Consider the following 57,671-nt stretch of genomic DNA (forward strand, 5'->3'; position numbering starts at 1 on the left):
TCGCAGGCCCGGATCGTGCCGGTGCGGCCCAGGCCCGACTGGACCTCGTCGGCGATGAACAGGACGCGGTTGTCGTCGCAGATCTCCCGCACCCGCGGCAGGTAGTCGAGCGGCGGGACGATGACCCCGGCCTCGCCCTGCACGGGCTCGATGAGCACGGCGACCGTGGTGTCGTCGATGGCCGCCTCGATGGCCGCGGCGTCGCCGTAGGGCACCGAGCGGAAGCCCGGCGTGTACGGGCCGAAGCCGGTGCGGGCCTCGGGGTCGGAGGAGAAGGAGATGATCGTGGTGGTGCGGCCGTGGAAGTTGGCCCCGGCCACGACGATGGTGGCCTGGTTCTCGGGGACCCCCTTGACCTCGTAGCCCCACTTGCGGGCGACCTTGATGCCGGTCTCCACCGCCTCGGCGCCGGTGTTCATCGGCAGGACCTTCTCCTTGTCGACCATCCGGGCCAGGGCGTCCACCCAGGGGCCGAACTGGTCGTTGTAGAAGGCGCGGCTGGTGAGGGTCACCCGGTCGAGCTGGCGGTGGGCCGCGGCCAGCAGGTCGGGGTTGTGGTGTCCGAAGTTCATGGCCGAGTAGCCGGCCAGGCAGTCCAGGTAGCGCTCGCCCTCCACGTCCGTCACCCAGGCCCCGCGGCCCTCGGCGATGACGACGGGCAGGGGGGCGTAGTTGTGCGCGGAGTGCTCCTGCGCGAGTGCGATGTGGTCCGCGCTGGAGAGTGCGGGTGTGTCGTGTTCGGGAAGTGTCGCGCCGGGGTTCCCGGCGTCGTTCGCCTGCCCCAGGTTCTGGGTGTTGCTCATCCAACCGCTCCGATCACCATTGACCGATGTCAGACACTAGATACCCACCGCGGGGCCCGGTAGAGCCCCCGCCGGAGAGTCCCCAAGAGTTGAGCAGATGACCCGGTGACCCCACAAGGGGTGAGGTGTGTCACAAACGCACGACCGGGCCCGAAATCCGGGCCCCGCCGACGCCCCGGAAAGGCCGTGGAACAGGGCCGTCCGGGCCCTGTGACCGGGCCCGTGAAGTGGGGTGATGCGGTCCACACCCCCGGTGGCGATCGGCTCCCCTCCCGACGGGTACGGTCGGCACACAAGTCATCGACGCGTCGGCCGGAAGCCGGTCGGCGCCGGCGTCCCGCCGCGAGCCCCCGTGCCGTGGACGGCAGCGCCGCATCCGCCGCCAAGGGAGGCCGCCCGTGCGTTCATCGCCCGGACCCGCCGCGCCGCAGACCGCCGCGTCGCCCGCGACGGCCGACCCCGACGCCGCGTTCTCGCTGACCCGGCTGTTCGACGCCGTCGCCGACGCGGTGCCCGAGCGGACCGCCCTGGTCGCCGGGGGTCGCGTCGTCTCCTACGCCGGGTTGCGCGGGCGCGCGGACCGGCTGGCCCGCCACCTGGCGGACGCGGGCGTGCGCCGCGGCGAGCACGTGGCGATCCTGGCCTTCAACCGGGCCGAGTGGACGGAGTCGTTCCTGGGGGTGCTGCGCGCGGGCGCGGTGCCGGTGAACGTCAACTACCGCTACGTGGCGGGCGAGCTGCGCCACGTCCTGGCCGACTCCCACGCGGTGGCGCTGATCGCCGAGGAGTCCCTGGCCGCGACGGTGGCCCGGGTCCGCCCCGACCTGCCCCGGCTGCGCCACGCGGTGCTGCTGGAGGACGGCGCGGGTCCCGCGGCCCGCGAGGCCGTGCGCGCCGCCTTCCCCGGGGCCGTGGGCTACGAGGACGCGCTGGCCGGGGCCCCGCTGGACCGGGCGCTGCCGCCCACCTCGGGCTCGGACCACTACCTGCTGTACACCGGCGGCACCACCGGCTACCCCAAGGGCGTCCTGTGGCGGCAGGCCGACATCTTCCGGGCGGCGATCGAGCGCCGCTCCCCCGGCGCCCCGCGCGCCCGCTCCCCCCGCGACGTGGCCGAACGCGCCCGCGCCTGCTTCCCCCAGCGCATGCTGGTGCTGGGGCCGCTGATGCACGCCGCCGGGCAGTGGAACGCGCTGAGCATGCTGCTGTGCGGCAAGCGCGTGGTGCTGTCCACCGACCGCAGCTTCCGCGCCGAGAGGGTGGTGGCGCTGGCCCACCGGGAGGGCGTGCACACGCTCCAGGTGGTGGGCGACGCGATGGCCCGCCCGCTGGCCCGGCACCTGCTCACCGAGCCCGGCCTGTGCCCGGACCTGTCCGCGGTGCGCTCGGGCGGGACACCGCTGACCCCGCCGGTGCGCGGCCTGTGGCGCGCCTGGCGCGAGGACATCGCCCTGGCCGACTCCTACGGGGGCTCGGAGACCGGGGTGTGCGGTTCGGCGACCGGCGGACAGGACGCCGAGGGCGGCGCGGAGCCGCTGACCGGCTCCCGGGACGGCCGCAGCTTCACCATGGGCGGCAGCATCGCCGTGCTGGACGAGCACCTGCGCCCGGTGCCGCCGGGGTCGGCGGCGGTCGGCCGCATCGCGCGGACCGGCCGGATCCCGCTGGGGTACTACAACGACCCGATCGCCACGGCGCGCACGTTCCCCACCGATGCGGAGGGGCGCCGCTGGGCGCTGTCGGGCGACTTCGGCACCCGGGCCGCCGACGGGTCGATCGTGCTGCTGGGACGCGGCAGCGTCGTCATCAACACGGCGGGCGAGAAGGTGTACCCCGAGGAGGTCGAGGCGGCGCTCAAGGCCCACCCGTCGGTGGAGGACGCCATCGTGGTGCCCGCCCCGGACGAGCTGCTGGGGCAGCGCGTCACCGCGCTGGTGTCGCTGGCCGCGGGCGCGGCGCCGGACGAGCCGGGCCTGCTGGCGTTCTGCCGGGTGCGGCTGGCCGGGTTCAAGGTGCCCCGGACCGTGCACTTCGTGGACCGGGTGCGGCGCACCGCGGTCGGCAAGCAGGACTACCGGTGGGCGTCGTCGGTGGTCCGGGGAGGCGTCTGAGGGGGCCGGAACCGGCCATGCGGGGTCCCGCAGCACTGTGCTGTGGGACTCCTTCTTTTTCGGCTTCTGAGCGGCGGCGTCCCTGCACGACCGAAAAATCGAACAGTGGATGACAAAACGCCTGTTCGCCCCGCCCCTTCCCTCCCCCGGTGCCCCCGATGGCACGGGGTGGGGGAATCCGCACCCCGTCCCCGCGGCCGCCCACAGCGACCGTTTCCGCTTGTACCTTAGGAGAAGGCAGGCCGAGGACGCCCCTGAGCGGGGAGACCGTCCCACCCCGCCCGCACGAGCAGACGAAGGACCCGTGACGGACCGGGCACCCCTGCCGGCCGCGTGAGAGCGGTCCGCACCCCTCCCCAGAACCGGCGGAGTCCTTCCCCTCCCCCAGACCCGCCCGCAAAGCACGAAGAAGAAGAGGAACCCGGATGCCAGCGAATCTGTGGACGATGTCGGCCCTGGCCATGAACACGTCGGTCGAGGAGGAGATCGTCCACGAGTACGAGGGGTTCATCGGGTGGGTCCTGAACCTCATGGTGACCCTGGGCGAGCCCGGTGTGGGCGTGGCCCTGTTCATCGAGACCTTCTTCCCCCCGATGCCCAGTGAGGCCGTCCTGCCCGGCGCGGGCTTCCTCGCCTACGACGGCCAGATGAACGTCTGGCTCGCCATCCTGTGGGCCACCATCGGCTGCCTCGTCGGCGCCTGGGGCTTCTACGCGATCGGCGCGCTGCTGGGCCGCGAACGCACCATGTGGCTGGTCGAGAAGACCCCGCTGCTGGAGATCGGCGACTTCCACAAGGCCGAGAAGTTCTTCGAGCGCTTCGGCGGCATGGCCGTCCTGCTGGGCCGGTGCGTGCCCCTGGTCCGCAGCTTCATCTCCGTCCCGGCCGGCATCGAGCGGATGCCGCTGCTGAAGTTCTCCCTCTACACCGTCATCGGCTCGGCCGTGTGGAACACCATCTGGATCGGCCTGGGCTTCGTCTTCGGCCCGGCCATCAAGCCCATCCTGGTCCAGTGGAGCGGCCTGATCAGCAACATCGTGCTGGTCGTCATCGCCCTGCTGCTGCTGTGGTTCGTGGTGGTCCGGGTCCTCAAGATCGTCCGGGCGCGCGGGGCGCAGAACACGCCCACCGCCTGACCGCCCCACCGGCGGCATCCTCAACCGAAGGACCCTCCCGGGTCCGCACGGCGCGGGGTGCCGGGGCGCGGCCGACCGGCCGCGCCCCGGCTGAGAGCACACCCGTCGAACCTGCCCTAGTTAGCACTAGCGAAGGAACGCCCATGAGCGCGTACAACATCGTGTCCATCGCCGGCAGCGACCCCAGCGGGGGCGCCGGGATCCAGGCCGACCTCAAGGCCTTCTCCGCCCACGGGACGTTCGGGATGAGCGTGATCGCCGCGCTCACCGCGCAGTCCACCCGGGGCGTCACCGGGGTCCACCCCGTCCCCGCCGACTTCGTGGTCCGCCAGATGGACACCCTCTTCTCCGACGCGACCGTGCACGCGGTCAAGGTCGGGATGCTCGGCACCGCCGAGATCACCGAGGCCGTCGCCGAGGCGATCGGGCGGCACGGGCTGCCCAACGTCGTGGTCGACCCGGTGATGGTGGCCAAGAGCGGCGACCGGCTGCTGGAGGCCTCGGCCACCAAGGCGCTGCGCACCGCGCTGCTGCCCCGCGCCGACCTGATCACCCCCAACCTGCCCGAGGCCGCCGACCTGCTGGAGGAGGACGAGGCGACGGACCTGGAGGGGATGCGCGCCCAGGCCCGCCGCCTGCTGGAGCTGGGCCCGCGCCGGGTGCTGCTCAAGGGCGGCCACCTGGAGGGCGGGGAGAGCGTGGACGTCCTGGTGTCCCGGGACGGAGAGCACCGGGAGTTCTCCGCGCCCCGCGTGGACACCCGCAACACCCACGGCACCGGCTGCACCCTGTCGTCGTCCATCGCGGCGCTGCTGCCGCAGCGCCCGGACGCGGCCTCCGCCGTGGCCGACGCCAAGGCCTACCTGACCGAGGCCCTGCGCCGCGCCGACGAGATCGACGCGGGCGGCGGCCAGGGCCCCGTCCACCACTTCCACGCCTGGTGGTGACCCGGGCACGGGAACGCGAGAGGGGGACCGGCCCGAGCGGCCGGTCCCCCTTTTCCCGTTCCACGGCGTGCCGTGGCGGCTAGCCCTTGACGACGTCGTCCATCAGGGCGTCGGGGTTCTTCCAGTCCGGGTGGGCGAAGAACTTCCTGGTCTCCGCCACCACGAGCGGCGACAGCACCAGCAGGCCCACCAGGTTGGGCAGCGCCATCAGGCCGTTGGCGATGTCGCTGAACAGCCACACCGAGTCCAGGCTGGCCACGGAGCCGACGAACACGACGACGATGAACAGGAGCCGGTAGGGCAGCACGAAGCGCCGGCCCACCAGGAACTCGATGCACCGGTCGCCGTAGTAGGACCAGCCGAGCAGGGTCGTGAAGGCGAACACCGCGACGGAGATCGCCACGACCACCGCGCCCGCGGGGGCCAGGGACGGGCTGATGGCCTCCAGGCCCTGCGTCATCGCCTGGCTGGTGAGCAGGGAGCCGTCCTCGGCGTTCTCGCCCTGCCAGACACCGGTGGTGATGATGACCATGCAGGTCATGGTGACCACGATGATGGTGTCGATGAAGGTCTGGGTCATGGAGACCATGGCCTGGCGGACCGGCTGCCGGGTCTTGGCCGCGGCGGCGGCGATGCCGCCGGTGCCCAGGCCCGACTCGTTGGAGAAGATGCCGCGCGCGAAGCCCATCTGGATGGCGATCAGCACGGTGGAGCCGGCGAAGCCGCCGGCGGCCGCGGTGCCGGTGAAGGCGTCGGTGACCACGAGCTGGAGCGCGGGCAGGAGCTGCGCCCAGTTGGCGGCGAGCACGGCCAGGCAGATGCCGACGTAGCCGATGATCATGATCGGCACGAGCGCGGAGGCGACCCGGCCGATGCTCTTGATGCCGCCGAGGATGACCGCGGCGGTCAGCACCATGAGGACGAGGCCGATGATCCAGGTGTCGACCCCGGTCACGCTGTTGATCTGCTGGGCGACGGTGTTGGCCTGGCTGCCGTTGCCGATGCCGAAGGCGGCGATCGCGCCGAAGACGGCGAAGAGCACGCCCAGGACGGTGCCGAAGCCCCCGCCGATGCCGTACTTGAGGTAGTACATCGGGCCGCCGCTCTGCTCGCCCTTGGCGTCGGCGCGGCGGAACTTCACACCCAGCAGGGCCTCGCTGTACTTGGTCGCCATGCCGAGGAACCCGACGACCCACATCCAGAAGAGGGCGCCGGGGCCGCCGATGCCGATGGCGAGCGCCGCGCCGGCGATGTTGCCGACGCCGACGGTGGCCGCGAGGGCCGTGCTGAGCGCCTGGTAGTGGGAGATGTCCCCCTCTACGGAGTCGTCCTCCTTGCGCCGGACGAGCGCCAGCCACAGGGCGTGCGGGAGCTTGAGGAGCTGGAGGAGGTTCAGGCGGATGGTGAGGAAAAGGCCGACGGCGAACAGCAGCGGGATGAGGACGAACGGTCCCCAGATGATGCCGCTGATGAGGCCGGCCATTTCAAGGAGCTGGTCCACGGGGGATCTCCCTGTCGGTCAGTGGATGGGGCCGAGGGCACCGCGGGTGTCGGCGCGCGGGGGGCGGGTGCCCTCGTGGACGTGTCGGCACTGGTGGTGGCCTCGCGTCATCGGCAAAGAATCGCAGTGGTGCGTAACGAACACGTCACACACCTTCGACATGCCGGTCTCACCGGGAACCGGGGCGGGCTCCCTCTCGTTCTCCGCCCCTCGGCGGTGTCACGTGCCGCTCCCGTCGTCCCCGGCCCGGCTCCGGGCGAGTTCGCCCAGCATCCGCGCCGCGGCCTCGGGGTCGGCCCCGTGGCCCACGGCGATGCCGAGCAGGTAGGCCGTGAGCGGCGCCGCCGGGCGGGCGACGGAGTGCGCGGCGTCCTTGGCGAGGTCGAGGACGCGGTCCACGTCCTTGCGGTCCATGGCCTCGGTCTCCGGAAGCCCGAGTGCGACGCGGACCTCATCGGCCCATTCCACGAGAGTCACCGTTCCACTCCTCAGAGCAATGATTCGATCACGTGATGCGATCTTAGCCACCGACGGGTCATCTGCGGTCAACCCGGGTGCGGGGGCACCGTCCGTGGTCCGTCACCGCGCGCTCGGTGAGCCCACGCCCGCGCGACGCGTCCGGTTCCCTCCGCGCCCCATCCGGGTTCACCCGCGCCTTCTAGCGTCGAGGACACGTCCCCCCGGCGTTGGGAGCCGCCCGCATGTCCCCCCTCGACACCTTCCGCGACCCGACCCCCGCCTCCGCCGACAAGCAGCGCCCGCTGCGCGTCGCCATCGTGACCGAGTCCTTCCTGCCCCAGGTGAACGGGGTGACCAACTCCGTGTGCCGGGTCGCCGACCTGTTGGCCGCCCGGGGCCACCAGGCGCTGGTCCTGGCCCCGGGGCACGACGGCCCCACCCGTTACGCGGGCTTCCCGGTGGTGCGCACGCCCTCGGTGCCGCTGCCCGTGTACCGCGACTTCGCCCTGGGCCTGCCCGCCCGCCGCACCCTGACCACCGCCATCCGCTCGTTCTCCCCGGACCTGGTGCACCTGGCCTCGCCGGCCCTGATGGGCCTGGCCACGGTGGAGGCGGCCCGGCGCTGGGCGCTGCCGACGGTGGCGGTGTTCCAGACCGACCTGCCGGGCTTCGCCCGGAGGTACGGGCTGCCCGGGCACGAGCACCTGTGGTCGGGACTGCGGCGCGTCCACGCCGCCGCGGACCGCACGCTGGTGCCCTCCTCCGCGACGATGGAGGCCCTGTCCGCGCGCGGGTTCCCCCGGCTGGCCCTGTGGCGGCGGGGGGTGGACACCGACCGCTTCCGCCCGGAGCACCGCGACGGGGCGCTGCGCCGGGCGCTGGCCCCCGGCGGGGAGGCGATCATCGGCTACGTCGGTCGGCTGGCCAAGGACAAGCGCGTCGACCTGCTGGAACACGTGCTGAAGCTGCGCGGTGTGAAGGTGGTCGTGGTCGGGGACGGCCCGGAGCTGCCCCGGCTGCGGCGGCGCCTGCGCGGCGCGGTCTTCACCGGCCAGCGCACCGGCGGCGACCTGTCCCGGCTGTACGCCTCCCTGGACGTGTTCGTGCACACCGGGGCCGACGAGACGTTCTGCCAGACGGTCCAGGAGGCGCTGGCCTCGGGGGTCCCGGTGGTCGCCCCGGCCGCGGGCGGCCCGCTGGACCTGGTGGAGGACGGCGTCAACGGGCTGCTGTACGCCCCGGACTCGGTGCGCGAGCTGCGGGTGGCGGTGGGGCGGCTGGCCCACAACCGCGCCCTGCGCGCCGACCTCGCGGGCCGGGCGCGGGCGTCGGTGGAGCACCGCACCTGGGAGGCGGTGGGCGACGAGCTGCTGGCCCACTACCGGTCGGTGCTGGCCCCCAGCCGCGAGCTGGCCGCCGGGGAGTCCCCGGCGCTGCCCGCCCGCTGAGGGGTCCCGGCCCTCCCCCTCCCCACTCCCGCGACCATCACGGACGACGGTGCCCCTCCCTTGACCCGACCCCCGGGGAAGGGCACCGTCCGCCCCTCTCTCCCCTGGTCAGTGGACGGGTTCGGCAGCCGCCCGCACGAGCGTCGGCGCCACCACCGCGGACACCGGGGTGGCCGTCAGAGCGTCCAGCACCTCGGCGAGCCGGTCCAGGTGGGCGTGGATCCAGGGCAGCGCCAGCGGGTCGGTGGCGGCCAGCGCGGCGTAGCGGCGCTCCTCGGTGTCCCCGTAGAGCAGGCTGGTGGCGACCCGCATGCGCAGGGCCTGCGGCCCCTCCCCGAACTCGGCGGCGGGCAGCACGCCCATGCCGAACCGCTCCAGCAGCAGCCCGGTGAGCCCGGGCCCGGTGGTGACGCCGTGCAGTCCGGCCAGCCGCTCGCGCATCGGCTCGAAGTCCGGGTAGAGGTAGAACCCGGCCCGCGGCGGGGCGAGGGTCGCCCCGGCCCCGGTGAACACGTCCGCGACGGCGCGGGCGACGATCCCGTGCAGGCGGCGGCTGCGGTCGATGTGGTCGACGAGTTCGGCGGGCTCGGTGAAGGCGTGGGCGGCGGCCTCCTGGACGGGGGCGGCCGGGCTGGACCAGATCTCGCTGGCCACACCGAGCAGGCCGCCGCGCAGCCGGTGCCCCAGCTCGGAGTCGGGCAGGCGCAGGACCCCGATCCGCCAGCCGCCCAGGGCGAGGTTCTTGCTCAGCCCGGTGGAGATGACGGTGCGCTCGGGGGCGAACTCGGCGGGGCTGTGCACGTGGACGGGCTCCCCGCCGGGGCCGACCGGGTGGACGAGGTCGCGGTAGATCTCGTCGGAGATGATCACCAGGTCCAGCTCGCGGGCGACCTCGGCCAGGCGGCGCACGGTCTCGCGGCTCGCCAGGGTGCCGGTCGGGTTGTCGGGCAGGGTCGCGATGACCGCGTTGACGGTGCGGCCCTGCGCGCGCGCCGCGGTGACGGCCGCGTGCAGCAGGTCGGGCTGGGGAACGCCGCCCTCGCCGCCGCCCGCGGTCGGGACGAGCAGGGGGCGGGCGCCCACCAGCCGGCTCTGCGCGGCGTAGCTGACCCAGCTGGGCGCGGCGATGGCGGTGTCCCCGCCCAGTTCCAGCAGGAGGCTGTACAGCAGCGGCTTGCTGCCGGGCCCGGCGATCACCATGCCGGGGTCGGTGGGCAGCCCGCGGCGCTCCCAGTAGCCCGCGGCGGCCTCGCGCAGGGCGGCGACCCCGGCGACGGGGCCGTAGGAGTTGGCGCCGTTGCCCGCCGTGAGGCGGTCGCGCATGACCGGGTGGACCGGCAGACCGGCCTCACCGAACCCCAGGGGCAGCACGCGCACCCCCTGGCGGCGCTTCTCGGCGAGGGCTTCGTTGACGGCGAGGGTCGCGGAAACAGTGACGGCCATGTGATGACTCATCTCCGGCTCAGGGTCGGCGTGCGGCCGTCGTTCCAGGTGACGGCCTCTCATCCCTCACCCTGCCCAGGAACACCCTTCAGTACAAGCGAGTCTTTTCGATGGTGAGCGTAAGCTGTTCTTATGCTCGATCTCCGACGCCTCCAGATCCTGCGCGAGTTCTCCGCCCGGGGCACGATCGCGGCCACGGCCGCGGCCCTGGGGTACACGCCCTCGGCCATCTCCCAGCAGCTGTCCGCGCTGGAGAAGGAGACGGGGGTGGCGCTGCTGGACCGCACCCCGCGCGGGGCGGAGCTGACCGACGCCGGCCGGCTCCTGGTCGCCCAGGCCGAGGAGATCCTGGCCCTGGTGGAGGCCACCGAGTCGGTCCTGGCCGAGCAGGCCGACATGGCGCTGGGCGTGGTGACGGTGACGGCGTTCCCGACCGCCGCCGTGGCGTTCGCCCCGCTGCTGGCGCCGTCGCTGCGGGTGCACGAGGGGATGCAGCTGGTGCTGCGCCAGACGCTGCTGTCGACGGGGACGGAGAAGGTCCGCTCGCGGGAGGTGGACATCGCCCTGGTCGACGACTGGAGCGGACAGCACCCGGGGCGGGGGGCGGACAGCGGGCTGCGCCACGTGCACCTGCTGCGCGACCCGATGGTGCTGGCCGTCCCGCAGGGACACCGGCTGGCCGACCCGGAGGAGCCGGTGGTGCTGGAGCGGCTGCTGGGCGAGTCGTGGATCGTGGCGCCCGAGGGCGAGCGCTCGCGCTACGGGACCGACCTGCTGCTGGCGGAGGTGGGCGGGCTGCCGGGGGCGGCCTGGGAGTTCGAGGGGCTGGGCACGGTGCTGAGCCTGGTCTCGCGCGGTATCGGGATCGCGGCGGTGCCGTCGCTGGCGATGGTGGGCGCCCCGGCGGGGCTGGTCCACCGGACGCTGCCCGGGCGGGTCCCGGCCCGGCACGTGTACGCGGTGGTGCGCCCGGCCTCGCTGCGCCGCCCTGCGGTCCAGGTCACCCTCCAGGCGCTGCGGACCGCGGCTCGGACCGTGGCCGAGGAGCTGGACGCGCTCACCGACCGCCCCTCCTGAGGCCCGCGCCCGCGGAGGCCGCCGGAGCCGCGCGGGGACGGCCGTCGGCCCTCCGGCCCCAGGGCCGCGGCGAGCCCGGGGGACGGCGACGGCGACCGGTCCCGGGGCCGCGGCCGGTCCCGGACATGACGGTGGCCCGGCCGTTCGGCCGGGCCACCGCGGGCCTCCCCGCTCCGGTGTCCTTCAATCGTCCTCATCGCCGCTCCGGCGCCGCGCCCGGTCGACGCGGCGGCGCAGTTTGCGGCAGACGTGCAGCGCGCGGTCCCGGTCGTCCCGGGCGTTCCACCACCGGGCGTAGGCCTCCAGCCGGCGTTGTCGCAGTGCCTCCAGTTCGGCCTCCATGCGGGTCACCCGGTGCTCCAGGTCGATGCGTTCCCGTTCGAACGCCGACATGTCGCGCTCGTGGAACCCGGCTTCGCGTTCGGCGTCGAGCAGTCGGTCGTTGAGGGCCTGGTTCCCGTCACCGCCGCGGGTGATCCTGCCGAGGCCGCTCCGTCCATTGATCCCTTCGAACCACACACCCCATGTGTTTCCCGAGCCGCATGGATATCACCGTCAGCCACGCAAAGAATGCGGAAAGTGGCAAACCTCAGATTATTCGCAATTCAGACAAAGACGACAAATACCCCTACGATCCCCCGGCCGCCGCTTGACCGCCCTCAGGCGGCCAGCCGCTCCAGGTACGCGGGCCGGGGCGCCGCGGGCAGCAGCCCCCGGTAGACCTCCTCGAACCGCTCCAGCGAGCGGTGGTGGTCGTGCCGCGCCGCCAGCTCCCGGCTGGCCTCGCCCATCGCCGCCCGGGACCGCTCCGAGCCCAGCACGGTGAGCAGCCGGTCGGCCAGGAGGCGCGGTTCGCCGGGCGGGAACAGGAAGCCGTTGCGCCCCTCCTCCACCAGGTGCGGCAGCGCCATGGCGTCCGCGACCACCACCGGCAGCCCCGTGGACATCGCCTCCAGGGTCGCGATGCTCTGGAGCTCCGCCACGCTCGCGATGGCGAACACGTCCGCCGCCGCGTACACCAGCGGCAGCTCGTCGTCCGGCACGAAGCCCAGGAAGAACACCCGGTCGGCGACCCCCTCGGCGGCCGCCAGCGCCCGCAGCCGCGCCTCGCAGCGGCCCAGGCCGGCCAGGGCCAGCTGGACGTCCCGCTCCCGGGACACCAGGGCCAGCGCCCGGATCGTGTCGTCGATCCGCTTCTCCTCGTCCAGCCGCCCCACGAACACCACGGTCTCCCGGTCCGGCAGGCCGAACCCCTCCCGCAGCGCGGACCGCTCCGCCGGACGCGGGTGGAAGCGCTCCAGGTCGATCCCGCACGAGATCGGCTCGACCTCCCCGGCGAACCCCTTCTCCCTCAGCAGCGCCGCGGCGCGCGGGGTCGGCGTGGTCACGTGGTCGGCCTCCCCCGCCACCCGCACCATGTCCCGCCAGGCCAGGTCGCCCACCGCCGTCCGCATCGCCTCGGGGATCCGCGCGTGAGCGTACAGGTTGTCCGGCATGAAGTGGTTGGTCAGCACCACCGGGATGCCCGCCGTGCGCCCCCTGCGCATCGCCGTGCGGCTCAGCGTGAAGTGGCTCTGCGAGTGGAGCACGTCCGGGTCCAGGCGCTGCACCAGGCGGGCGATGTGGCCGCCCATGCCCAGCGGCACGGCGGCGCGCATATCGGTCTGGAGGGGGATCGGCGCCGACCGGAGCCGGTGCTCCATCACCCGCCCGTTGCGGCGCACGTACGGGTCCCCCTCGTCGGAGGGGCACACCACGTGCACCCGGTGCCCGCGGTCCGCGAGCCCCTCGGCCAACCGGTGGGTGAAGTATCCGGCCCCGTTGACGTCGGGCGGGTAGGTGTCGGTGGCGATGAGGACGCGCAGCGCTCTGGACTGGGCCATGTGTGGAACTCCTTCGTTCAGCGGTCGCGGGTGCGGGCCGTGCTCGTGTGCGTGTGCGCCCCCTTCGCCTCGGGGTTGCGGTGCCGGGTGCGGGCCAGGGCGATGGTCCCGGCCATCGCCAGGGCCGTGAAGCCGAGCGCTCCGACCTGGGCCGCGAGCGTCTCGGGAGCGCCCTCCCCCAGGAGGATCGCGCCGATCCCCACGCTGACCACGGGGTCGGTGATGAGGAGGGTCGCGTAGGCCGCCGCGAAGTGGCCGGTGCGGTAGGCGTTCTGCATGAGCAGCCCGCCGAAGACCGCCAGCACCAGGGCGAGCACGGTCAGCCAGCCGAAGACGGTCGTCCAGTCGACGACCGCGTTGGCGGTGATCACCCGGGCCAGGCCGGAGGTGGCGCCCAGGGCCGTGCCCCCCGCCAGCGCGAGCACGATCGCCCGGGCGCCGCTGCGCATCCAGTGCGCGGTGAAGAACACGGCCAGGCCGACGAAGAGGGTGGTCCCGGTGAGGACCAGGGCGGCCCGGGTGGACATGACCGGCAGGTCGGCGCCGTGCGGGAACATCCACAGCACGCCGATGAGGCCGGCCATGACGGCGACCCCGGCGATGATCTGCGAGGTCCGCACCCGCTGGTGGTTGAACAGCGCCGACAGGACGATGGCGAACAGCAGCCCGGTGACGCCGATCGGCTGGATGATGGTGAGCGGAGCGCCGCTCAGGGCCAGCAGGTGCAGGCACACGCCCACCCCCGCGGCCAGGGTGCCCAGCAGCCAGCGCGGCTGGCGCAGCAGGTGCAGCAGGAACCCGGCGCGGGCCACCTGGCCCCCCGGGGCGCGCACGGCGTCGCGCTCCTGGAGGGCCGAGCCCAGGGCGAGCGCGAAGGCCCCCGTCACGGCGATGAGGACGGACCAGACCACCGTCACCACCCCCGGGGGGCGGACCGCCGCGGTCCCGTCGTCGCCTGCGCCACTCGTCGTCTCCTCCCGGCGCCCGGGCGGCTCCGGGCGCGTCCAACAACGCTACGGGCGGGGCTCCGCTCCGGCCATGACGCCAGCGCCCCTCTCGGGGTGTGGTACGCACCCCACCCCCTTGGGGGGTTCTCCTCCCCCAGCATCCACCGAAGCCGGTCCCCGCACGCTTTTCGGCGGATCGGACACGCCGGGCCGTTGTCCGGAGCCCTTCCGCGAAAGGCGGTGCGGTAAGGGCCGGGAGCGGTCAAAACCGGGTAAGGGGCGGCCGGAATGCGCGGTCCGGACCCGACCGCTCGAAGAACGGTGCTGCGCCGGAGGCGGCCTCCATGGCACCATGTCCCCTATTGGTCTAGACCGGATAGGAGCGCCCACCCGTGCCTGATACCTCCCCCTCCCTCCTCGACTCCCGACCCGTCATCCCGCGCCCCGCCCAGCTGGTGCCCGGCGACGAGGGTGGGCTGACACTGACCGCCGCGACCAGGGTGTCCGCCGACCCCGAAGCCCGGGGCACCCTCGTGTGGCTCCAGCGTGAACTCGGCGCGGCCACGGGGTTGCCGCTCGCCACGGGCTCCGAGGACAGCCAGATCCGCCTCAGCGTGGACCCGGGGGCCGGCCTGGGCCGCGAGGGCTACCGGCTGATCGTCGACGACGAGGGCGCGATCATCGTCGGCAACGACCCCGCCGGGGTCTTCTACGGGGCCCAGACCCTGCGCCAGCTGCTGCCCGCCGAGGCCCACCGGGACGCCCCCCTGGGCGGCACCGAGTGGACGCTGCCCGCCGTGCGGATCACCGACGCCCCCCGGTTCGCCTGGCGCGGGCTGATGCTGGACACCGCCCGGCACTTCGTCCCCAAGCGGGAGGTGCTGCGCTACATCGACCTCCTGGCCATGCACAAGCTCAACGTGCTGCACCTGCACCTCAGCGACGACCAGGGCTGGCGGGTGGAGATCGACCGCTATCCGAAGCTCACCGAGAAGGGGTCCTGGCGCACCCGCAGCCAGCTGGGGACCCCCCGGCCGGGGCAGGAGGCGGAGTTCGAGGAGCGCCCGCACGGGGGCTTCTACACCAAGGACGACATCCGCGAGATCGTCGCCTACGCCGACGCCCGGCACATCAGCGTCGTCCCGGAGATCGACGTGCCCGGGCACTCCCAGGCCGCCATCCACGCCTACCCCGAGCTGGGCGAGGCCGGCGAGATCCCGGTGGGGCAGCGCTGGGGCGTCTTCGAGGAGGTGCTGGCGGTCACCGACGACGTCATCGAGTTCTACAAGAACGTCATCGACGAGCTGCTGGAGCTGTTCCCGAGCACGTACTTCCACGTGGGCGGGGACGAGTGCCCCAAGACCCAGTGGAAGGGCAGCGAGAGCGCGCAGCGGCGCATCCGCGAGGAGGGCCTGGCCGACGAGGACGAGCTGCAGAGCTGGTTCATCCGGCAGCTCGACGACCACCTCACCGCGCGCGGGCGCCGCCTGGTGGGCTGGGACGAGATCCTGGAGGGCGGGCTGGCGCCGGGCGCGACGGTGATGTCCTGGCGCGGCGAGGAGGGCGGCATCGCGGCCGCCCGGGCGGGGCACGACGTGGTCATGTCCCCCACCGCCACCTCGTACCTGGACTACAAGCAGTCGGAGTCCGACGACGAGCCGATCCGGGTGGGCACCCTGCTGCGCACGGAGGACGTGTACCTGGCCGAGCCGGTCCCGGCCTCGCTGACCGAGGAGGAGGCCCGGCACGTCCTGGGCGCCCAGGTCAACGTGTGGACCGAGCACATCGACACGCCGCGGCGGCTGGACTACATGGTCTTCCCGCGGCTGTCGGCGTTCGCCGAGAAGGTGTGGTCCGCCGACGCGCGCGACTACGCCGAGTTCGAGCCGCGCCTGGTCCACCACCTGACCCGCCTGGACGCGGCGGGCGTGGAGTACCGCCCGCTCGACGGCCCGCGCCCCTGGCACACCCGTCCCGGCGTCCACGGCTGGGGCTGATCCCCCGCCCCGTCCCGGCCCGGGTGGGCGGGACGGGGCCTCCCGGCCGCCCGCGGCGCGGGCCGCGGCGAGGAACTTCGGCGCCCCCTCCACGGCGGGGGCTCCCGGCCGCCCGCGGCGCGGGCCGCGGGCGCGCCGGAGGGCTCAGAAGTAGGTGGCGACGACGTCGACGACCGTGTCGGCGTCGTCGACCACCGGGATGCTCCGCCACCGGTCGAAGGTCGTGCAGGGGTGGGAGATCCCGAACGACATCAGGTCGCCCGGACGCACCCCCAGCCCCGGCGGGACGTCGAGGTAGGCGTGCTGGTCGTCGAACTTGCGCACCGTCACCCCCTCGGCGGGGACGGTGGTGCCGTCGGCCCGGCGCAGGACGCGCGGGATCGGCAGGTCCTGGTCGTACCCGGCGTCGCGGCGCCCCATCCCGGCGACCGCCAGCCCCTCCTCGGGGGCGGACAGGACACGGGCCCACAGCTCCAGGGCGCCGGTGAGTGCGTCGCCGCCCTCGGGCAGCCGGTTGAAGGGGGTGAGGCGGCGGTACAGCCCGTCGTCGTGGCTGATGTAGGCGCCGCTGCGCAGGATCGGGACCGCCTCGACCATGCCGCCGAGCTCCTCGGCCACCAGGTCGAACCACGCGCTCCCGCCCACCGTCACGATCGGCTGCGCCCGCCCCGGGAAGAACCCGGCCGCCGACAGGGCCTCGGCGTCGCCGCGCAGGTCCCGCAGGAACCCGCGGACCCCGTCGGCGTCGGAGAGCGGTCCCTCGTACCCGGCCACCCCGGACACGCCCGCCCCGGGGACGGCGGCCACGGCGCGGGCCAGCTCCAGGACCTCCTCGCGGGTGCGCACCCCGGTGCGGCCGCCCGGGACGCCGCGCTCCAGCAGCACGCCGGGCGGACGGCCGCCCTCGGCGCCCTTCAGGCCCTCGGCCAGGGCCGCGACCCCCTCGGGGGAGTCGACGTAGAACAGGAACTCGAAGCCGGGGTCGGCCGCGCCCTCGTCCGCCGCCCAGCGGATCACCCCGGGTTCGAGCAGCTCGTTGGCGAGCAGGATCCGCCGCACCCCGAACCGGCGCACCGCCAGCGCCTGGTTGGCGGTGGCGACGGTGATGCCCCAGGCGCCCGCGGCCAGCTGGCGGTCCAGCAGGGCGGGCGCCATCGAGGTCTTGCCGTGCGGGGCGAACAGCAGCCCGTGGCGGTGGGTGAAGTCGGCCAGGGCCGCGGTGTTGCGGGCGAGCGCGGACTCGCGCAGCACGAGCAGCGGCCACGTGAACGGCCCGTCGAACAACCGGTCCCGCCGGGCGGCGAAGTCGGCGGCGGCGACCGGGTCCCCCGGCCACCACACCCCCTTCGTCCGCCAGTCGACGACTTCTCCGATGTCCGACCGGTCGCTCACGTGGCTCCGCCTCCTGCTCGTGGGTCTCCACGCAATCTAGCGGTTAGTGCAGAACGGGCACCAGGGGCGCGGGTAGCAGCGGCGTCGCGACCTGCTCCGGGGTGTCGTCGCGGTCCTCGCCCTCACGGCCCTCGTCGTCGAGGAAGTCGCGGATGGCGCGCTGTCCGGCGTCGGGGTAGTCGGTGATGAACCCGTCCACCCCCATGCGCAGGACGGCGTCCATGGCGGCCCGGCTGTTGACCGTGTAGGGCATGGTCTCGTACCCGTGCTCGTGGAGCAGCTCCACGTAGTCCTCGTCGATGGTGGTGTGGTTGGGGTTGACCATGTGCGCCCAGGTGAACTCCGACAGCCGGTCCTCGGGGACCCGCCCGAGCAGGGCGTGCGGGACCGAGGGCAGGAGGCGCTTGGACGAGCGCGTGACCTCCCAGTCGAAGCTCTGCACGACCAGGCGGCGCGGCTCCCACGCGGGGTTGTGCTCCAGCCAGGCCGGGCGTCTGAGCAGCTCGACCGCGATCTCCCTCTCGATCCTCGGGTAGCGGGCCGGCTCCTTGATCTCCAGGAAGAGGTTGAGGTCCAGATCCCGCATGCGGTCCAGCGCCTCGCCCAGGGTGGGCACGGGCTCGCCCTCGAACTCGGGGGAGAACCACGACCCGGCGTCGAGCCGGCGCACCTCCGCCAGGGTGTAGTCGGCGACCAGGCGGGACTCGCGGTCCGGGAAGACCTCCTCGACGTCGGTGGTGCGGGTGAGAGTGGCGTCGTGCAGGAGGACGAGCTCGCCGTCCTTGGTCCGCTGGACGTCGATCTCGACGGTCAGCGCGCCGAAGCGCCGCGCCGCGTCGAGTCCGGCGAGCGTGTTCTCCGGGGCGTGGCCGGCGGCCCCCCGGTGGGAGACGGCGATGATCGGGCGCTGGGGGTCGGCGTGCTGGACGATGACGGGCTCCGTGGTGGTGCCCAGCGGGTCGAGCCCGGGGGCGTGGACCGCGGACGCGGCGATGGGGGCGCTGACCGCGAGAACGAGTGAGACGACTCCGAAGACGATGCCGATGCGGTGCACCGGGCCTCCCAGGTACGCGTGGACGGACGTATCGGTGGGTTCCTCGACACCGAAGCCTGAGTGCTTTCGGTGACCCCCCGGTTACGGGGTGCGGAGCACGCGGGAACGACCCGCGGTCATGTTGTCCGCCTCCCACCGATTATCACAGTATGCATTCACTTGATGACTTCATGTTACATTTTTGGCTCTTGAGACCCTCGATAATTACGCAGAGCCCTGCAATTATCACTATTAGTAGTCGATGGGAAGGAACACTATGCGTAAGCACCGCACGAGGTGGGTCGCGACTCTCGGCGTCGTCGCCCTGGCCGCCGCGGGTCCGGTCGGACTCGCCGGGTCCGCCCTCGCGGACGAGGAGGACGCGCGGGAGCTGAGCTGGCCGGTCGTCCGCCAGGGCCAGTCCTCCTACAGCCTCGACGGGTACGAGATCGGGTACCTGCCCCCCGGTCTGGAGAGGTACGGCATCAACGCCTCCTCCGTCACCGACCGCCAGGGCGGGCGCCAGTCCCAGCTCTCCTGGGTCCAGGGCCCCGACCAGCTCTTCGGCCGGGTGTCCGTGATCCGGTCCGAGGCCCTCCAGGACCTCGACGACCTGCGCAAGAGCCGGTACAGCCACATCCCCGACCGGGAGCTGGAGCTCGTGGAGGGCGACGCCGCCTTCGAGGACGGGGCCTACCTGTCCGAGGAGACCGGCGACCTCTTCTGGCTGGAGAGACCCGGCGTCGCCGTGGCCGCCCACCTGCAGCCGGACCGCTGGGAGGTCAAGGAGCTGCGCCGGATGGCCGAGGAGGTCACCGAGGAGGCCGGGGCCGCCGGGCAGGCCGTCCAGGAGCCGGCCCAGGAGCCGGCTCAGGAACCCGCCGAGGGGACCGAGGAGCAGGCCGGGGCGAGCCCGGGCCCGGAGGACGCGGCCGAGGAGGTCGTGGAGGAGGCCCCCGAGACCCCGGAGGCGCCCGTCGACACCCCCGAGGTCCCGGTCGAGACGCCCGTCGAGACCCCTGAGACCCCGGAGGTCCCCGAGACCCCCGAGGTCCCGGAGGCTCCGGTCGAGACCCCGGAGGCGCCCGTCGAGACCCCCGAGGTCCCGGTCGAGACGCCCGAGCTGCCCGCCGAGACCCCGGTGGAGACCCCCGAGGCCCCGGTGGGCCCGGGCACCCCGGAGGTCCCCGGGGCCCCGGTCGGCGAGGTCGTCGGCGAGGCGCCCGAGCTGCCCGAGGTCCCGGAGGCTCCCGTCGAGACCCCCGAGGTCCCGGTGGAGACCCCCGAGACCCCGGTCGACGACGCCGTGACCCTGCCCGGCACGGGCTCCCGCGAGGTCAAGGAGTGCCTGCTGGACCGGTTCGTGGACTTCGAGGCCGGTGAGACCGGGCTGGACGAGTCCCAGCTGGCCCAGGACAGCGGCGAGTTCGTCGAGCAGGCCCTGGGCAAGGAGGACCTGGACGACGCCGAGCGCGACCGCCTGCTCGCCACCGTCTGGTACTACGGCGATGAGGGTGACAAGAACGCCGCCGTCGACACCTGCGCCCAGGAGAACGACCTGGAGCGCGCCCAGGTCGAGCAGGTCATCGCGGAGATCTCCGACCTGATCGCCGAGCTGGCCGCCGAGGCCGAGGCCGCCGCCGAGGCCGCCGAGGGCACCGAGGCCGCCGGGTCCGAGACCGGGACCGAGAAGGCCGACGACGGCACCGAGGCCGCCGCGGCCGAGCTCGACACCATCGGTGACGACGAGTGGCGCGAGCTGTGGGACTCCCTGCCCTGGAGCGTCCCGGCCCAGCAGTGATCGAACGCCGACCGGCGCCGGGGGCCCTCGGGCCCCCGGCGTTCGCGTGTCCACCCCTCCTCCCATCCCATGACCCCTCCCCCCGCCCTCGGGGCGTGCTGTAGCGTCACCCTGCGCGGACCGGTATCCCGTTCCGCGTACGGTGTGCTCCCCCCACCTCTGCTACCCCTGGAGGCCCCTCCGATGGCCCGTTTCACCACCCGTCCCCAGCTCAGAGGCGACTTCGGCATGGTCGCGTCCACGCACTGGCTGGCCAGCGCGACCGGCATGTCCGTCCTCGAACGCGGGGGCAACGCCTTCGACGCCGTGGTCGCCGCGGGCTTCACGCTCCAGGTGGTCGAACCCCACCTCAACGGCCCCGGCGGCGAGGTCCCCGTGGTCTTCCAGGCCGCGGGCGGGCCGGTGCGCGTCCTGTGCGGCCAGGGGGTGGCGCCCGCCGCCGCCACGATCGAGGCGTTCGCCGGGATGGACCGCATCCCCGGCAGCGGGGTGCTGGCCGCCTCCGTACCGGGCGCCTTCGACGCGTGGATGCTGCTGCTGCGCGACCACGGCACCCTGACCGTGCGCGACGTCCTGGACCACGCCGTCGGCCTGGCCGAGCGCGGGTACCCCGTGCTGGACCGGATCTCCGCGGCGGTCGCCGCCCTGGAGCCCGTCTTCGCCCGGCACTGGACCGGCTCCGCCGAGGTCTACCTGCCGCACGGCCGGGTGCCCGCCGCCGGGACCCGGCTGCGCAACCCCGCCCTGGCCGCCGCCTACCGGCGGATCATCGCCGAGGCCGAGGCCGCCGGGAGCGACCGCGAGGCGCAGATCGAGGCGGCCCGCCGCAGCTGGTCGCAGGGTTTCGTGGCCGAGGCCGTGGCCGCGTTCCTGGCCGTGCCGGTGCCCTCCTCCACCGGGGAGCCGCAGCGGGGGCTGCTCACCTCCCAGGACATGGCCGACTGGAGCGCCACGTACGAGGAGCCGGCGAGTGTCACCTACGGCGCCCACACCGTCCACAAGACCGGCCCCTGGGGCCAGGGGCCCACCATGCTCCAGCAGCTGCGGCTGGCCGAGGCGCTGGGCACCCGCGGCGAGGGCGCCGACTTCGTGCACCGGGTGACCGAGGCGGCCAAGCTCGCCTTCGCCGACCGCGAGGCCTGGTACGGCGACCCCGACTTCACCGACGTCCCGCTCAAGGAGCTGCTGTCCGCCGAGTACGCCGCGGCGCGCGCGGCGCTGGTGGACGACGGCCGCGCGTCCCTGGACCAGCGCCCCGGGAGCGTGGCCGGGCGCACGCCCTTCACCCCGCCGGTGTACCTGGCGCAGGAGGCCCCGGCGGACCGCACCCTCGGCGAGCCCACCGTGCAGCGCGGCGACACCTGCCACGTGGACGTGGTGGACTCCCGCGGCAACATGGTGTCGGCGACCCCCAGCGGCGGCTGGCTCACCAGCTCCCCGGTGATCCCGGCGCTCGGGTTCCCGCTGGGCACCCGGACCCAGATGTTCTGGCTCGACCCGGAGTCCCCCAACGCCCTGGCACCGGGCCGTCGGCCGCGCACCACGCTGTCCCCGACCCTGGTCACCCGGGAGGACGGCCAGGCGGTGCTGGCGATCGGCACCCCGGGCGGCGACCAGCAGGACCAGTGGACCTTCACCGCGCTGCTGCGCATCCTCAACGGGGTGGAGGACCTCCAGGAGGCCCTGGACGCCCCGATGTTCCACACCAACGCCTTCCCCAGCTCGTTCCACCCCCGGGAGACCGTCCCGGGCGACCTGGTCGTGGAGCCGGGCCTGGGCGAGGACGTCATCGCCGAGCTGCGCCGGCGCGGGCACCGGGTGCAGGTGTCCGAGCCGTGGTCGCTGGGGCGGCTGGCGGCCGTGGCCCGCGATCCGGAGACCGGCGAGCTGCGTGCGGCGGCCGACGCGCGGGGCTCCCAGGGATACGCCGCCGGGCGCTGAGACGAACGGAAACGAAACGGACATCCGAATCATCGTTTTGCACGTTAAGACTGGTTTGGGACCACTTGCCTGCCTTGATCGTGCCTCTTGCCAAATCGCCCGCTCGCTGCTTATGTAGTCCTTGTGCGACGGAACGCCGTCGTCACACCCCAGGACCATCCCGACAGGGTCGGCACGCTGTCTCCCCCTCCCTCAGCGGCTCCCTGTCAACCCCCTCCTGAACCGAGGCCTGCCTTCCCCTCCCGGCCGGGTCCTTCGGACAAGGAGACCGTGGGCCGTGGCGCCGCCGAACCGGCGGCGCCACGGCCCACCGCCTTTCCCGGACACACCGCCCCGCCGTCCGAGGGCCTCCGCCCGGGGCCGGCGAATTCGAGCGCTCGTTGCCACACGGTGATCGGTTGCCTGCCGAGACGAGTCCCGCAGGACGCCGGGACGGGGAGTCCCACCCCGACGTCTTGCGGGGCCGGGTGTCGGGTTCCTCGGCGGCTTCGTCGAGGAGGCCACGGTCGTGGCGGGACAGGCCCGTCCCCTCCGGAACGCACGCGGGCCCCGGCCGAACGGCCGGGGCCCGCGCGTTCCGCCGCGCGGTCAGGTGTGGACGCGGACCGAGCCCGCGTAGTTGGCGGTGCGCACCGGCGTGACGCGCACGTCCAGGCCGGTCCGCGGCGCCTCCAGCATCATCCCGTCGCCCAGGTAGATCGCCACGTGCGAGATGTAGTCGGGCGCGGTGGGGTCCGACCGCCAGAAGATGAGGTCGCCGCGCTCCATGTCCTCGAAGGCGATGCGCTCGCCCGCGTTCCACTGGTCGTGGGTGACGCGCGGGATCTCCACGCCCGCCTCGCGGAAGGCCCACTGGAGCAGGCCCGAGCAGTCGAACCCGACGCCCGGGGTGGTGCCGCCCCAGACGTAGGGGACGCCCAGCTGGGACTCGGCGTTGGCGATGACGCGCTCGATGACCGTCGGCGGCACGGCCTCGCCGTCGCCCGCCGGCTCGGGGGCGTCGCCCACCAGCTGGACGGACACGTCCTCGCCCAGCGCCCCGCCGAGGTCCTCGTACAGGTCCCACGGGTCGGCCCCGGGGGCCGAGACCACCAGCGCGTTGCCCTCGGGCATGCCGAGTTCGGCGGCGGTCTCCCGGGAGACCAGGGCGTCGATCCCGGCGATGCCGGAGGTGGCGTGCGTCCACACCTCCAGGGGCACGTCGCCGCGGCCGCCGGTCACGGTGACGTCGCCGCCGACCTCCAGCCCGCGCTCGGTGCCGGCGTCCTTGGACAGCGCGATGCGCCCCTCGGCGACGCCCTGCCAGATGTCGTCGGACTCGGCGGAGGGCTCGGGGGCGTGGTTGCGGAAGGTGGAGGGGTCCACGCCCAGCACGGACATGGCCTCCTCGTCGACCAGGACCCGGGCGGCGTCCACGGTGAGCACGTGCTCGACGCCGTCGATCCCGCGGACCGCGTCCACGGCCTCGGCGGGCAGGGTCTCCTGGGCGACCACGAAGTATTCGATACTGCGCGCCTCGCGGAAGGGGGCCACGTAGGCGCTGTGGCTGAGGTCGTCGGGGTCGGCGACCTCGGGGGAGGCGGAGGCCTGCGGGTCCCGGAGGGGGTCGGATCCCCCGGACGCGAGGGGGTCGGCCTGTTCGCTGATGGGGGGTCGGTCCTCGACGACGGGGTCGGCCCAGGCCGGAGCCGCCCCGAACGCGGTGAAGGCGGCCACCAGGACCGCCGTGGTGCAAGCAGATCTACGGCTCCGCACGGGGATGTCTCGCCCTTTCTCTGAACGACCCGGGGTGTGGGGGACCCCTACGGCGCGCGCCTTTCCGATGACGTTCCGAGTCCAAGAATGGGTGTACCTGAACGCCTTTGCAAGAAGCCCACGCCGTCCGATATCGAACGTCCCGGTACGGGCCGGTCAGGGGGTCATGGGGGGTCGGGGGGTGTCTTCGTACTCCTCTGCAACGGTCACAGCCAGGGGGAATCGTACCGGAGTGTCCCCGAACAGGACAGTGCGCGCCCGCTCCCTGGCGGCATCGATCGCGTGAACGGCCTCCCGGGCCCGCTCGCGGGGCACGTGCAGCAGCACCTCGTCGTGCACGAAGAACACCACCGCCCCGGGCATCGACAGCCGCAGCGACGCGAGCAGCACCAGCGCCCACTCGGCCGCCCCGGCCTGCACCACGAAGTTCCGGGTGAACCGGCCGTGCGCCCGCCGGTGGCGCTCGCCGTCGGGGCCGGACGTGCGCCGCTCCCACCCGGCGGGCCGGGGCGAGGTGCGGCCCAGCCAGGACCGCACCACCCCGCCCCGCTCGCCGGTGCGGGCGGCGGCGTCCACGTACTCCAGGGCCCGCGGGTAGTGGCGGCGCAGCAGCGCCAGCAGCGGGGCGGCGTCCCCGCCGGTCTGGCCGTACATGGCGGAGATCAGGCCGAGTTTGGCGCGGGCCCGGTCGTCGCCGGTGTGCACGGCCAGGCGGGCGTACAGGTCGTCCTCGGCGGCCGCCTCGGCCAGGGCGGTGTCCCCCGAGACCGCGGCCAGGACGCGCGGCTCCAGCTGCCCGGCGTCGGCGCGCAGCAGCACCCACCCGGGGTCGGCCCGCACGGCGCCGCGCACCGCCTTGGGGATCTGGAGGGCGCCGCCGCCCCGGGTGGCCCACCGCCCGGAGACGACCCCGCCCACCACGTAGTCGGGGCGGAAGCGGCCCAGGCGCACCCCGTCGGGGCCCTCCCGCTCGTCCACCCAGGCGTCCCGCCAGGCCCAGCCGTTGGCCGAGTGCAGCCGCGACAGCTCCTTGTAGCGCAGCAGCAGCGGCACCACCGGGTGTTCGATCCGCTCCAGCTCCCGGGCCCGGGTCGAGGTGACGGGGTGGCCGATCCACGCCATGGCCTTGAGGACCTGTGCCGGGGAGTCGGGGTTGACCTCGCGGCCGACGGCCTCGCCGATGCGGGCGGCCAGGTCGGCCAGCACCGGGGGGCGGCGCCCCGCCGGGGGCCGCGTTCCCAGCAGGCCGGTGAGGATCCGGTCGTGCAGGTCGGGCCGCCAGGGCAGGCCCTCGTGGGACATCTCGGCGGCGGCCAGGGCCCCGGCCGACTCCAGCGCGGCCAGCAGGTCCATGCCGGGCGGCAGGGCGGCCAGGCGGCGCCGCTGGTCGGCGTGGACCTCGGCCAGGGCGTCGAGCCGGTCCGTGCCCGGCGGCAGGGTGGAGCGGTCGGCCTCGAAGAGCGCGGGCTGGGCGGCCGTGCCCTCCCCCGCCGGCTCGTGGGGGTCCGCGGGCACCGGGCGCCCGTGCAGCCGGGACCAGGCGGCGCCCAGGGACCGGGGCTCGCCGTGGCGCCCCTCGTATCCGAGCAGCAGCGCCTCGACGAGCGCCGCGTCGTGGCAGCGCTCCACCCGCACCCCGGCGCGCACCAGGTCGGGGTAGACGTCGCGGGTGTCGGCCCACACCCAGCGGGGCCGGTCGGCCTCGGCGGCGCGGACGGCCGCGGCCAGGTCGTCGACCCGCCGTTCGGGGCCGTCCCCGTCCAGCGGCCGCAACCGTCCGCCGCCCTCGCCGTCGGCGACCACCGCGATCCTCATGCGCCCATTCTGGTCCGCGGTACCGACGGTCCGCGGCCGCCCGGGCCCGACCCGCCGGGCAGGGGGCGCGGCCCCTACCGGCGGCCGGGCCGGACCACGTTCTCCAGCGGCTCCCCGGCCGCCCAGCGGGCGAGCTGGGCGTCCATGAACGCGCGGGCGCGCGGGTAGAACGCCGCGGACCCGCCCGCCACGTGCGGGGTGACGAACACGCCGGGGGCGTCCCACAGGGGGTGGTCCGCCGGCAGCGGCTCGGGGTCGGTGACGTCGAGCGCCGCGCGCACCCGCCCGTTCTGCGCCAGCAGCGCGCCGGTGTCCAGGACCGGGCCGCGACCGACGTTGACCACGAGCGCGTCGTCGCGCAGCAGCGCGAACTCCGCGGGGCCGAACAGCCCCCGGGTGCGCTCGGTCAGCGGGGTGACCAGCACGACGATGTCGGCGTGGGGCAGCAGCCCGGGCAGCTCGTCCACGCCGTGCACGTCCTCCTCGGGCCGGGCCCGGCTCGCCACCCGCACGACCTCGGCCTCGAAGGGCAGCAGGCGGCGCTCGACGGCCTGCCCGATGCTGCCGTAGCCGACGATGAGCACCCGCTGGTCGGCGAGGGAGCGCAGCGGCGCCGAGCCCCACCGGTGATCGCGCTGGTCGACCGCCCACCGGGGCAGGTCCCGCTGGGCGGCGAGGATGAGCGCCAGCGCGTGCTCGGCGGTGCTGGCGTCGTGCAGGCCGCGCCCGTTGCACAGGGTGACGTGGTCGGGGACCAGGTCCAGGACGTGCTCGTACCCGGCCGAGGTCAGCTGGAGCACCTCCAGCCGGGGCATCCGGCCGATGATGTCCAGGCGCTCGTCGACGCCCTGGGTGGAGGGGGCGTAGGGCACCTGGTAGAAGCCGACCCCGTCGAGCCCGTCCGGCGCCGGCCCCCCGGCGTAGACGTCCACCGTGAGCGCCTCCGGCGCGTTGCGGCGGTTCTCCTCCCACTGCACGAGTGCCCGGCCTGCCATGAGTGGCCCTCCCCTTCCGCGTGTGTCCGCCGCCACCCTATCCGGGCCGGTCAGGCCCGGGTCCCACCGCGGTGCTCGATGCCGCCGCCGCGCTGGGCCAGCTCGTAGCAGGCGATCGCGGCCGCGGCGGTGACGTTGAGGGAGTCGACGTCGCGGCCGGACATGGGGATGTGGACGCGGGCGTCGGCGCGCTCCAGCCAGCGGGCGGACAGGCCGTCGCCCTCGGTGCCCAGCAGCAGGCCCACGCCGTGTTCGGGCCCGACCCCGGCCAGTGCCTCGCGCAGCGGCCGGGAGCCCTCGCCGGGGGTGAGGGCCATCAGGTGGAACCCGGCGGCGCGCAGCTCGTCGAGGCCGCCGTACCAGTCGTCGAGCCGGGTGTAGGGCAGGGTGAAGACGGCGCCCATCGACACCTTGACCGCCCGCCGGTACAGCGGGTCGGCGCAGCGGGGGGCCAGCACGACGGCGTCCACCCCCAGGCCCGCCGCGCTGCGGAAGATCGCGCCGACGTTGGTGTGGTCCACCAAGTCCTCCAGCACGACGATGCCGCGCGCGCCGGCCAGGACCTCCTTCAGGGAGGGCAGCGGCCTGCGGTGGAAGGCGGCCAGGGCGCCGCGGTGCAGGTCGAACCCGACCAGGCGCTCGGCGGTCTCCTCCGACACCAGGTACAGCGGGGCGTCGGCGACCAGGTCGGCCAGGGCGTGGGCGCGGCGCCGGGTGAGCAGGAAGCTGCGCGGGCCGTAGCCGGCGGCCGCGGCCCGGCGGATGACCTTCTCCCCCTCGGCCATGAACAGGCCGTGCTCGGCCTCCAGGTGGCGGCGCAGGTTGACGTCCCGCAGCCGGGTGTAGTCGGCGAGCCGGGGGTCGGCGGGGTCGTCGATCTCGATGACGTGCATGGACGACGATTATCCCCGGTCGCCGGGGACGCCGCGGCGCGGTGCCCGCGGCGCCGCCGGGGGCGGTACCGCACCGCACCGCGTGGTGCGGCGCGGCGTCACATGATCTGGTCGGTGAGGGGGCGCAGCCGCTGCCAGCGGGCCTCCTCGCAGGAGCCCTTGCGGGTGAGCGTGGTCTCGACCTCGTGGCCCTCCCAGACGCCCACGATGGTGGCCTCCTGCGGGCCGTACAGCTTGTCGGTGCACACGGTGCCCTCGCTGACCTCGGTGAACAGCGACTCGCTGCCGGGCAGCGCGGCGGTGGTGGGCTCGACGGGCACCCCGTCGATCACCTCGGAGTCGGCCGCCTCCTCGGTCGGCTCGGCCTCCTCCTCGCCAGAGCTGGGGTGCTCGGCGCTGCCCGCGGGCTCGCCGTGGAACTCGGCCGCGACGGCGGCCAGGTCGGCGCAGGCCTGCGCGTCCTCCTCGGCGTCGCCGGTGCACTCCAGGGTCTGCACCCAGGCGCGGTCGCGGTCGCTGACGTGGATCTCCAGCGTGCCGATCGGCCCGCGCGGCGCGCTCGCCTCCTCGCCGTCCGGCTCGGGGTCGAGCCCGGCCAGGTCGGGGCTGAGCGCGGTGGCGGCCTGCACGTCCTGCTGCGGCGGCAGCATCGACGGGCCGACGATCACCCCGTAGGCGACCGCGCCGGCACAGCAGGCGCCGGCGAGCAGAGCGGTGCCGAGTGTTCCTCGGCGCCGGTGATCACGATCAAGGGACATGCGAAAACCCTCGGGGGTCGTCGGTCACGGGAGGTTCCGCGGTGTGCGCCGGCGGCCATGGGGGGCATGTGCCGGGGCGGACTCCTGCAGCGGGGCCTAAGCCTAACGGGAACACGGGTGTGCTCCCCGGTGAGCACGGTAACAAAGAGATCACCCCACTCGGGTCGGGGGAGGCCCCGTCGGCCGCGGGGGCGGAGCCGGTCCGGGTGCCCTTCCGTCCGGTCCCACCGCCTCTTCCGTTCCCGCGTTACCAACGAGTAAGGTCCTGATGACGATGACGGAGAGTGGCTCAGGTCATAGAGGCCGTAGGGTGTTATGAACCCTTTCCACCCCGTGTGACGCCGCCGGGCGCGCGATGGTTCACTCTCCCGCCGTCCGGGGTGCCCGGCGCCGCACCCCGTGTCCCTGTCCCCTGTCCGCGCCGGCTCCCCCGCACACCCCGCCGCGCCCCGCGGGGAACGGCCGCGGCAACGCCCCGGAGTGCCCGTGCCCAGTGGACGTCACCGACTCAGCTCACCGACCTTCGCGACGACCCGCCGGCTGGTGCGTTCGCCGCTGGGGATCAGCGCCCTCGTCGTCGCCCTCGTCGTGGCGGCCGCGGTCGCCGTCCCCCTCGGGATCGGCGCGCTCGGCTGCGGTGACACCCGCTACCTGCGGGTGTCGGCCACGCAGAGCCTGGCCCCGATGCTGCGGGAGGCGGCGACCGAGTTCAACGCCGGGCGCCCGTCGTACAACGGGGACTGCGTGTACGCCCAGGTGGACGAGATCGCCCCGCACCGGATCATGACCGCCCTGGCCGGCGGCCCCGGCGCGGACTCCACCATCACCCCGCACGTGTGGGTGCCCGAGTCCTCCGCCTGGGTGGAGCTAGCCCGCATGTCCGCCGGGGGCACCCGCGGCATCGAGACCGACCCGCCCTCGCTGGCCTCCTCCCCGGTGGTCCTGGCCGCCCCCGAGGGCACCGAGGGCATGCCCGACCCCGACGAGACCGACTGGACCGTCGTGCTGCCCGGCGAACGCGACCCCTACCGGCCGCTGGTCATGGTGGACCCCAACCGCGGCGTCGACGGCATGGCGGTGATGCACGCGGTCCGGCGCCACCTGGGCACCGGGGACGAGGCCGACACCGCGATGACCGACTTCGTGCGCGACGTGCAGACCGACAGCGCGTTCGGCGAGATCGACCTGTCCGCCTTCTTCACCGGGGGCGCCCGGGACGGGACGCGCCCCGCCCCGGTGATCGTGGTCCCCGAGCAGGCCGTGGCGGCCTACAACGCGAACCGCGCCGGGGACGCGCCGCGGCTGCGGGCGCACTACCCCCGGGAGGGGACCGTTTCCCTGGACTACCCCTACGTCACCACCACCGACACCCCCTCGCTGCGTTCGGCCGCTGCCGACCTGTACGAGGTGCTGCGCGGCGACGCCTACCGCGACCGCCTGCGGGAGCTGGGCTTCCGCGACCCCGGCGGGGAGGCGTCCGGCGCCCTGGCCGACCTGCCCGGGATCACCGCCGCCGCGCCCCGGGTCCACGGCGACCTCACCGGCGACGCCCTGCTGGCCTCGGTCACCGACTGGAACCGGCTGTCCATGCCCACCCGCACCCTGGTGCTGGCCGACGTCTCGGCCGACATGGCCGGAGACCTCGACGGCGCGGACGGCGCGACCCGGATGGAGGCCGCCCGGCAGGCCGCGCTGATGGGCCTGGGCCTGTTCCCCGACGCCACCGACATGGGCCTGTGGCTGATGTCGGAGGAGTACGGGGAGTCCGGCCGCGAGGAGTCCGCCGACATGCAGGGCCTGGGCGACGCCGAGGACGGCCGCGAGGTCACCCGGCGCCAGGAGCTGATGGAGATCGCGCAGACCATCGACGTGCGGGGCGGCGGCTCCCGGCTCTACGACAACATCCTGGCCGCCTACGACGAGGTCCAGTCCGTCTACGACGAGGACAAGATCAACAGCGTCATCCTGCTGACCGCGGGCCGGGACGCGGGGTCGAGCGACCTGTCGCACGGCGAGCTCGTGGCGGCCCTACAGGACCGCTTCGACCCGCAGCGGCCGGTGAGCCTGTTCATCATCGCCTTCGGCGACCAGGCCGACCGGGAGGAGCTGCGCGCGGTCGCGGCGGCGACCAGCGGCTCGCTGTTCGTCACCGACGACCCCGAGGAGATCGGCGACATCTTCCTCAGTTCGATCTCGCGGCGGCTCTGCGTGCCCGATTGCGACAACTGACGTGCGCCCCCTCGGGTACGGACCGGCCGTGCCCCGGGGGCGCCCCCGGGACGCGGGCCGACCGGGGACGGTCTCGATTCCGTATCGGAATCGGTTTCCGGCCGGACCGCCCCGCCGGGAGGGGTCGTCGCCGCCGGGGGCGGATCCCCCAGGGTGACGGGGGCTGCACGGGGGCGCGGTGCGGGTCACGGCACCATGTGACCGCAATGGACCTGTACATACCGTCTCCACCCGCTCCGGAAGGTTGAGTACCTTTCCCACCAGTAACACCCTTGCGGTCGGACCGACGCCCTCCCGGTCCCGGCCCACCGGTCCGCCCCGCTCCGGCACCCGTACCGGCGCCGGCGGGCCACTCCAGTAACGGCACCATCCCCCAGGACGACTCCTCGTCCGAACACACCACCCCGTGAGGAAAGCTGTGGGACGTCACCGCGGAAGATACGCAGAAGAAGCCCCCGGTCGGTCCAGGCGCCGCCGCGGACGCGGCGGGGCCTTCGCCGCCCTGGCCGCGGCCCTCGTGATCGTCGTCGGCCTGGCGGGGGTGGGCGTGTACATGTTCGGCAACTCCGGCGGGTGCGGCGGCTCCGACATCCGGCTGGACGTGGCCGTCAGCCCCGAGCTGGCGCCCGCCGTCGACGCGGTCGCCCGCGACTTCAACCTCACCGACACCGCCGTCGACGGCCGGTGCGTGCACGTCGAGGTCCGCCAGGTCGACTCGGCCAACGTCGCCTTCGGCATCACCGGCTCCGGCGCCACCATGGGCGACACCGACTCCGACGTGTGGATCCCGGACTCCTCGGTGTGGCCGCGCATCGTCCAGAGCCAGTCCGGCGACGCCGTCCTCACCGACACCGGGACCTCCGTGGCCCGCAGCCCGCTGGTGGTGACCGAGCTCGCCGCGTACGCCGAGGAGGCCGAAGCGCCCACCACGTGGATGGACGTCGTGCCCACCGCCGCGCCCGGCGAGCAGGCCGAGCGCACCGTCCGGGTCGTCGACCCGGCCCGCAGCTCCACCGGCCTGGGCACCCTCTACCTGCTGAACGGCGCGCTGGAGGAGGCCAGCCCCGACGCCGAGACCTTCAACGCGGCCATGACGGCCGCCCTCCAGTCGCTGCACCGCGGCGCCTCCGCCGACGAGGAGGCCGCCTTCCTTGCGCTCAGCGGCGGCGGCGAGGAGGCCCCGCCGCTCATGGTGATGTCGGAGCAGGCCGCCTGGCGCTACAACTCCGCCTACGAGGAGAACGCCGTCCGGGTCGACTACCTCGAGGGCGGCACCTACTACCTCGACTACCCCTACCTCGTCCGCACCGAGGACAGCGTCCTGACCCGCGCGGCCGAGGAGTTCCGCACCGCGATCCGCTCGGACTCGGCGCGCGGGCACATCCTCGCCGAGGGCTTCCGCGGGCCCGAGGGCGAGGTGGACACCTCCGTGCTCAGCGGCGACCACGGTTTCCTGGAGGCCGCCCCCGAGGAGCTGGCGACGCCCTCCGAGGGTTCGATCACCGACCTGACCCGCACCTGGAACCAGATGAAGATGGACTCGCGCGTGCTCGCGATCGTCGACATCTCCGGGTCGATGCTGGCCGAGGTGCCCGGCACCGGGATGACCCGCATGCAGGTGACCGGCGCCGCCGCCACCCAGGGCCTGGAGATGTTCACCCCCAGCTCCGAGCTGGGCCTGTGGCAGTTCTCCACCAACGTCAACAACAACCTGCACTACCAGGAGATCGCGCCGATCCGCGAGCTCCAGGCCACGGCGGACGACGGCAGCGAGCACCGCGCCGTCCTGTCCCAGGCGCTGGGGTCCCTCCAGCCGCTGCCCCAGGGCGACACGGCCCTGTACGACACCTACCTGGCCGCGTACCAGGAGATGTCGCGGACCTACCGGCCCGACCGCAACAACGTCATCCTGATGCTGACGGACGGGGACAACGACAACCCCGGCGGCCTGGACCTGGACGGGCTGCTGACGCAGATCGAGGCGATCGCCAGCCCGTCCCGGCCGATCCCCATCATCACCATCGCGTTCGGCCCCGACGTGCAGAACCTGGAGCCGCTCCAGGAGATCGCCGCGGCGACCGGCGGCGCCTCGTACATGACCGAGGACCCGACGGAGATCGGCGACATCTTCATCAGGGCGTTCTCGCTGCGCATCTCCGAGCCCGAGGACTGACGGGGACCGGGCCCGGGGACTCGGGCCCGGGAGCGCGGGGGTCCGGGCGTGCGGGAGCGCGCCGGAGGGGGCGGTGGCCGATGCGGCCGCCGCCCCCTCCGGGCTTCCACGGGTCCCGGCCTCCATGGACTTCTCCGACCGTCCGGCGTACACAGAGAGGGCCGGGAACGACGGACCCCTTGGGGGGAGTGCGATGTCCGAGGCGTGGATGCCCGAGGCCGAGCGGATCGACGGCGGCCGGGCGCACTCCCCGCCCGGGACCGGCGCCCCGCGCGCCGTGTGGACCGTGACCGGGACGGATCCGGCCGTGCGGTCGGCACGGGAGGAGGCCGGGCGGCTGGTGTCCGCGGGGCGGACCGTGCACCTGGTGTGGAACCCGCTGACGGGCGACACCGTCCAGATCCTGCCCGCCACCCGGCGGGCCTCCCCCTCCCCCGGCTCCACCCGCCACCACGGGCTGCGCGTGGACCACGGCGACGAGGGGCGGGTGTGCCTGGTCGTCGCCGTGGTCGCCCACCGGTCCGCGCCCTTCACCCGCGGCCCGATGCGCGGCCGGGACGCGCTGCTGTCCTGGCTCGGCTCCTGGGGTGTTCCGCGGACCTGGCCCGCGGGGACGCCCGGCACCGGGACCGCCCCGCCACCGGAGCGGGAACGGGTCTGGGCCCGGGGCGGCCACTTCGGCCACGACCAGGTACCGGGCTCGACCGACCCGGGGCCGGGCCGCCTGGACACCGCCCGGCTCCTCGCCGGGGACGGCCGGGTCCCCTCCCCGCGACCGGAGCAGGAACACCCGGTCACCGACTGAGCACCCGGGGCGATGGCCTGCGGCGGGACGCCCCGGCGGACCCGGGAAACGGGATCCACTGGTCGAGCAGAGTTCCGAAACCCCTTAGTCTGACCCCCATGGGTGGATCTATCGAGCCGGGTTGGTACGCGGACCCGCAGGGCGACGCGCGAACGCTCAGATGGTGGAACGGCGAAGAGTGGACGCGGCACACCCGCTCCCTGGATGAACTCCAAGGTGGCGGGGCCGACGACGACGAAGAGGCCGCCACCGCCTACCTCGGCGGGCCCGGCGGCCCCCCGTCCGAGGACGAGCCCGGAACCGTGCGTCTGGGCCCCTCCCCCGGGGCCGTCGACGACGATCTCGGCACCATGCGCATCGACCCCTCCTGGGGCCGGGACGCGGCGCACCCCCCGGCCGACGACGAGCCCGGCACCGTGCGCCTGGGCCCCTCCACCCCCGTCGGCCCCCCGCCGAGCGCCCCCGTGGACGACGAGCCCGGCACCGTCCGCATCAACCCCGGCCGGCCCTCCACCGCCGACGAGGAGCCCACCGCGGACCTCAGCGACGGCGCGACCATGCGCGTCACCCCCGGCACCGCCTCCCCCCGCCCCCAGGGGGGCGTCAACGACGGCGCCACCATCCGCGTGTCCCCCGGCGACCTGCCCGGCCGCGGTGAGGAGCCCCCCACCGCCGACCTGAGCGACGACCTGCCCACCGCCGACCTCACCGGTTCCGGCGCGGCCCCCGGCACCGGCTCCCCGGGCGGGACCCGCGTCTTCGACCCCGGGGAGATCGGCGACGCCCCGGGCACCCGCGTCTTCGACCCGTCCGATGCTGGCGGGACCTCCGGCACCAGGGTGTTCACCCCCGGTGGCGGCGGCGAGCCCGGCGGCACCGCCGTGTTCGACCCCAACGACCCGATGTTCTCCGGCGGCGCCCCCGAGGGCGACGAGGACGAGGGCGACAGGAAGGGCGGCCGCTTCAACAAGCTGCTGGGCAGCCTCAAGGAGGGCTGGAGCGACCTCTCCGAGGAGCGCCGCGAGCAGCGCCGCGTGGCCGAGGAGGAGGCCGCCAAGCGCCGCGAGGAAGAGGCGAAGCGGCAGGCCGAGGAGGCCGCCAAGCGCGCGGAGGAGAACCGCAAGCGCGCCGAGGAAGAGGCCGAGCGCCGCGCGGAGGAGGAGCGCAACCGCCCCCCGGGGGCCGCGCCGGCCGCCCCCGCCGCGGGGACCCCGGGCGCCCCGCTCCCGGGCACCCCGGCCCCCGGGGCTCCCGTTCCGGGACCCCCCGGGCACCCCGCTCCCCCGGCCTCCCCGCCGGCTCCGGCCGAGGGCACCCCGTGGACCCCGGGCCGCCCGGACGCCTCCCGCCAGGCTCCCCCGCCGCACGCCGCACCGCCTTCGGGCCCCCAGCCGGGGTACCCGCCGACCGGCGGCCGCCCGGGCTACCCGCCCTCGGGCCCCCAGCCGGGCTACCCGCGCCAGTCGGGACCCCAGCAGGCGTACCACCGCCCGCCGCAGCCGCCGCCGGGCGGCGGCTACCCGCCGCCGTTCCCGCCGCCCCAGCAGATGAACCGCCCTCCGGGGCGCCCGCCGCAGGGCCCGCCCCCGATGAACCGGCCCGGCCCGCCCCCCGGCTACCCGCCCGCGGGTCCGCGCGCCGGGGTCCCGGGCGGCCCGCCCGCGCCCCACGGCGGCCCCCAGCCCCCCTGGGGCCCGCACCCGGGCGCCCCCGGCCACCAGCCCTACCCGGCCCCGCCGCCCCAGCCCCAGCCGCCCAAGAAGAAGAAGGGCGGCTGCGGATGCGGCTGCTTCACCTTCCTGCTGATCCTGCTGGTGGTCCTGGGCCTGGTCGTCGTCCAGTTCTGGGGCATCTGGGACTGGCTGTACCTCATCGGCGTCGGTGAGCCCCCGGGCGTCTCCGACCCCTTCATCTGGGACTGACCGCGTCCCGCCGCGGGGCGGCCTCCGCCGGAGGCCGCCCCGCGGCGTGTCCGGGCCCCCGCCCCCGAAGCCCTAAGCTGGCCGTATGAACGACAGTTTGGTGTGGATCGACTGCGAGATGACGGGCCTCGACTTCGAGAACGACGCGCTGATCGAGGTGGCCTGTCTGATCACCGACGGGGAGCTCAACATCCTCGACGAGGGCATCGACGTCGTGATCAAACCCCCGCAGGCCGCACTGGACGCCATGGGCGACTTCGTACGCGACATGCACACCACCTCCGGGCTGCTCGCCGAGCTCGACAAGGGCGTGACCCTCCAGGAGGCCGAGGACGCCGTCCTGGAGCACATCCGCCGCTACGTCCCCGAGCCGGGCAAGGCCCCGCTGTGCGGCAACTCCATCGCCACGGACCGCACCTTCCTCGCCCGCGACATGAAGCGGATCGACGAGCACCTCCACTACCGGATGGTCGACGTCTCCTCCATCAAGGAGCTGCTGCGCCGCTGGTACCCGCGCGTCTACTACGCGAGCCCGGACAAGAACGGCGGCCACCGCGCCCTCGCCGACATCACCGAGAGCATCCGTGAGCTGCGTTACTATCGCGCCGCCGCGTTCGTCCCCGAGCCGGGCCCGAACTCCGCCACGGCCCGCGCCATCGCCGCCGACGTGGTCGCCGGCGGCACCGGCCGCGTGGAGCCGCGCGAGGACGCTCCGGAAAACTGATCGAAGCACTCCCGGGAATCCGCTAAGATCTCATACGTACGCAGGGCCGCGAGGCCCGGCGCACGTGGTGGGTGTAGCTCAGCTGGCAGAGCACTTGGTTGTGGTCCAAGAAGTCGCGGGTTCAAGTCCCGTCACTCACCCCAGAGGCCGAAGGCCCCGACCCCCGGGTCGGGGCCTTCGCCGTTCCCGGGCCACCCACTCCCGGGCCGCCGCACGGGTCCCCCCGCATCCGACGGAGGCGGCCCGCCCGCATCGCCGACCCCAGCCGCTGGGCGAGGTGCTCGGCCCGTGCCCAGTCCCCGCGGACGAGTGCGGTCATCGCCAGTGACCAGACCAGCGGTGGCTCCGGCTCCCGGCCGAGCCGCCCGGCTATCCGCAGGGCACGCCTGTGGATCCGGTCCATCCGCTCGGAGCCGTACCCCTCGCAGGCCACCAGCGGCGCTGGGAGTGCGGTGAGCAGCCGCAACTGGAGTGCGCTGGTCTCCGGCCCGGCCGTGAGCCGCCCGGTGAGGTCCAGTGCGCGCTCCAGCGCATGCACGGCGTCGGCGTGCGCGTGCAGCCACTGGGCGTCCTCGGCCGCCCGCGTATACCACCGGACCGCCGCCTCCGTGGCGCCGGCCTTCTCATGGTGCGAGGCGAGAACCGCGGCAGCGGCCTGCTCGTCGCGCTGTTCCAGGGCGTACGCGACCGCGAGATGCGCCTGTCGGCGGCGGGGCGGGCCGAGCGCGGCGTAGGCCGCGTCGCGGATCCGGCCGTGGCTGAAGTCGTAGGAGTTGACGCCGCGCGCCCGAATGATGCCCCGCCTCCAGAGTTCGTCCAGGGCCGATACGAACTCCGGCTCGCTGAGGTCCGTAGCGGCGGCCAGCACATCGGCCGTGAAGGCGCGCCCGATCGCGGCGGCGGCCCCGGCGAGCCGGGCGGCGGGCGGCGACAGCCGCGCCAGGCGACCGGTGATCACCGCCTGGACCCTCCGCGCTGAGGCCGGAGCGTCCGGCTTCAGCGCCTCGATGACGAACAGGGGGCTGCCTTCACTGGAGCCGTACAGGCGGTCCAGCTCATCGGGTTCGAGTCTGCGGCCCGCGACGTGTTCGGCCAGGAGCGCCGTCTCCTCCTGTCCGAGCCGTTCGAGGCCGATCTCGTTGAAGCGGCCCAGTGCCCGCAGGTCCGTGATCAGACCGAGGAGCGGGTGGCCGTCGGTGAGCTCCTCGCGCCGCGCTGTCGCGGCCACCAGCAGCCGCGCCGATGGGGCGGTACGCAGCAGATGGTGCACCACGCCCAGTGACTGGGCGTCGGACCATTGCGCGTCGTCGATGATCAGCAGCACCGGGGCGCCGATCGCGGTCAGGGCCCGGCCGACCGCCCCGAACAGGCGCCGCCGCAGCTCCCCCTCCGAAAGCGGGCCCGGGGGATCGGCCCGTTCGGCGAGTTCGGGCAGCAGGCGCGCCAGCTCCGTGAGGTGGAACCGGTCGAGCCGATGCAGTCGCACGGCGATCGGTGGTGCCCGCAGCCATGCCGTGACCACCCCGTAGGCGAGCGGCCCCACTCCAGGGTGAGCACGGGCCTCCGCCGCCACCGGGGCCGCCGCGCAGCTCGTCCACCAGCCGGGTCTTGCCGACTCCCGCCTCTCCGCTGACCAGCACGAGCTGGGACCGCCCGCCGGCAGACTCCCGCCATGCGGAGAGGAGACCGGCGAGCTCGGCCCTGCGCCCGGTGAACGGCACGGTCTCTGCCGCCGGTACCCGGCCGCCGAGCGCGGGGTCCGGTTCATTCCCGGTCGTTGGTGCCACCTGGATGAGCGCCGCCCATTCCGCCTGCGTTCGCGGTGAGGGGTCGATTCCCAACTCCCGTCTCAGGACGGCCGCGCATTCGTGGTAGTGACGCAGTGCACGAGCCAGGTCCCCGCTCTCCCGGCACAGCCGGACCAGAAGGCGGTGGCTCTCTTCCCGGAGCCGGTCCCGTTCGACCAGCCTCTCTGCGCACCGGATCGCCTCCGGCCACCGCTGCCGCCGCTCGTACCGGTGAGCGAGCTGCTCCAGCGCCTCCAGGTACAGGGAGGCCAACCGCGTTCGTTTCCGGGTCGGCCACTCGTCATAGCTGCCCTCCAGCAGGTCCCCGCCGTAGAGGTCCACTGCTTCTTCGAGCCGCCCGTCGGCCACGGCCCGCTCGAACTCCTCCGTGTCCAGCCAGAGCGGCGTGTCCTCACGCCACCGCAGCGTCCGGGGACCCACGTCGATCAAACGGTCGGCCCCGGGGAGTTCGCGGCGCAGGATCAGCAATACCTTGCGCAGGTTGGTGCGTGCCTGGGCCTCCTCCGACTCCGGCCACAAGAGGAACGCGAGCTGCCGACGGGACAGCGGGGCATGACGGTGCAGCAGCAGGCGGGCGAGTAGGGACTCCGCGCGTGCGGAGCCCAGTGGTGGGAGCGGGTCGTCACCGATCCGGAGGTCCACACCTCCCAGCAGTCGCACCCGCAGTCCGGCCCTCTCCATGGTCATTCGCTCCGGACTCGCTGTCTCGCCTGCCAGGCGGTCCGCCGGCGCCGACGGACCGCATCGCGTGTCACTCCTCCATCCTCTCCCTTGTCTCGACCCTCCGCCACCCACCGTATGACATGCGGCGGCATCGTCGGCGGTCCACCGTGACAGCCTGTCGGGATGGCGTCCACCGAGCGGTGTCCCTTCGTTCGACCCCGAATCCCCGGGGGCGACGATGCCCTGGCCAGAAATTCGCTCCGAGGACGACCGTTCTCACACCACTCGCCCGCACATGGCCGCCCGACCTGCTCGAAGGGTTCGCTCCCTCGGTCGGGACAACCGGGTGAGCGACACCATCGCCGCCTGCGGGTTCTCGGATCCGCGCTGGTCAGTGCACCCCCGAGCCCAGTTCATATCCCGTCACTCACCCCACAGGCCGAAGGCCCCGACCCCCGGGTCGGGGCCTTCGCCGTTCCCGGGCCCGCCCCGACCGCTGCACGGCCACCTGGACGTGCGTCGGAGGTCCGGCCCTCTCGTTCGTGGCCTGATGCGGTCACACGTACTCATGCCGCCACCAACCTGGGATTTCGCATGACGGCCCTACATTTGTAGAGGGTTTCGGCCTCCAGGAATTGGATGGATTCCCAGACGCAATGGTAAACAAAGCTCAAGTCGTCCCCCACCAGGGGTTGAGGCGAGGAGAAGAGGAGAACACGTGAGCGACGAGTGGACCTCTGAGCAGCGGGCCGAGGTCGAGGCAGCACACGAGCGGTACACGGAGATCGAACGCCGCGAGGACATCAAGCTACACCTAGGGTCAATGGTGAGGATCTACATCAACCTCCACTCGAAGGCTCCCGAGGGCTCGCCCGAGCGGGAAGAGTACAAACGCCTGATCGACTACTGGACCGACCGGAAAAAGCGTAGGTTCTCCATGTCCAGGGAAGAGGGTGACCGTATTCTCCGTGAGCTTCCGCAGGAGGTCGCCCGGCTCAAGCGGGAGCACGGACTGTGAGCGATCCATGGGAAATGTCCGAGGCCGAGCGGAAGGAGGCCGTCGAACAGCGCCTGAGAGAGCTGACACCGCCTCTGGGTCCGGAACGCGGCGGGGGAGAACGGCCGAGGGCCGTTATTCTCGGAGGCCAGCCCGGTGCTGGGAAGACGACCACCCAGGAGGCCGTGTACGCCGAGATGGGCGATGATCGCACCGTTCTCTATGACGGTGACGACAACGCCGAGGTGCATCCGCGGTACGAGCAGGTCATGCGCGAACACGGACTGGAGGGCAACGACCTCGTCAACAAGGGCCTGCCGGACGACCTCCACCAGAAGTGCATGGACCGGATCCGAGGCGGCGACCCGAAATACGACGTCATCGCCAGTCACCCCCTGGGAAAGCGGGAATGGGCCGAGTCCTGGGTCAAGGGGTTCTCCGACCAGGGCTACCACGTCAGCGTGGTCTATTTGGCCACACACGAGTCCAACAGCCTGCTCGGTATCGCCGACCGTTACCAGAAGGGGCGGGACAAGGCCGGGACCGGACGATGGATCGATCCCACGAAGTACCACGACCCCTTCTACCGGGACATCCCCGACGTCGCCCACTATCTGGAGTCCCAGGGGCTCGTGGACTCCATGTACGTGGTCAACCGCAACGGCGACCTGCTGTACGAGAACCACCGCGGTCCCGACGGACGCATGCGCGAACCGCTCGGGGCACGGGAGACGATCGACACCGAGCGGAACAGGCAGCCGACGGAGGCGGAGACGGCCCACGTCAACGCCAGGATCTCCTACCTGGGCGATCCTGAGCGCCGGGTCTCCAACGCGCTCCCCGGCCACCGGCCCGAACCGGTCCACGCCAAGGTGATGACGGCGGCCTTGGAAGCGGGCGAGCGGCATGCCCGACACCGCGAAGCCAGTGCGGGCGTACCTGGTCCCGAAATCCTGGGAACCGGGTTGGCCGAGGCGATGCGGCGGGAATGGGACCGGGACGCACGCTCGCGGTCCACGATGGCGTCCTCGCCCGCCGTCGAGACCGCGCGGCCGGAGGCGGGTCGGACGACCGCCGCGCCGGGTTCGGCCGCCGCGCTGATCCAGGTGTCCTCGCGGGGGGCGCCGGGTCCCGGGGCGAGGTCGACACCGGACCGGGGAGCAGGAGCGGGTACCGGATCGACTCCCGGAAGCGGTCGGCCCGGGTACCGGCCCTGGGAACGTCCGGGAAGCGGCCGCCCGGGATCGGGGACCGAGCGCTGACCAGGGCCGGTCACGGACGGTTTCGTCCTCACTTTTGTCCTCACTCCACTGGGCGTGGAATGGGAACAGCACTACCAGCGGACATCTCTGCGACCACAGAAGGGACCCGGCGAACGCGGACTCCTGCCTGGCCAGGGCTATGACCAGCCCTGCTCCGTCCGGTGGAACAGGGCGGGATCGCCTCCGCGCGCCTCCACTTCGGTTCCGTTGAGGACGGCGTTGGCGCCGATGACCTTGAGTACGCGGTCGTACTCGGCATCGAAAGGGCCGTCGCGGTGATGGAACAGCGTTCAGCCATGCCCACGTAGCGAAATTTCCTGGGATGCGCTGAACAGGTCACAGCCGTGCACCCCGAAGGTGGACGGCACCCGGGGAAGGCGGGGCAACGCGGCACAACGGGATGAGCGAAACCGCCACTGCCTGCGGGCTCTCGGATCAGCGCAAGTCAGGCCACTCCCCGATCCTCGTTCAAGTCCCGCCACTCACCCCCACGAGCGAAAGCCTCTGACCGTTGCGCTTTCGCGCCGGTCAGGGGCTTTCGCGTGTCCGGGGGTGCACCGGCGGGTGCACGCGCCTCCCCGCCGGGAAGGCGCCGGGGCACCGCCCACCATCCTCCCCGGGTCGGCCTCCGGGACGGAACCGAGGGCCGGTCCCCACGAAAGGTCTCCCCTTGAGCCGGGTCCTCCTCCTTGCAATACTTAGCCTTATGGCTAAGTATGGTGCTCTGGACGAGGTCTTCGCGGCACTCTCCGATCCGACCAGGCGTGCCGTGATCCGGCGCCTGGGCCGGGGTCCTGCCAGCGTGGGGGAACTGGCGGAGCCGTTCCCGATGTCGCTGCCGTCGTTCACGAAGCACGTACGCATGCTGGAGAGCAGCGGGCTGATCCGCACGCACAAGTCCGGCAGGGTGCGCACGTGCACACTCGACCGCGACCGCCTGTCACTCGTGGAGGACTGGCTCACCGAACAGCGAGCCCTGTGGGAGCGGCGCACCGACCGCCTCGAACAGTTCGTCACCGACCACCAGGAGGACCGATGCCCCCGATCGACGCCCGGCTCGACCTCGAACTCGACCGGCTGATCCGCGCCCCGCGCGCCGACCTCTGGCGAGCCTGGACCGAACCGGCACGGCTGGAGCGGTGGTGGGTGCCCGCGCCCGCCGTCGCCCGCGTCGACCGCCTCGACGTCCGTCCCGGCGGCGCGTTCGTGACCAGCATGAGCGATGACGGCCGGGACTTCCTGCCGCACACGGACTCGGTCTTCCTGGTCGTCGAACCGCGGGAGCGGCTCGTCTTCACCAACGCGGTCACCGGCGCCTGGCGTCCCGCCGCGCCCGCGCCCGTGGCGATGACCGCCGAGATCACGTTCACCGACCATCCCGAGGGCACCGACTACAGAGTGGTCGTGCGGCACGGCGACCCGGCCGACCGCGACCGCCACGAGGAACTCGGCTTCTTCGACGGCTGGGGGTCGGTCACGGACGGACTCGCGGTACTCACGGAGAAGGAGGCGGCGGAATGAGGATCGCCATCACCCAGTTCGTCACCCTCGACGGCGTTTCCCAGGGGCCGGGGTCGGCCGATGAGGACCCCAGCGGCGGGTTCGTCCGCGGCGGCTGGTTCGTTCCCTACCTGGACGAGGCCTTCGTCCGACAGGCCTCGGACTGGCTCGACCTCGCCGACGGGCTGCTGCTCGGCCGCCGCACCTACGAGGCGTTCGCCCGCGACTGGCCCGAGATCGCCGAACCCGACCCGTTCACCGGGCGGATGAACGCCCTGCCCAAGTACGTCGTCAGCGACACCCTCGGCGAGGCGGGGTGGAATCCGACCACCGTCCTGCGCGGCGACATCACCGAGACGGTCGGCGCGCTGAAAGCCGGCCCCGGCCGCGAGGTACAGGTGCACGGCAGCGCCCGCCTGGCGGCCTCCCTCCTCGACGCCGGACTCGTCGACACACTCCGCCTCGCCGTCGCCCCGGTGGTCATCGGCCAGGGGCGGCGACTCATCACCGGGGACGCGGACCTCGGCCTCCGGCTGATCGGACAGCGGACCACACCCTCGGGACTCGTGATCCTCGAATACGAGGTCGCCGGTCGCGCGCCGCTCGCCGACTACCCGGGCGTGGAGCCGCTCACCCGGTAGCCGAGGGCGGGCCCGGGACCCGCCCCGCCTCGGGCCGGAGATCCCGGTGCCGTCACCCGGACCGGCGTAGGGTCGGTGTACACCGGGTCCGGAGGACGAGTGCCCCAGGCCGAGGAGGCTCCGACATGCGGTTCGAGAAGTCCGTCGAGATCCAGGCGCCCCGGCAGCGCGTCTGGGACGTGCTGAGCGACATCGAGGCGTGGCCGCGCGTCGTGCGGCTGGTGGAGGTGGCCGAGGTCGTGTCGCCACCGCCGCTGGCCAGGGGCGGCACCGTGCGCCTCCGGGAGCACCGGCTGCCCGAGGGCCTGTGGGACGTCACCTCCTGGAACGCCCCCGTCTCCTTCGAGCTGACGCAGCGGGCCGGCGGCGTCACGACCGTCGCCCGCCACCGCGTCGACGCCCTCGACGGGGACCGCTCCCGCCTGACCCTGGACCTGGAGATGCGCGGGCTGATGGTGTCGATCGTCGGCGTGTTCTTCCGCAAGTCCACCCGGAACCACCTGGCCCAGCAGGCCGAAGACCTCAAACGCGCCGCCGAGAACACCCCCTAGACACCGCCGCCGCACCGGCACGCCGCGGCGGCCCTCCCCTCCTCCCCAGCCGGAGAAAGCACTTCCACACCGGTCGCCCCCTGCGCGCACTAATGTCGGCGTACACGCGTATCCGGCACATTCCTCAGCACCGTCGGCAGGGTGTTCCCGGTCCGACCGGTCATGGCGGTACCGGAATCCGCCCCTGCGCCCCTCGGCCGACCACCGGTCCCGGCCCGCCCGCCCGACCGGGACCCGCCCAGAGCCCCTGATGAGAAAGGTCCCCCAGCACTGTGAAGGCTTCCGAGACCCCCCTGCTGAAGCTGATCCAGCAAGGCCACCAGTTCGTCATCCCGATCTACCAGCGTGCGTACTCCTGGACCGCGGCGGAATGCGATCAGCTGATGGCCGATATCGAGCGGGCGGGCGGCGACGACCACCTGACGTCGCACTTCACCGGCTCGATCGTGTACGTGGAGAAGGGGTTGTCGAACCTGACGACGCAGGAGCCCCATCTCGTCATCGACGGCCAGCAGCGGATGACCACGGTGATGCTGCTGATCGCGGCCCTGGCCCGCGTCCTGGAGGGCCTCCCGGAGGGTACGCCCGCTCCGCTCCCGGATTTCGCCCCCAAGAAGCTGCGCAACCGGTACCTGGTGAACAGCGACGAGGAGGGGGAGGACTACTTCAAGCTCCTGCTCTCCGAGAAGGATCGGGAAACGCTCAAGGCGATCATCGGGGGCACCCCTCTACCATCGAACCCCTCGGAGAGCGTGAGCAACAACCACCGGCGCTTCCTGGACCACCTCGAAAAGCCGGGCACCGACCTCGGCGCCGTGTGCCGCGGCCTGGCGAAACTGGTCGTCGTCGACATCCGCCTGGACCGCACCTCCGACAATCCGCAGCTGATCTTCGAGTCCATGAACTCGACGGGGCTGCAGTTGTCGCAGGCCGACCTCATCCGCAACTTCGTACTGATGGGCCTGGATCCGGCCCTCCAGGAGAAGCTGTACACCACCTACTGGCGGCCGATGGAGACGGATTTCGGGCAGGCCGCCTATGAGAAGCAGTTCGACGACTTCGTACGGCACTACCTCACGGTCGTGACCGGTGAGATCCCGCGTTTCGACGACGTCTACGGGGCCTACAAGAAGTACGCGCGGGCCTTCACCTCCGGCGGCGCGGAGATCGGGGCCCTGGTCCGCGAGCTCTACGAGTATGCGCGGCGGTACTGCGCCGTCGCCCTGGGCCAGGAGGCCGACAAGCGGCTCGCCGCGGCGTTCCGGGACCTGCGGGAGATCAAGGCGGACGTCGTCTATCCGCTGCTGCTGGAGCTCTACACCGACTACGAACTCGGCGTCCTCCGGAACGACGACCTGGTGTCGATCGTCGACATGGTCACGTCCTACATCTTCCGCCGCGCCGTCTGCCGGATCCCGACGAACTCGCTCAACAGGACGTTCAGCACCTTCACCAAGACGATCGACAAGGAGCGGTACGTCGAGAGCGTCCAGGCGCACCTGCTGGGCTTGAAAAGCTACCGCGCCTTCCCCTCGGACCAGCAGTTCAGGGTCGATCTGACCAAGGCCGACATGTACAACTTCAAGCGCCGGTCGTACCTGCTGCGCCGGCTGGAGAACTTCGGCAGGAAGGAGCACGTGTCGATCGAGGACTACACGATCGAGCACATCCTGCCGCAGAACGAGAACCTTTCGGAGCAGTGGCGCGCAGACCTGGGGCCGGACTGGGCCCAGGTGCAGGAGCACTACCTGCACACCCTCGGCAACCTGACGCTGACCGGCTACAACTCCGAGTACAGCGATCGCCCGTTCGCTCGGAAACGGGACATGGAAGGCGGTTTCAGGGAGAGCCCGCTCCGGCTGAACAGGGGGCTCGGCTCTCTCGAGACCTGGAACGAGCAGGCCATCGTGGAGCGCGCGGAGCGGTTGGCCGACCAGGCGTTGGAGATCTGGCCCCGCCCGGCCCGTCCCGAGGGCTTCCCGGACACCGACCTCTCGAACACGGAGTCGGGGTACTCCATCGCCGACCATCCGAATCTCACGAACCAGTCCCTGCTGGCCCTGTTCGAGGAGTTCCGCGGCCGGGTGCTCGCCCTGGACGAGGCCGTCACGGAAACGTTCCTGAAGCGCTACATCGCTTACAAGGCCGAGACCAACTTCGTCGACGTGGTGGTACAGAGCGAGCGCCTGAAGCTCACTCTGAACATGCCCTTCGAGGTGCTCCACGACGAACGCGGCCTGGCCTGGGACGTGACCGGCAAGGGGACGGCGGGCAACGGCAACGTCCAGGTCGCCCTGGATTCCGCAACGGACCTCGGCCACGTCATGGGCCTGGTGCGGCAGGCCTACGAATTCCAGGTCGGCGAGTGACGCGCAGAGGGCGCGCACACGGCCTCCGGCGGCCCGGCCCGTGCTGTGCGCCCTCTCCGCCCCGGAACGGGAGACCGCGTAGAGGCGGTCGGCCGCCCGTACCGCACAGAGGCGTGCTGCGCTCCACAGGAGACCGGGCGGAAGGCCTTCCCTAGCGCTGGGAGGTGCTGATACCGAGATCACTGCGCATGACCGAACGCAGTCTCCCGATGCGACCCCACACCTCCTGGCGCTTCGCCTCGGCGGACTCACAGGTCTCCCCCGGCCGACCCCTGCCCTTATCGATCCGCTTGATCAGGCCGAAGAGGTCGAGCAGGCTCCTGTTGACGCCAGAGGCGACCTCGAGGATCTCGTCGTTCAGGGCGAGCTGCGCCTCGGCGTAGCAGTGCCGGTAGGAGGCGCGGGCCCGGTCCAGGGCGGCCCTCTCCTCGTCCCGCGGATCGTCCGACTCGACCGCCTTCAAGAGATCGGTGAGGGCCGCGAGGAATTCGCGGGCCTCGGAGTTGAGGGCCACATAGCCGGAGCGGCGCTGCTCGTCCCTCAGCTTCTCCTCGTCGGACCTGGCCTGTTGCAGGCTTACCCGTTCCGCGTGTTCGAGTTCCCGGGCCTTGGTCCGGTGTGCGAAGACCTGGGTGGTGAGCGCTGTCACCACGCTGCCGACCGCCCCCGCCAGGCCGCCGATCACGATCGGGTCCATCCGCCGCACCCCGCCCTTCACTCCGCTGTCGCGGTCCAGATTGCCACGCGCCCCGATGACCCGGCCACCGCCTTCGGCGGACGGCTCCCGAGAACACGAAGAACAGATCCATCAGCGATATGTGAATAGACCGGAATGCCCACAGAGCGCCGACCGCAAAATTCACAAGAGAAACTTTGGCAACAGGAAAACCATAACCCCCAATCGGCACAGCATGAAATCGAGTACCCACAGGCACCAATTTCCGGGAAAGCCTTTTTGTTTAACTGACAAGAAGCTAGGCTCGCCGCATGCCGAACGAAACCTGGCAGCCGCCCCCCGTACTCCTGACCGTGGACCTCGTCATCCTGACGCTGCGCTCCTCGGCCCTGCACATCCTCCTCATCCGAAGGGGAATCGACCCCTTCCAAGGGCAATGGGCACTCCCCGGCGGGTTCATCGCCGATGCTGGTGAGGACGTTTTCGACGCCGCCTGCCGCGAACTCCAGGAAGAGGCGGGCCTCGACGCGGGCGACCTCCATCTGGAACAGCTGGGCGCCTATGCGCACCCCGACCGCGACCCCCGCGGGCGCATCGTCTCCGTCGCCTATCTCGCCATCGCCCCCCGTCTGCCCGAACCCGAGGCCGGGACCGACGCCTCGGCGGCAGCATGGCACCCCGTCGAGGAGTTCGCCTCGGGCCGCTCCCCCCTCGCCTTCGACCACCACCGGATCCTGAGAGACGGCCTGGAACGCGCCCGCTCCAAGCTCGAGCACACCGCGCTGGCCACGGCCTTCTGCGGCGAGACCTTCACACTCACCGAATTGCAGCGGGTCTACGAGGCCGTCTGGGGCTTCGAGCTCGATCCGCGCAACTTCTACCGCAAGGTCCAGGCCGTGCCCGGCTTCCTCACCGCCGTCGGCCTGGACCGCCGCCCCACGAAGGGGCGCCCCGCACGGCTCTTCCGGGCGGGACCCCTGCGGGTGCTGCGCCCTCCGATGATGCGCCCCCTTCCCCTGATCAGGAGCGAGAACAGGCGATGAGTGACGACACCGTGGTCGTGTTGACCGCGCTGAACCTCGAGTACGAGGCCGTACGGGAACGGCTCCTCTCCCCCGAGCCGTACCGGCACCCCAGGGGCACCCTCTTCGAGGTGGGCACCCTGCCGGGCGGCGGCCGCGTCGCCCTCGGACTCACCGGCAAGGGCAACCAGTCGTCCGCGGTGCTGGCCGAGCGGGCGATCCACGAGTTCTCCCCGGCAGCCCTGCTTTTCGTGGGCGTGGCCGGGGCCCTGTGGGACACCCCGCTGGGCGACGTGGTGGTGGCGACGCATGTGTACGCCTACCACGGCGGGACCAGCGAGGACGACGGGCTCAAGGCCCGGCCCCGGGTGTGGGAGTCCCCGCACGGGATCGGGCAGACGGCGGCGCACGTGGCCAGGACCGGTGCGTGGAACCGCCGCACCCCGCCGGACCGGCCCCGCCCCGAGGTGCACCAGGGGCCCATCGCCGCCGGGGAGATCGTGCAGAACTCCTCCCTGTCGCGCGAGGCCGAGTGGATCCGGCAGACCTACAACGACGCGCTCGCCATCGAGATGGAGGGTGCGGGCGTCGCGCAGGCCGGGCACCTGAGCGGTTCACCGGTGGCGATCGTGCGCGGCATCAGCGACCGGGCGGACGGCACCAAGGCGACCGGCTCGGACCGTGCCTGGCAGCCGATCGCCGCCGCCAACGCCGCGGCCTTCGCCCTGGCACTCGCGGAAGAACTCATCGGACAGGAGGACTCCCCCACCATGCAGGAAGACGACCGCGGCCGTGACGGCGGCAGCGTCACGAACACCGCTTACGGGAACGTCGGTGTCCAGGCCGGCCACGTGAGCGGCAGCACGTTCCACGTGTCCCTGCCCTCCTCGGGGCAGGAGTCGGGCGGCCTGGCGGACCGGCTCGCCGCGCTGAGGGAGGAACTGGCCCGGGAGCACGCGGCCGGGAACCTCGACGAGGACACCCACAAGGCGGCGGCGGCCGAGCTCGACATCGCCGACAAGGGGATCGAGGAGGGGACCGTCGAGAGCCGGAAGACCTCCGTCCTGGCCCTGAAGCGGCTGCGCGGCCTCATCGGCGAGCTGGCGTCCCTGGCAGTGAAGGTCGGAGTGCTGATCACCGAGGCTCGGGGGCTCTCGTGAACGGATCCGACACCTTCAATACCGCTGGCCCCGGCTCCTCTGTCGGAGCGCAGTTCGGCAATGTGCACGAGTCCAACATCTACGTGGTGAACCCCGAGGACCCACCCGAACGCCACTACCAGGTCGGATGCCGTTATCTCGCGGACGGAGTCCCGGTCAAGGCGAGGGAGCATCTCGAGCAAGCCTACGCGCGTGGACTCGATGCCCCGGAGATCCACTTCCACCGGGCTCTGGCCATCCTCAGCAAGCGCTCCTACCGAGATCTCACGAAGGAGGACCGCGCGATCCTGGAAGAACTGTCGACCCGACGGACAGCGGCAAGCGATAACGATTGGTGGCGGGGTCTGGACCTCGTCTTCGCCCTCCTGTCCTGCGTGGACGGCACGGGAGGAGACCCGGTCGAAGCGATGGTCCGCCTGGATCGTCTGCCCGCTGTGCAGCGCGACCTGATCCTGCGCCATCTGGGCCTCGTGCTCACTGGGAGCATGAAGCAAGAAGTGTGGCACCGGATCCGGGCGAACGCCGAACTGGAGCAGTGTTCCCGCGAACGGGTCGACCGGGCTTGGGTCTACTTCGAGCCCGTTCCTGCAAAGGCCAGGGCCCTCAAGCCCAGACCGAAGTCCACCACCATCTCGGAGGTCTGCGGAGGCCTGTTCCTGGCAAGCCTGTTCCTGTTCCCCGTCGGGGTGATGGTGAAGGCCGTCTTGGCTCAGGGAAGCCTGGTATCCATGATCTCCTGTTTGTCGATGCTCACCTTCGGATCCGCCGCGGCCTGGCACATCGCGTTGTGGGATCACAAGCGCCGACGCAGGCTGGCCAAAGAGGGGGAGTACGGATATCGGCGCTCACATGTACGGCCTCCCAAGCGCGGATTCGCTGATCATGTAGAGCGGACATTCGACTATTACTTCTTCAAGTACACCCCGGATCCCGAGACAAGGGACGAATGGCTCAGCGAAACCGCCGGGATACGCCGGTCCCTGCGCAATGAGGTCGCCCGCATCTATCGGGAGAGCAGCGTCCGCGAGGGAGCAGTGAACTGGCTGATCCGGTTCATGGTGCGCGATGTTCGACAGCACTGGATCAAGGGCCTTCCACTGGAACCGGAGGAGATCCACGCGGTCGGAACGCCCTTCAAAGCACGGTGTACGGTCCTGTGCCTGTTCTCGGCAGTGGCGACCGGGATGGTGCTCACCACCGCTCTGCAACAGGCTCCGATCACGACAGTGGGTTGTGTCCTCCTTGCCGTGGTCACCGGCAGGTTCGCGATTCCCCTCTGGCTCAAGGTCCACAGCGAACGCCGACGTTACAGCGAGGAGGACCGGGAACGGGAAGGAATCCTCGCGGCCCGGGAAGCCGAGTACGAGCGGTGGTCGGCCAAGCTCAAAAAACTGATGCCCACAGACACAGAGATGGAGAACTGGCTGAATGCGGACAAGACCCTGATTCTCGACGAGGCCTTGAAACATCACCGTCTGGCCTGGCATGAGGTCACGACCCATGCCCTCCTTCCGACTCCGGACCGTCCCTGCAAATCTTCCAGTGTGAAGAACGGTCCCTGGCGCCATTCGAAGTACGAGATCAGAGTCTTCCTGGTCACCAATGACGGAGTACGAGAGGTCACGGCCGGACTCGACTTCGAGCGGGCACGGTGGCATCGCAATGAACGGGACAACTACCGCTTCGATGCGCTCTCCTCTGTCCAAGTGGAGATCAAGAGCGCACGGCGCTACACCCTGAACATCACACTGACGAATGGGCCGACCAAGAGCATCCCGGTATCCGACACTCCCGTCCTCGACTCCGGGGACGAGGAACCGCAGACCGAGGCATCGGATATCAACCTCGATGCCGCCGGGTTCTCCCACACACTCCGCATCCTCGAAGGTATGGCCGCCGAAGGGAGGCCCTGGTTCGAACGTGCGACGGATCCCCCTCCCACGTACGTCTCCGACAGCCACCAGAGCGGCCTACAACAGGATGTGGAGGACTCCCCGCCCCCGCCGAACGACACGGTACGGACCGAGCAGTCACCTCACCCGCTTCCGGTTCGAGCGGCCCGGGAGTTGTCGGCCTTGGCACACCCATGAGGGGGCACCGATGGGTGGGGGTGACATAACGCGACCGGGTGACCTGTCTTCTGACAGCCCGCTGGTCCTGAGAAGGGTCGAACCCGAATCGGTTCCTTAGAGGCCGCGGTTCACGACCCGATCGCTCACTCCGCGGGCGGAGGCTCCGGCTCCCGGGCCGGGGCCTCCGGTGTTCCGGCGGGGTCGGTGAGGCGGGCGGCGAGGCGGTAGTCCACGCGGACGTCGCGGTAGACCGTGCCGGTGCGGACGCCGTACGGGACGCCCGAGCGGTCGCTGCCCGCGGTGCCCTCGCCGTCCGGTTCAGTGCGGGTGCGCGACACGACCTCGGGCACCTCGTGGAAGGTCAGCTCGTCGGCGCGGACGCCGGCGGTGATCTCCACGTCGGGGTCGGGGACGGCGCCTCCGTCCGTGCCGCTCACTTCCGACCTCCGGAGCCGGAGGACTTCCCACGGGAGCCGCCCCTGCCGCCCTTGCGGCCGCCCTCCCCGCCGTTCTTTCCGTCCTTGTCGTCCCTTCCGTCGCCGCCGACCGCGTTCCCGGCGGCCCGGCCCGCCTCCTTCAGGGTGTCCCCCGCGTCGTCGCCCACGCCTTCCACGGCCTTCCCGGCCCCGCCGCCCACGTCCCGGACGGCGCCGCCGGCCCCTCGGCCGACGTCCTCCACCGCGTTGCCGGCGCCCTGCCCGACGTCCTCGACCGCGCTCCCGGCGCCCCTGCCCACGGCGCCCACGGCCTCGCCCGCGCCGCCCGCGACCTGTTCGAGCGAGGACCCCACGCCCCGTGTCACCTGTTCCAGGATCTGCGGGTTGGCGTCGATGGTCTCCAGCACGCGCGTGATGATGTCGCGGACGTTGTCGAGCCGGACCTTGAGCAGAGCCTGGGCCTCGACGCCCTTGATGGTGAGGTGGACGCGGCCGAGCCCGACGTCCGCGCCGACCTTGAGCTTGAGCAGGTCCAGCACCTCCGCGTGGAGGGACACCGAGGCCACGAGGTTCTCCACCTCGAGGTCGATCTCGTCGACCTTCACCACCGGGACGTCGAGGAGCACGTCGGTGTCCTCGGGGTCGCGGGCGGCCACGGCGTCCTCCGTGCGGTCGGCGTCCTCCGCCGCGTCGCGTGCGGAGGCCGTCCCCTTCCCGGTGCTCCGACCGCCGCTCTTCCCGCTCCCCTGCGTACTCCGGTTCATCGCTCCCGCACCTCCCGGACGGCCCGGCACGTTCCCGCGGCCGCCCTCGCCCGAACGGCATCCCGTCTGTTCCGTTCGGCCCCCGTGGGCCGTGGGCGCCCTCTACCCACAGCCTTCGACGGAAAACGAAACCCCAGGTCAGGCCGGACCAAAGGCATACATAGGATGTTTCGGTCCCACTTTGTCACGGGCGCGGCACACCGCGTCCGCCCACTGCGGAGGTACCGGTGAGCACCATCGACCCCTCGGCCGCGCGCGAGGACCGGCGGCGCCGTCAGGCCGGGAGCGCGGGCTCCCTGGCGGGCACGGTGGCCGCCGGTGCGTTCCTCACCGCCTCCGGAGCGGTGGCCGGGTACGCCGCCGCGGCGTTCTGCGACCGGTTCCGCGTGATGATGGTCAACAGCGTCTTCTCCGACACCGAGTCGACGATGGCCGTGTGGACCACCCCCTTCGCCGTCGTCGGCTCCCTCATCGCGTTCGCCCTGTACACGCGCTGGAACCACCGCTACTCGGGGTCGACGGCCGGTTTCGTCGGCGTCGGCCCCGCACCGCTGTGGCTGCTGGGCGCGGCCGCGGCCCTGTGGTGGGCGACCACGGCGGCATGGGCGCCGGCCGACGTGGTGGGCACCGCCTACGACCCGGTGTTCGGACGGCACGAGGAGTGGGGCGTCGGAGCCTGGGTCTGGTACACCATGCGGTGGTGGCTCCCGGGGACCGTGACGCTGCTGTTCCTGTCGTCGGCCGCGGCCGGCGTCCGGGCGCGGATGCGCGAGCGCGGCCGCCGCAGGACCCTGGTCCGGTTGCTGGCGGAACGGGAGCCCGTGGCGGGCGAGGTCACCGAGGTCCGCGGCCCGGCCTCCTCGAACGCCGAACGCGTCCTGGTGCGCTGGACCTTCGCCTTCACCGACGACCGGGGGCAGCGCCGGTGGGTGGAGCGGTCGGAGCTGTTCCCCAGGAACGCGGCGCCCGTGGCCGGCGCCCCCGTGCGGGTCCTGTTCGACGCGCGGAGCCCGGACGACACCTCCCGCGTCTTCGCCGCGGTGCGGGGCGGCACCGCGGTCGCGGACTATTTCCGGCCCGGGATGCCCACCGGCTGACGACCGCGGACGGCGCGAGCGGGGCGGGCGTCGCCGCGGTCCGGGCGCTCCCCACCCGCGGCGCGGCCCGCAGGCCCCGGTCCCGTGCCCCGCCGAGGGCCCCGCCCCGCCCGGCCGTCCACTCCCGGGCGGGACGGGGGGCTCTGTCCCCGGGTGGCGCCGTCACCGCGCCTCCGCCGCCACGGCCCCCGGCCCGGTGTCCCGGCCGGGGGAGGGCACCAGACCGCCGCGGCGGCCCAGCTCGGCGATGATCTCGTCGACCGGGCGGCCCACGGGGGCGACGGCGACCAGGCCGCCGATGGCCGCGGTGAGCAGGAGGTGGGTGAAGACCTCGCCGGTGACGTAGGGCATCCGTGTGTAGGCGGCGCCCAGGGCGGGGTGTTCGGCGACGATCCGCTCCGCGGCCTCCTCCCGGCGCCTTCGGCCCTCGGGGTGGTCCTCGGCGGAACGGTGGTCCTCGGCGGCGGCCAGACCGATGGTCAGGGCCGCGGCGGCGTTGGTCAGGACCAGCGCCGCGGAGGTGTCGTAGCCGCGCCGCTCCAGCGCCGCCACCTCGGACATCATCAGGGCGGCCCCGGAGGCCCCGCGCGGGAAGACGCTCTGGAGGTAGTCGGCCAGCCCGGGGTGCTCGAGGGTGAAGCGGCGCAGCTGCGCGGAGAACCCGACCAGGTGCGCCTCGACGCCCTCCTGCGGGTCGTCGTCCAGTTCGAGGTCGGCGAGCAGGCTCTCGCCGACCAGCTGCTCCAGGCCCCAGCGGCCGTCGACGTGCCGGTACAGCGCCGCGGGCGTCACGCCCAGCCGGGCGGCAACGGCGCTCAGGCTCAGGTCCCGCATGCCCAGTTCCCGGCCGGCCGCGACGATGTCGTCGACGTCGATGGTGGCGGGGCGCCCGCCGTTGCGGGCGAGGGGACCGCTACCGCTCACGAGTTCCGCCCTCCTGGCGCAGGCCATTAGTGAAGCCCCTTAACAAAAGGGACTCTACCAAGCGCGGAACCCCGCGTCGAGGTCGCCCGGGACGGAACGAACATGAAGGAACCTCATATCCGGGAGGTTCCCGCGCATGACGGAACCGGGTGGCCCGCTTCGGGGATCGGCGAACGAGAAAATCGAGAATCTTCCGAGTGCGCCCAAGGCACGCCCGCCACCCGGGCACCATCCGACTCCACCACCCACACACGACCCTGACCTGCGGCGATACACCCGCCGCGCACGGGGCTCCGGATTACCGGGAACGGGCGACCGGTTCCGGACAGGGCCCCTGACCGGCGGATTCGAACTTTGCGTACCCGTACCCTTACAGAATGTCGTAGCCCTCGGGCATACTCCTTACCGTCGGGTCCCCCGTATGAACGAGACTCTCTCCCTCTGAAAGGGTCATGTGACTTCCGCGAGCGCCCTCCCCACATCCGCCGTGTCCGCCGAGTCCCTCGCCTTCCTCGACCGCGAGATCCGGAGGGCTCTCGCCGCCCGCGCGACGAACGGGGAGGAGTTGCGGCTCCAGGACGGACGGCGTATCCGCGGCGGCGACGGCCCCCACGAGTACGTGTTCACCTGCCACCACTGGCGGGTCTCCCCCGACTCCGCCGGTTTCCTCGTCCGGGCCCCGGGCTCCACGGGGCCCTGGCACCCGGCCGAGGCCGTCCCCGCGCTGGGCGGGAGGGTGCACGTCACGACCACCGCGGACCTGGGCCCGCAGCCCGGTGACCTGCTGCTGCGCGACGCCGCCGTCCCCTCCCCCGAGGTACCCGCCGAGCCGTCGGCCGAGCGGATCGAGGCGGCCGCCCTGCACCGGCGCTTCGGGGCGCTGGTCCCGCCCGAGGCGCTCGCCGAGCGCCTGCACGAGGGGGTGCGCTCCCGCATCGAGGAGCTGGACTCGCTGCTGGCCGCGGCCCGGGACCAGGCCGCCGCCCGCGACCGCCTGGCCAGGAAACAGGTCGCCGTCGACCGGGTCCGCTCCCGGCAGGAACGGGCCTCGGCGGAGGTGGCCCTGCGGGAGGCGGAGGCCCGCCGGGCCCGCCGGGCGCTGGAACGGGTGGAGAGGGGGCTGCGCTCGGTGCGCGCGCCCTCCGGTCCGTTCGCGGCGCGCCGGGCCGCCCGGATCGACCGGACGGCGGCCCGGGCCCGGGAACTGCGTTCGACGCTGGTCACCGCCCTGCGCGAGCGCGAGACCGCCGTGGAGCGCCTCGCCGAGGCGTCCGGGGCGGTGGCGTTCCGCGTCCGGGAGCGCGACCGCGCGCTGGAGGCGACCCGCGGCCTTCCCCCGGCCCGGGTCCTGGCCGAGCGGATCGCCCGGGTGGAGCACGAGCTGCGGCGCCTGCGGCTCATGGAGGTGCCGCCCGCGCCGCCGCGCCCCCGCCCTCCGCTGGAGGACGCGCCGCGCCGACCCGCGGTGCCCGAGCCCGGCGTCCCGCTGGAGGACTACGCCCCGGTGCCGGCCGCCTACCGCCCGGCCCAGGACCCGCACCCGGTCGGACACCCGTCCCGGCCGGGAAGCGTCCCGCCCGCGATCGAGGAGGACCCGGCGGCCGCCGCCTGACCCGCCGGCCCCGACCCGTGGCCGCCCCCGTGCCCGCTCCAGGCGGTCCGGCGCGACCGCACGGTTACCGCACGGGGACGGGTCGGTGAACACCGCCCGCGCGCCCTTCCCCGCTCTGGACACCGGCCCGCCGACCGCAGCAGGATCGGTTCCCCGGCGGCCGCCCGGACCCCGCGATCCCCGGCCCACAGAGGAATCCGGTGTCTTCGGGAGGGCGGACGTGGACGGCGAGGACCCCGCGGGCACGGTCGGCGCGCCCGGCCCCCGCCGCTGGCGGCCGGTCGGGACCGGCCTGGGCGTCGGCGCCCTGCTGGCCCTGGGCCTGGGCACCGCGCTGCAGGGGTTCCCCAACCTGCTCCCGGACGGCGGGTGGTGGGTGGTGGCGCTCGCCATGGCCGGCAGCGGCGTGGCGGCCTCCGCCCAGGCCCTCCTCGACCGGCGGCCCGCCGCGCTCGAACCGCCCCGAGAACCCCCGGTGCGGCCCCGTCTGCCCGCGCCCGTCGACCACTTCACCGGGCACGCCGGCCTCATGGGGAAGGTCCTGGACGCGTTCTCCCGCTTCCCCCGGCGCCGCGGCCGCCTGCGCCGGCGCCGGGGCGGGCCGCTGATCATTGCGATCACCGGGGAGGGCGGCACCGGCAAGAGCCAGTTCGTGTCCCAGGTCGTCTCCCGGGTGGGCGACCGCTTCCCCGACGGGACCCTGGAGTTCGAGCTCTACGGCCCCGCGACCGAGCACCCGGACCCGGGCAGCGGCCCCGGCAGCGGCCCGGTGGTCCGCCGACCGGCGGAGATCCTCGCCGAGATGCTCCGCAAGGTCGGGGAGCGGGTACCCGACGGGGCCTCCCCGGAGAGGCTGTCGGAGCTGTGGAAGGACGCCTGCGGGCATCGCCGTGTGCTCCTGGTCCTCGACAACGCCAAGGACTTCGCGCAGGTGGAACCGCTCCTGCCCACCGGCCCTGGGTGCGCGGTGCTCATCACGAGCCGCCGCGCCTTCCCGTCGTCCCCTCCCGTGGACATCCGGGAGCACCCGATGGGCAAGCTCTCCGACGAGGAGGGGCTACTGCTGCTCGAACGGCTGGTGTCCGCGCGGTCCCGGCCGCTGTCGGACGAGGACCGCGCGGCGCTGCCGGAGCTGGCGGCCAGGTGCCACGGGTTCCCGTTCGCCCTGTGCCTGGTGGGCGCGCAGGCCACCGAGGCCACGGGGCCCGGCGCCGCCGCCCTGCTCCGCCGGATGAACGACCCGGAGCAGACCCTGACCGTGGCGGGGCCGGAGTCGATCGTCCGGTCGCTGGCGTTCGGCCTGCGCGAGTGCACCGAGGAGCAGCGGCGGCTGCTGTGGCTGCTGGCCGGGACCGGGGCCGCGACGTTCACGCCGTGGGTGGCCGCGGCGCTGCTCGACGTGGGGCCGGGCAGGGCGGTCGGCGTGCTGGACGAGCTGCGGCGCCGGTACCTGGTGACGTACCTGTACTCGGCGGGCGGGCACGAGCACTTCCGGCTGCACGAGTACATGCGCGACTTCCTCGTGCGGCAGGGGCCCCGGCTGTTCGGGGTGGCGGACGCGGACCGGACGGCCTGGTCCCGCGCCCGGCGCCGCGAACTGGAGGGGGCGGTGCTGCGGCTGCTGCACGCCTACACGGAGAGGGCCGAGGAGGCCGCGCGGCGGGCCTGCCCGCACGAGTGGTCGTTCGGCCCGCCGCCCGGCCGGGAGGCGCCCGAGCCCGCTCCGGCGCACCCGCTCCTGTCCTGGATCCCGGATCCGCCCCCGCCCCCGGCCTCCCCCGAACCGGTGGCCTGGCTGGAGAGCGAGCAGCGCGGCTTCGAGCTCTGCTTCTGGTGGACCGGACAGGGGCGGTTCTCCTCGGACGTCGCCGACCGCCGCGGGATCGCGGCGTACGGATGGCGGCTGCGCCGCGCCTTCTCCCTGCTCTGCCGCACCGGCCGGATCCACTGGGAGTCGATGCGGGATTCCACCGCCGGGGCGGTCGCCCTGGCCCTGGAGACGGGCGACCCGCTGGCCTGCGCGATCGCCCTGATCGACCGCGCCGAGGTGACCGGCGGGCACGGCGACCACCACACCGGGTACGAGCTCGCACTGACGGCCTCGATGATCCTGGACTCCCTGGACGGT

Annotated in this window: 45 protein-coding genes, 1 tRNA gene, 1 pseudogene and 1 riboswitch (2 of these 48 running past the window's edge); of the genes and pseudogenes, 27 read left to right on the top strand and 20 right to left on the bottom strand. The window is 73.1% G+C overall.

Going from position 1 to position 57,671, the window contains the following annotated elements; all coding sequences use genetic code 11:
- A protein-coding gene (gene rocD, locus K1J57_RS01705; protein ID WP_220562732.1) for an ornithine--oxo-acid transaminase crosses the window boundary here: on the bottom strand, positions 1 to 803 show its 5' portion. 493 nt of this gene lie to the left of the window's left edge; the window shows 803 of its 1,296 coding nt (coding positions 1–803); the start codon lies at positions 801 to 803; the stop codon falls past the left edge of the window.
- 398 nt (positions 804 to 1,201) lie between these two features.
- On the opposite strand from rocD, the gene K1J57_RS01710 reads away from it, so the two are divergent.
- The 3 genes from K1J57_RS01710 to thiD all read left to right on the top strand — a co-directional run bounded on the left by K1J57_RS01710 (position 1,202) and on the right by thiD (position 4,997).
- Positions 1,202 to 2,914: an acyl-CoA synthetase gene (locus tag K1J57_RS01710; RefSeq protein WP_220562733.1), complete on the top strand. Its 1,713-nt coding sequence runs from the start codon at positions 1,202 to 1,204 to the stop codon at positions 2,912 to 2,914.
- A gap of 425 nt (positions 2,915 to 3,339) precedes the next feature.
- A complete protein-coding gene (locus K1J57_RS01715; protein WP_255646779.1) occupies positions 3,340 to 4,050 on the top strand; it encodes a DedA family protein in 711 nt (236 codons plus the stop codon).
- A 43-nt stretch (positions 4,051 to 4,093) separates the two neighbouring features.
- A riboswitch (TPP riboswitch) is annotated at positions 4,094 to 4,205 on the top strand.
- On the top strand, positions 4,194 to 4,997 hold the full coding sequence (gene thiD, locus K1J57_RS01720; RefSeq protein ID WP_220562734.1) for a bifunctional hydroxymethylpyrimidine kinase/phosphomethylpyrimidine kinase: 804 nt from the start codon (positions 4,194 to 4,196) through the stop codon (positions 4,995 to 4,997). (Overlaps the previous riboswitch by 12 nt.)
- Positions 4,998 to 5,076: 79 nt before the next feature.
- Here thiD and K1J57_RS01725 read toward each other — a convergent pair whose 3' ends face one another.
- Both K1J57_RS01725 and K1J57_RS01730 read right to left on the bottom strand, forming a co-directional pair.
- Complete coding sequence (locus tag K1J57_RS01725) at positions 5,077 to 6,498, bottom strand: sodium:alanine symporter family protein (RefSeq protein WP_220562735.1); 1,422 nt, start codon at positions 6,496 to 6,498, stop codon at positions 5,077 to 5,079.
- A 219-nt stretch (positions 6,499 to 6,717) separates the two neighbouring features.
- On the bottom strand, positions 6,718 to 6,975 hold the full coding sequence (locus K1J57_RS01730; protein ID WP_220562736.1) for a DUF6457 domain-containing protein: 258 nt from the start codon (positions 6,973 to 6,975) through the stop codon (positions 6,718 to 6,720).
- Positions 6,976 to 7,199: 224 nt separating this feature from the next.
- Here K1J57_RS01730 and K1J57_RS01735 point away from each other — a divergent pair, with 224 nt between their 5' ends.
- Positions 7,200 to 8,405, top strand: a complete 1,206-nt coding sequence (locus K1J57_RS01735) for a glycosyltransferase family 1 protein (RefSeq protein WP_255646780.1) — start codon at positions 7,200 to 7,202, stop codon at positions 8,403 to 8,405.
- Between the two features lie 108 nt (positions 8,406 to 8,513).
- Here K1J57_RS01735 and K1J57_RS01740 read toward each other — a convergent pair whose 3' ends face one another.
- Positions 8,514 to 9,848: a pyridoxal phosphate-dependent aminotransferase gene (locus tag K1J57_RS01740; protein WP_220562737.1), complete on the bottom strand. Its 1,335-nt coding sequence runs from the start codon at positions 9,846 to 9,848 to the stop codon at positions 8,514 to 8,516.
- A gap of 132 nt (positions 9,849 to 9,980) precedes the next feature.
- Here K1J57_RS01740 and K1J57_RS01745 point away from each other — a divergent pair, with 132 nt between their 5' ends.
- Complete coding sequence (locus tag K1J57_RS01745; protein ID WP_220562738.1) at positions 9,981 to 10,925, top strand: LysR family transcriptional regulator; 945 nt, start codon at positions 9,981 to 9,983, stop codon at positions 10,923 to 10,925.
- Between the two features lie 183 nt (positions 10,926 to 11,108).
- Here K1J57_RS01745 and K1J57_RS01750 read toward each other — a convergent pair whose 3' ends face one another.
- The 3 genes from K1J57_RS01750 to K1J57_RS01760 all read right to left on the bottom strand — a co-directional run bounded on the left by K1J57_RS01750 (position 11,109) and on the right by K1J57_RS01760 (position 13,719).
- The gene (locus K1J57_RS01750; RefSeq protein WP_220562739.1) at positions 11,109 to 11,444 is read right to left on the bottom strand and encodes a hypothetical protein; all 336 of its coding nucleotides are present in this window, start codon (positions 11,442 to 11,444) and stop codon (positions 11,109 to 11,111) included.
- A 140-nt stretch (positions 11,445 to 11,584) separates the two neighbouring features.
- On the bottom strand, positions 11,585 to 12,808 hold the full coding sequence (locus K1J57_RS01755; RefSeq protein WP_220562740.1) for a glycosyltransferase: 1,224 nt from the start codon (positions 12,806 to 12,808) through the stop codon (positions 11,585 to 11,587).
- A 17-nt stretch (positions 12,809 to 12,825) separates the two neighbouring features.
- On the bottom strand, positions 12,826 to 13,719 hold the full coding sequence (locus tag K1J57_RS01760) for a DMT family transporter (RefSeq protein WP_220562741.1): 894 nt from the start codon (positions 13,717 to 13,719) through the stop codon (positions 12,826 to 12,828).
- Positions 13,720 to 14,147: 428 nt separating this feature from the next.
- Here K1J57_RS01760 and K1J57_RS01765 point away from each other — a divergent pair, with 428 nt between their 5' ends.
- Positions 14,148 to 15,752 (top strand): beta-N-acetylhexosaminidase, encoded by a 1,605-nt coding sequence (locus K1J57_RS01765; RefSeq protein WP_220562742.1) that lies wholly within the window; start codon positions 14,148 to 14,150, stop codon positions 15,750 to 15,752.
- 144 nt (positions 15,753 to 15,896) lie between these two features.
- Here the strand turns inward: K1J57_RS01765 and K1J57_RS01770 are convergent, their stop codons facing one another.
- On the bottom strand, positions 15,897 to 17,144 hold the full coding sequence (locus K1J57_RS01770; RefSeq protein ID WP_220562743.1) for an alanine racemase: 1,248 nt from the start codon (positions 17,142 to 17,144) through the stop codon (positions 15,897 to 15,899).
- Positions 17,145 to 17,187: 43 nt separating this feature from the next.
- A complete protein-coding gene (locus K1J57_RS01775) occupies positions 17,188 to 18,198 on the bottom strand; it encodes a glycerophosphodiester phosphodiesterase family protein (RefSeq protein WP_220562744.1) in 1,011 nt (336 codons plus the stop codon).
- 256 nt (positions 18,199 to 18,454) lie between these two features.
- On the opposite strand from K1J57_RS01775, the gene K1J57_RS01780 reads away from it, so the two are divergent.
- Entirely contained in the window at positions 18,455 to 19,978 is a 1,524-nt protein-coding gene (locus tag K1J57_RS01780; RefSeq protein ID WP_220562745.1) for a hypothetical protein, read from the top strand.
- A gap of 183 nt (positions 19,979 to 20,161) precedes the next feature.
- Positions 20,162 to 21,919 carry a gamma-glutamyltransferase family protein gene (locus K1J57_RS01785; protein ID WP_220562746.1) on the top strand — a complete coding sequence of 586 codons (1,758 nt, stop codon included), beginning with the start codon at positions 20,162 to 20,164 and terminating at the stop codon, positions 21,917 to 21,919.
- A 588-nt stretch (positions 21,920 to 22,507) separates the two neighbouring features.
- Here the strand turns inward: K1J57_RS01785 and K1J57_RS01790 are convergent.
- From K1J57_RS01790 to K1J57_RS01810, 5 genes are all read right to left on the bottom strand, one after another.
- Positions 22,508 to 23,674 carry a C40 family peptidase gene (locus K1J57_RS01790; protein WP_370634572.1) on the bottom strand — a complete coding sequence of 389 codons (1,167 nt, stop codon included), beginning with the start codon at positions 23,672 to 23,674 and terminating at the stop codon, positions 22,508 to 22,510.
- A gap of 156 nt (positions 23,675 to 23,830) precedes the next feature.
- Complete coding sequence (locus K1J57_RS01795; protein ID WP_220562747.1) at positions 23,831 to 25,489, bottom strand: bifunctional 3'-5' exonuclease/DNA polymerase; 1,659 nt, start codon at positions 25,487 to 25,489, stop codon at positions 23,831 to 23,833.
- 74 nt (positions 25,490 to 25,563) lie between these two features.
- Positions 25,564 to 26,484, bottom strand: coding sequence for a 2-hydroxyacid dehydrogenase (locus K1J57_RS01800; protein ID WP_220562748.1), 921 nt, complete (start codon positions 26,482 to 26,484; stop codon positions 25,564 to 25,566).
- A 50-nt stretch (positions 26,485 to 26,534) separates the two neighbouring features.
- Positions 26,535 to 27,377 (bottom strand): RNA methyltransferase, encoded by an 843-nt coding sequence (locus K1J57_RS01805; RefSeq protein ID WP_220562749.1) that lies wholly within the window; start codon positions 27,375 to 27,377, stop codon positions 26,535 to 26,537.
- A 98-nt stretch (positions 27,378 to 27,475) separates the two neighbouring features.
- Complete coding sequence (locus tag K1J57_RS01810; protein ID WP_220562750.1) at positions 27,476 to 28,135, bottom strand: hypothetical protein; 660 nt, start codon at positions 28,133 to 28,135, stop codon at positions 27,476 to 27,478.
- 486 nt (positions 28,136 to 28,621) lie between these two features.
- On the opposite strand from K1J57_RS01810, the gene K1J57_RS01815 reads away from it, so the two are divergent.
- The 6 genes from K1J57_RS01815 (at position 28,622) to K1J57_RS01840 (ending at position 36,131) form a co-directional block, all read left to right on the top strand.
- The gene (locus K1J57_RS01815) at positions 28,622 to 30,364 is read left to right on the top strand and encodes a substrate-binding domain-containing protein (RefSeq protein WP_220562751.1); all 1,743 of its coding nucleotides are present in this window, start codon (positions 28,622 to 28,624) and stop codon (positions 30,362 to 30,364) included.
- Positions 30,365 to 30,782: 418 nt separating this feature from the next.
- Positions 30,783 to 32,537, top strand: coding sequence for a substrate-binding domain-containing protein (locus K1J57_RS01820; RefSeq protein WP_220562752.1), 1,755 nt, complete (start codon positions 30,783 to 30,785; stop codon positions 32,535 to 32,537).
- Between the two features lie 193 nt (positions 32,538 to 32,730).
- Positions 32,731 to 33,342 (top strand): hypothetical protein, encoded by a 612-nt coding sequence (locus tag K1J57_RS01825; RefSeq protein WP_220562753.1) that lies wholly within the window; start codon positions 32,731 to 32,733, stop codon positions 33,340 to 33,342.
- A gap of 98 nt (positions 33,343 to 33,440) precedes the next feature.
- Positions 33,441 to 35,264 (top strand): hypothetical protein, encoded by a 1,824-nt coding sequence (locus K1J57_RS33270; RefSeq protein ID WP_255647286.1) that lies wholly within the window; start codon positions 33,441 to 33,443, stop codon positions 35,262 to 35,264.
- Positions 35,265 to 35,349: 85 nt separating this feature from the next.
- Positions 35,350 to 35,988 (top strand): oligoribonuclease, encoded by a 639-nt coding sequence (gene orn / locus K1J57_RS01835; protein ID WP_220562754.1) that lies wholly within the window; start codon positions 35,350 to 35,352, stop codon positions 35,986 to 35,988.
- A 67-nt stretch (positions 35,989 to 36,055) separates the two neighbouring features.
- Positions 36,056 to 36,131, top strand: a tRNA-His gene (locus K1J57_RS01840).
- Here the strand turns inward: K1J57_RS01840 and K1J57_RS01845 are convergent.
- Both K1J57_RS01845 and K1J57_RS34120 read right to left on the bottom strand, forming a co-directional pair.
- Entirely contained in the window at positions 36,110 to 37,474 is a 1,365-nt protein-coding gene (locus tag K1J57_RS01845; RefSeq protein ID WP_220562755.1) for a hypothetical protein, read from the bottom strand. The two genes, K1J57_RS01840 and K1J57_RS01845, sit on opposite strands and share 22 nt — an antisense overlap.
- Positions 37,475 to 37,631: 157 nt before the next feature.
- Positions 37,632 to 38,483, bottom strand: a pseudogene (locus K1J57_RS34120) (BTAD domain-containing putative transcriptional regulator); the annotation flags it as partial.
- A gap of 694 nt (positions 38,484 to 39,177) precedes the next feature.
- Between K1J57_RS34120 and K1J57_RS01855 the strand changes: the two are divergent.
- From K1J57_RS01855 to K1J57_RS01885, 7 genes are all read left to right on the top strand, one after another.
- Positions 39,178 to 39,477, top strand: a complete 300-nt coding sequence (locus tag K1J57_RS01855; protein WP_220562756.1) for a hypothetical protein — start codon at positions 39,178 to 39,180, stop codon at positions 39,475 to 39,477.
- 14 nt (positions 39,478 to 39,491) lie between these two features.
- Entirely contained in the window at positions 39,492 to 40,718 is a 1,227-nt protein-coding gene (locus tag K1J57_RS01860; RefSeq protein ID WP_220562757.1) for a zeta toxin family protein, read from the top strand.
- A gap of 706 nt (positions 40,719 to 41,424) precedes the next feature.
- A complete protein-coding gene (locus K1J57_RS01865) occupies positions 41,425 to 41,799 on the top strand; it encodes a helix-turn-helix transcriptional regulator (protein WP_220562758.1) in 375 nt (124 codons plus the stop codon).
- Positions 41,754 to 42,239: an SRPBCC domain-containing protein gene (locus K1J57_RS01870; protein WP_220562759.1), complete on the top strand. Its 486-nt coding sequence runs from the start codon at positions 41,754 to 41,756 to the stop codon at positions 42,237 to 42,239. Before K1J57_RS01865 ends, K1J57_RS01870 begins: the two co-directional genes overlap by 46 nt.
- Complete coding sequence (locus tag K1J57_RS01875) at positions 42,236 to 42,859, top strand: dihydrofolate reductase family protein (protein WP_220562760.1); 624 nt, start codon at positions 42,236 to 42,238, stop codon at positions 42,857 to 42,859. The genes K1J57_RS01870 and K1J57_RS01875 overlap by 4 nt, the downstream gene beginning before the upstream one ends.
- 125 nt (positions 42,860 to 42,984) lie before the next feature.
- Positions 42,985 to 43,410, top strand: coding sequence for an SRPBCC family protein (locus K1J57_RS01880; RefSeq protein ID WP_220562761.1), 426 nt, complete (start codon positions 42,985 to 42,987; stop codon positions 43,408 to 43,410).
- A 272-nt stretch (positions 43,411 to 43,682) separates the two neighbouring features.
- Positions 43,683 to 45,779 carry a DUF262 and DUF1524 domain-containing protein gene (locus K1J57_RS01885; RefSeq protein ID WP_220562762.1) on the top strand — a complete coding sequence of 699 codons (2,097 nt, stop codon included), beginning with the start codon at positions 43,683 to 43,685 and terminating at the stop codon, positions 45,777 to 45,779.
- A 151-nt stretch (positions 45,780 to 45,930) separates the two neighbouring features.
- On the opposite strand, the gene K1J57_RS01890 is transcribed toward K1J57_RS01885, so the two are convergent.
- Entirely contained in the window at positions 45,931 to 46,476 is a 546-nt protein-coding gene (locus tag K1J57_RS01890) for a hypothetical protein (RefSeq protein ID WP_220562763.1), read from the bottom strand.
- A gap of 290 nt (positions 46,477 to 46,766) precedes the next feature.
- Here K1J57_RS01890 and K1J57_RS01895 point away from each other — a divergent pair, with 290 nt between their 5' ends.
- From K1J57_RS01895 to K1J57_RS01905, 3 genes are read left to right on the top strand one after another with little or no spacing between them, the layout of a single operon-like run.
- Positions 46,767 to 47,498: an NUDIX domain-containing protein gene (locus tag K1J57_RS01895; protein ID WP_220562764.1), complete on the top strand. Its 732-nt coding sequence runs from the start codon at positions 46,767 to 46,769 to the stop codon at positions 47,496 to 47,498.
- Positions 47,495 to 48,637, top strand: a complete 1,143-nt coding sequence (locus tag K1J57_RS01900) for a 5'-methylthioadenosine/S-adenosylhomocysteine nucleosidase (RefSeq protein WP_220562765.1) — start codon at positions 47,495 to 47,497, stop codon at positions 48,635 to 48,637. Before K1J57_RS01895 ends, K1J57_RS01900 begins: the two co-directional genes overlap by 4 nt.
- Entirely contained in the window at positions 48,634 to 50,727 is a 2,094-nt protein-coding gene (locus K1J57_RS01905) for a hypothetical protein (RefSeq protein WP_255646782.1), read from the top strand. The genes K1J57_RS01900 and K1J57_RS01905 overlap by 4 nt, the downstream gene beginning before the upstream one ends.
- A gap of 125 nt (positions 50,728 to 50,852) precedes the next feature.
- Here K1J57_RS01905 and K1J57_RS01910 read toward each other — a convergent pair whose 3' ends face one another.
- The gene (locus tag K1J57_RS01910; protein ID WP_220562766.1) at positions 50,853 to 51,146 is read right to left on the bottom strand and encodes a hypothetical protein; all 294 of its coding nucleotides are present in this window, start codon (positions 51,144 to 51,146) and stop codon (positions 50,853 to 50,855) included.
- Entirely contained in the window at positions 51,143 to 51,910 is a 768-nt protein-coding gene (locus K1J57_RS01915) for a thioesterase (RefSeq protein WP_220562767.1), read from the bottom strand. The genes K1J57_RS01910 and K1J57_RS01915 overlap by 4 nt, the downstream gene beginning before the upstream one ends.
- Positions 51,911 to 52,137: 227 nt before the next feature.
- Between K1J57_RS01915 and K1J57_RS01920 the strand changes: the two genes are divergently transcribed.
- Complete coding sequence (locus K1J57_RS01920; RefSeq protein WP_220562768.1) at positions 52,138 to 53,007, top strand: hypothetical protein; 870 nt, start codon at positions 52,138 to 52,140, stop codon at positions 53,005 to 53,007.
- Between the two features lie 162 nt (positions 53,008 to 53,169).
- On the opposite strand, the gene K1J57_RS01925 is transcribed toward K1J57_RS01920, so the two are convergent.
- Positions 53,170 to 53,931, bottom strand: a complete 762-nt coding sequence (locus tag K1J57_RS01925; protein WP_255646783.1) for a TetR/AcrR family transcriptional regulator C-terminal domain-containing protein — start codon at positions 53,929 to 53,931, stop codon at positions 53,170 to 53,172.
- Positions 53,932 to 54,418: 487 nt separating this feature from the next.
- Between K1J57_RS01925 and K1J57_RS01930 the strand changes: the two genes are divergently transcribed.
- Positions 54,419 to 55,543 (top strand): hypothetical protein, encoded by a 1,125-nt coding sequence (locus tag K1J57_RS01930; RefSeq protein ID WP_220562770.1) that lies wholly within the window; start codon positions 54,419 to 54,421, stop codon positions 55,541 to 55,543.
- Positions 55,544 to 55,763: 220 nt separating this feature from the next.
- On the top strand, positions 55,764 to 57,671 hold the 5' portion of the coding sequence (locus K1J57_RS01935; RefSeq protein WP_220562771.1) for an NB-ARC domain-containing protein. Its footprint extends 1,260 nt past the window's final position; the window shows 1,908 of its 3,168 coding nt (coding positions 1–1,908); its start codon is at positions 55,764 to 55,766; its stop codon lies off the right edge, out of view.

The organism is Nocardiopsis sp. MT53 (assembly GCF_019598965.1).
Lineage (GTDB): Bacteria > Actinomycetota > Actinomycetes > Streptosporangiales > Streptosporangiaceae > Nocardiopsis > Nocardiopsis changdeensis.

Bases quoted from the DNA above. Each gene is read 5' to 3' on its own strand.
- K1J57_RS01880 (WP_220562761.1), top strand. From the start codon at position 42,985: ATGCGGTTCGAGAAGTCCGTCGAGATCCAGGCGCCCCGGCAGCGCGTC.
- K1J57_RS01740 (WP_220562737.1), bottom strand. From the start codon at position 9,848: ATGGCCGTCACTGTTTCCGCGACCCTCGCCGTCAACGAAGCCCTCGCC.
- K1J57_RS01900 (WP_220562765.1), top strand. From the start codon at position 47,495: ATGAGTGACGACACCGTGGTCGTGTTGACCGCGCTGAACCTCGAGTAC.
- K1J57_RS01785 (WP_220562746.1), top strand. From the start codon at position 20,162: ATGGCCCGTTTCACCACCCGTCCCCAGCTCAGAGGCGACTTCGGCATG.
- K1J57_RS01800 (WP_220562748.1), bottom strand. From the start codon at position 26,484: ATGGCAGGCCGGGCACTCGTGCAGTGGGAGGAGAACCGCCGCAACGCG.
- K1J57_RS01735 (WP_255646780.1), top strand. From the start codon at position 7,200: ATGTCCCCCCTCGACACCTTCCGCGACCCGACCCCCGCCTCCGCCGAC.
- K1J57_RS33270 (WP_255647286.1), top strand. From the start codon at position 33,441: ATGGGTGGATCTATCGAGCCGGGTTGGTACGCGGACCCGCAGGGCGAC.
- K1J57_RS01915 (WP_220562767.1), bottom strand. From the start codon at position 51,910: ATGAACCGGAGTACGCAGGGGAGCGGGAAGAGCGGCGGTCGGAGCACC.
- K1J57_RS01780 (WP_220562745.1), top strand. From the start codon at position 18,455: ATGCGTAAGCACCGCACGAGGTGGGTCGCGACTCTCGGCGTCGTCGCC.
- K1J57_RS01715 (WP_255646779.1), top strand. From the start codon at position 3,340: ATGCCAGCGAATCTGTGGACGATGTCGGCCCTGGCCATGAACACGTCG.
- K1J57_RS01870 (WP_220562759.1), top strand. From the start codon at position 41,754: ATGCCCCCGATCGACGCCCGGCTCGACCTCGAACTCGACCGGCTGATC.
- K1J57_RS01745 (WP_220562738.1), top strand. From the start codon at position 9,981: ATGCTCGATCTCCGACGCCTCCAGATCCTGCGCGAGTTCTCCGCCCGG.
- K1J57_RS01890 (WP_220562763.1), bottom strand. From the start codon at position 46,476: ATGGACCCGATCGTGATCGGCGGCCTGGCGGGGGCGGTCGGCAGCGTG.
- K1J57_RS01795 (WP_220562747.1), bottom strand. From the start codon at position 25,489: ATGAGGATCGCGGTGGTCGCCGACGGCGAGGGCGGCGGACGGTTGCGG.
- K1J57_RS01860 (WP_220562757.1), top strand. From the start codon at position 39,492: ATGTCCGAGGCCGAGCGGAAGGAGGCCGTCGAACAGCGCCTGAGAGAG.
- K1J57_RS01865 (WP_220562758.1), top strand. From the start codon at position 41,425: ATGGCTAAGTATGGTGCTCTGGACGAGGTCTTCGCGGCACTCTCCGAT.
- K1J57_RS01805 (WP_220562749.1), bottom strand. From the start codon at position 27,377: ATGCACGTCATCGAGATCGACGACCCCGCCGACCCCCGGCTCGCCGAC.
- orn (WP_220562754.1), top strand. From the start codon at position 35,350: ATGAACGACAGTTTGGTGTGGATCGACTGCGAGATGACGGGCCTCGAC.
- K1J57_RS01810 (WP_220562750.1), bottom strand. From the start codon at position 28,135: ATGTCCCTTGATCGTGATCACCGGCGCCGAGGAACACTCGGCACCGCT.
- K1J57_RS01895 (WP_220562764.1), top strand. From the start codon at position 46,767: ATGCCGAACGAAACCTGGCAGCCGCCCCCCGTACTCCTGACCGTGGAC.
- K1J57_RS01755 (WP_220562740.1), bottom strand. From the start codon at position 12,808: ATGGCCCAGTCCAGAGCGCTGCGCGTCCTCATCGCCACCGACACCTAC.
- thiD (WP_220562734.1), top strand. From the start codon at position 4,194: ATGAGCGCGTACAACATCGTGTCCATCGCCGGCAGCGACCCCAGCGGG.
- K1J57_RS01825 (WP_220562753.1), top strand. From the start codon at position 32,731: ATGTCCGAGGCGTGGATGCCCGAGGCCGAGCGGATCGACGGCGGCCGG.
- K1J57_RS01875 (WP_220562760.1), top strand. From the start codon at position 42,236: ATGAGGATCGCCATCACCCAGTTCGTCACCCTCGACGGCGTTTCCCAG.